50 protein-coding genes, 1 pseudogene and 1 riboswitch (1 of these 52 running past the window's edge) are annotated in these 57,671 nt (G+C 47.0%); of the genes and pseudogenes, 19 read left to right on the top strand and 32 right to left on the bottom strand.

What is annotated here, in order from left to right:
* From D791_RS12810 to D791_RS12750, 12 genes are all read right to left on the bottom strand, one after another.
* A protein-coding gene (locus D791_RS12810) for an SbcC/MukB-like Walker B domain-containing protein (RefSeq protein ID WP_036512298.1) crosses the window boundary here: on the bottom strand, nt 1–2,164 show its 5' portion. Its footprint begins 1,085 nt before the window's first position; only the first 2,164 of its 3,249 coding nucleotides appear in the window; its start codon is at nt 2,162–2,164; the stop codon falls past the left edge of the window.
* Between the two features lie 10 nt (nt 2,165–2,174).
* Nucleotides 2,175–3,404 (bottom strand): exonuclease SbcCD subunit D C-terminal domain-containing protein, encoded by a 1,230-nt coding sequence (locus D791_RS12805; RefSeq protein WP_036512296.1) that lies wholly within the window; start codon nt 3,402–3,404, stop codon nt 2,175–2,177.
* Between the two features lie 2 nt (nt 3,405–3,406).
* Nucleotides 3,407–6,457: a diguanylate cyclase gene (locus tag D791_RS12800; protein ID WP_036512294.1), complete on the bottom strand. Its 3,051-nt coding sequence runs from the start codon at nt 6,455–6,457 to the stop codon at nt 3,407–3,409.
* Nucleotides 6,458–6,538: 81 nt separating this feature from the next.
* Nucleotides 6,539–6,781, bottom strand: a complete 243-nt coding sequence (locus D791_RS12795; protein WP_036512291.1) for a protein kinase domain-containing protein — start codon at nt 6,779–6,781, stop codon at nt 6,539–6,541.
* A 110-nt stretch (nt 6,782–6,891) separates the two neighbouring features.
* Nucleotides 6,892–9,420, bottom strand: coding sequence for an EAL domain-containing protein (locus D791_RS20415; RefSeq protein WP_051514504.1), 2,529 nt, complete (start codon nt 9,418–9,420; stop codon nt 6,892–6,894).
* A 93-nt stretch (nt 9,421–9,513) separates the two neighbouring features.
* Complete coding sequence (locus tag D791_RS12785; protein ID WP_036512288.1) at nt 9,514–10,578, bottom strand: DUF1176 domain-containing protein; 1,065 nt, start codon at nt 10,576–10,578, stop codon at nt 9,514–9,516.
* Between the two features lie 162 nt (nt 10,579–10,740).
* The gene (locus tag D791_RS12780; protein ID WP_036512286.1) at nt 10,741–11,112 is read right to left on the bottom strand and encodes a VOC family protein; all 372 of its coding nucleotides are present in this window, start codon (nt 11,110–11,112) and stop codon (nt 10,741–10,743) included.
* 480 nt (nt 11,113–11,592) lie between these two features.
* Nucleotides 11,593–12,870 (bottom strand): alpha/beta hydrolase, encoded by a 1,278-nt coding sequence (locus D791_RS19075; RefSeq protein ID WP_051514503.1) that lies wholly within the window; start codon nt 12,868–12,870, stop codon nt 11,593–11,595.
* 358 nt (nt 12,871–13,228) lie between these two features.
* The gene (locus D791_RS12765) at nt 13,229–13,651 is read right to left on the bottom strand and encodes a GNAT family N-acetyltransferase (RefSeq protein WP_036512281.1); all 423 of its coding nucleotides are present in this window, start codon (nt 13,649–13,651) and stop codon (nt 13,229–13,231) included.
* 213 nt (nt 13,652–13,864) lie between these two features.
* Nucleotides 13,865–14,311: a hypothetical protein gene (locus D791_RS12760; RefSeq protein WP_157682351.1), complete on the bottom strand. Its 447-nt coding sequence runs from the start codon at nt 14,309–14,311 to the stop codon at nt 13,865–13,867.
* A 17-nt stretch (nt 14,312–14,328) separates the two neighbouring features.
* Complete coding sequence (locus D791_RS12755) at nt 14,329–15,663, bottom strand: esterase/lipase family protein (protein ID WP_051514502.1); 1,335 nt, start codon at nt 15,661–15,663, stop codon at nt 14,329–14,331.
* A 293-nt stretch (nt 15,664–15,956) separates the two neighbouring features.
* Entirely contained in the window at nt 15,957–16,712 is a 756-nt protein-coding gene (locus D791_RS12750) for a LysR substrate-binding domain-containing protein (RefSeq protein ID WP_051514501.1), read from the bottom strand.
* A gap of 91 nt (nt 16,713–16,803) precedes the next feature.
* Between D791_RS12750 and D791_RS12745 the strand changes: the two genes are divergently transcribed.
* Nucleotides 16,804–17,865, top strand: coding sequence for a tartrate dehydrogenase (locus tag D791_RS12745; RefSeq protein ID WP_036512274.1), 1,062 nt, complete (start codon nt 16,804–16,806; stop codon nt 17,863–17,865).
* An 11-nt stretch (nt 17,866–17,876) separates the two neighbouring features.
* Here D791_RS12745 and D791_RS12740 read toward each other — a convergent pair whose 3' ends face one another.
* The 3 genes from D791_RS12740 to D791_RS12735 form a co-directional block, all read right to left on the bottom strand.
* Nucleotides 17,877–19,964, bottom strand: a complete 2,088-nt coding sequence (locus D791_RS12740) for a TonB-dependent receptor (RefSeq protein ID WP_036512271.1) — start codon at nt 19,962–19,964, stop codon at nt 17,877–17,879.
* 53 nt (nt 19,965–20,017) lie between these two features.
* A riboswitch (TPP riboswitch) is annotated at nt 20,018–20,120 on the bottom strand.
* A 131-nt stretch (nt 20,121–20,251) separates the two neighbouring features.
* Nucleotides 20,252–20,407 (bottom strand): hypothetical protein, encoded by a 156-nt coding sequence (locus D791_RS20410; RefSeq protein ID WP_202806872.1) that lies wholly within the window; start codon nt 20,405–20,407, stop codon nt 20,252–20,254.
* On the bottom strand, nt 20,404–21,717 hold the full coding sequence (locus tag D791_RS12735) for a DNA recombination protein RmuC (RefSeq protein WP_202806871.1): 1,314 nt from the start codon (nt 21,715–21,717) through the stop codon (nt 20,404–20,406). The genes D791_RS20410 and D791_RS12735 overlap by 4 nt, the downstream gene beginning before the upstream one ends.
* A 247-nt stretch (nt 21,718–21,964) precedes the next feature.
* On the opposite strand from D791_RS12735, the gene D791_RS12730 reads away from it, so the two are divergent.
* From D791_RS12730 to D791_RS21045, 8 genes and pseudogenes are all read left to right on the top strand, one after another.
* Nucleotides 21,965–22,603 (top strand): DUF938 domain-containing protein, encoded by a 639-nt coding sequence (locus tag D791_RS12730; protein ID WP_202806870.1) that lies wholly within the window; start codon nt 21,965–21,967, stop codon nt 22,601–22,603.
* Between the two features lie 206 nt (nt 22,604–22,809).
* Nucleotides 22,810–24,006 (top strand): GGDEF domain-containing protein, encoded by a 1,197-nt coding sequence (locus D791_RS19070; RefSeq protein WP_051514500.1) that lies wholly within the window; start codon nt 22,810–22,812, stop codon nt 24,004–24,006.
* Between the two features lie 102 nt (nt 24,007–24,108).
* Nucleotides 24,109–24,732: a TetR/AcrR family transcriptional regulator gene (locus tag D791_RS12720; protein ID WP_036512267.1), complete on the top strand. Its 624-nt coding sequence runs from the start codon at nt 24,109–24,111 to the stop codon at nt 24,730–24,732.
* Nucleotides 24,729–24,896, top strand: a complete 168-nt coding sequence (locus tag D791_RS20065; protein ID WP_157682349.1) for a hypothetical protein — start codon at nt 24,729–24,731, stop codon at nt 24,894–24,896. Before D791_RS12720 ends, D791_RS20065 begins: the two co-directional genes overlap by 4 nt.
* Nucleotides 24,863–25,804: an efflux RND transporter periplasmic adaptor subunit gene (locus D791_RS12715; RefSeq protein ID WP_081763860.1), complete on the top strand. Its 942-nt coding sequence runs from the start codon at nt 24,863–24,865 to the stop codon at nt 25,802–25,804. The genes D791_RS20065 and D791_RS12715 overlap by 34 nt, the downstream gene beginning before the upstream one ends.
* Nucleotides 25,801–28,853, top strand: a pseudogene (locus D791_RS12710) (efflux RND transporter permease subunit). Before D791_RS12715 ends, D791_RS12710 begins: the two are co-directional and overlap by 4 nt.
* A 10-nt stretch (nt 28,854–28,863) precedes the next feature.
* Nucleotides 28,864–29,877, top strand: a complete 1,014-nt coding sequence (locus D791_RS12705; RefSeq protein ID WP_237748641.1) for a TolC family protein — start codon at nt 28,864–28,866, stop codon at nt 29,875–29,877.
* On the top strand, nt 29,829–30,155 hold the full coding sequence (locus D791_RS21045; RefSeq protein WP_237748640.1) for a TolC family protein: 327 nt from the start codon (nt 29,829–29,831) through the stop codon (nt 30,153–30,155). Before D791_RS12705 ends, D791_RS21045 begins: the two co-directional genes overlap by 49 nt.
* A 73-nt stretch (nt 30,156–30,228) precedes the next feature.
* Here D791_RS21045 and D791_RS12700 read toward each other — a convergent pair whose 3' ends face one another.
* The 6 genes from D791_RS12700 to D791_RS12675 all read right to left on the bottom strand — a co-directional run bounded on the left by D791_RS12700 (nt 30,229) and on the right by D791_RS12675 (nt 35,742).
* Entirely contained in the window at nt 30,229–31,014 is a 786-nt protein-coding gene (locus tag D791_RS12700; protein WP_036512265.1) for a hypothetical protein, read from the bottom strand.
* 32 nt (nt 31,015–31,046) lie between these two features.
* Nucleotides 31,047–31,688: a hypothetical protein gene (locus D791_RS12695; protein WP_036512263.1), complete on the bottom strand. Its 642-nt coding sequence runs from the start codon at nt 31,686–31,688 to the stop codon at nt 31,047–31,049.
* A gap of 16 nt (nt 31,689–31,704) precedes the next feature.
* Nucleotides 31,705–32,271: a dCTP deaminase gene (dcd, locus tag D791_RS12690; protein ID WP_036512261.1), complete on the bottom strand. Its 567-nt coding sequence runs from the start codon at nt 32,269–32,271 to the stop codon at nt 31,705–31,707.
* Nucleotides 32,272–32,403: 132 nt separating this feature from the next.
* The gene (gene apbC, locus D791_RS12685; RefSeq protein WP_081763859.1) at nt 32,404–33,252 is read right to left on the bottom strand and encodes an iron-sulfur cluster carrier protein ApbC; all 849 of its coding nucleotides are present in this window, start codon (nt 33,250–33,252) and stop codon (nt 32,404–32,406) included.
* A 109-nt stretch (nt 33,253–33,361) separates the two neighbouring features.
* Entirely contained in the window at nt 33,362–34,453 is a 1,092-nt protein-coding gene (gene trmA, locus D791_RS12680; RefSeq protein WP_036512257.1) for a tRNA (uridine(54)-C5)-methyltransferase TrmA, read from the bottom strand.
* Between the two features lie 71 nt (nt 34,454–34,524).
* Nucleotides 34,525–35,742: a response regulator gene (locus tag D791_RS12675; RefSeq protein WP_036512255.1), complete on the bottom strand. Its 1,218-nt coding sequence runs from the start codon at nt 35,740–35,742 to the stop codon at nt 34,525–34,527.
* 145 nt (nt 35,743–35,887) lie between these two features.
* Between D791_RS12675 and metG the strand changes: the two genes are divergently transcribed.
* Genes metG through D791_RS12655 form a run of 4 tightly spaced genes read left to right on the top strand, consistent with a single transcriptional unit; the run spans nt 35,888 to nt 39,767 of the window.
* Nucleotides 35,888–37,924, top strand: coding sequence for a methionine--tRNA ligase (metG, locus tag D791_RS12670; protein ID WP_036512252.1), 2,037 nt, complete (start codon nt 35,888–35,890; stop codon nt 37,922–37,924).
* Between the two features lie 17 nt (nt 37,925–37,941).
* A complete protein-coding gene (locus D791_RS12665; RefSeq protein WP_036512250.1) occupies nt 37,942–38,643 on the top strand; it encodes a hypothetical protein in 702 nt (233 codons plus the stop codon).
* A gap of 9 nt (nt 38,644–38,652) precedes the next feature.
* Entirely contained in the window at nt 38,653–39,393 is a 741-nt protein-coding gene (locus D791_RS21490) for a DnaJ domain-containing protein (RefSeq protein ID WP_051514498.1), read from the top strand.
* Nucleotides 39,394–39,452: 59 nt separating this feature from the next.
* A complete protein-coding gene (locus tag D791_RS12655) occupies nt 39,453–39,767 on the top strand; it encodes a DUF6482 family protein (RefSeq protein WP_036512247.1) in 315 nt (104 codons plus the stop codon).
* Nucleotides 39,768–39,788: 21 nt separating this feature from the next.
* On the opposite strand, the gene D791_RS12650 is transcribed toward D791_RS12655, so the two are convergent.
* Both D791_RS12650 and D791_RS19065 read right to left on the bottom strand, forming a co-directional pair.
* Complete coding sequence (locus D791_RS12650; RefSeq protein ID WP_036512244.1) at nt 39,789–40,808, bottom strand: hypothetical protein; 1,020 nt, start codon at nt 40,806–40,808, stop codon at nt 39,789–39,791.
* Nucleotides 40,809–40,907: 99 nt separating this feature from the next.
* The gene (locus D791_RS19065; RefSeq protein ID WP_162149945.1) at nt 40,908–43,034 is read right to left on the bottom strand and encodes a tRNA(Met) cytidine acetyltransferase TmcA; all 2,127 of its coding nucleotides are present in this window, start codon (nt 43,032–43,034) and stop codon (nt 40,908–40,910) included.
* A gap of 159 nt (nt 43,035–43,193) precedes the next feature.
* Here D791_RS19065 and D791_RS12640 point away from each other — a divergent pair, with 159 nt between their 5' ends.
* On the top strand, nt 43,194–43,808 hold the full coding sequence (locus D791_RS12640; RefSeq protein WP_036512241.1) for a glutathione S-transferase family protein: 615 nt from the start codon (nt 43,194–43,196) through the stop codon (nt 43,806–43,808).
* A 44-nt stretch (nt 43,809–43,852) separates the two neighbouring features.
* On the opposite strand, the gene D791_RS12635 is transcribed toward D791_RS12640, so the two are convergent.
* The gene (locus tag D791_RS12635) at nt 43,853–45,214 is read right to left on the bottom strand and encodes an HDOD domain-containing protein (RefSeq protein WP_036512238.1); all 1,362 of its coding nucleotides are present in this window, start codon (nt 45,212–45,214) and stop codon (nt 43,853–43,855) included.
* 139 nt (nt 45,215–45,353) lie between these two features.
* On the opposite strand from D791_RS12635, the gene D791_RS12630 reads away from it, so the two are divergent.
* Together D791_RS12630 and D791_RS12625 are read left to right on the top strand one after the other, a co-directional pair.
* The gene (locus D791_RS12630) at nt 45,354–46,466 is read left to right on the top strand and encodes a ferredoxin--NADP reductase domain-containing protein (protein WP_036512235.1); all 1,113 of its coding nucleotides are present in this window, start codon (nt 45,354–45,356) and stop codon (nt 46,464–46,466) included.
* A 49-nt stretch (nt 46,467–46,515) separates the two neighbouring features.
* Nucleotides 46,516–47,058: a hydrolase gene (locus tag D791_RS12625; protein WP_036512233.1), complete on the top strand. Its 543-nt coding sequence runs from the start codon at nt 46,516–46,518 to the stop codon at nt 47,056–47,058.
* Here D791_RS12625 and dsbD read toward each other — a convergent pair whose 3' ends face one another.
* Nucleotides 47,059–48,924: a protein-disulfide reductase DsbD gene (gene dsbD / locus D791_RS12620; protein ID WP_237748639.1), complete on the bottom strand. Its 1,866-nt coding sequence runs from the start codon at nt 48,922–48,924 to the stop codon at nt 47,059–47,061.
* A gap of 176 nt (nt 48,925–49,100) precedes the next feature.
* Between dsbD and D791_RS12615 the strand changes: the two genes are divergently transcribed.
* Entirely contained in the window at nt 49,101–50,168 is a 1,068-nt protein-coding gene (locus D791_RS12615; protein ID WP_036512230.1) for a 3-deoxy-7-phosphoheptulonate synthase, read from the top strand.
* A gap of 73 nt (nt 50,169–50,241) precedes the next feature.
* Here the strand turns inward: D791_RS12615 and D791_RS12610 are convergent, their stop codons facing one another.
* Nucleotides 50,242–51,012, bottom strand: a complete 771-nt coding sequence (locus D791_RS12610; RefSeq protein WP_036512227.1) for a ferredoxin--NADP reductase — start codon at nt 51,010–51,012, stop codon at nt 50,242–50,244.
* A 102-nt stretch (nt 51,013–51,114) separates the two neighbouring features.
* Between D791_RS12610 and D791_RS12605 the strand changes: the two genes are divergently transcribed.
* Entirely contained in the window at nt 51,115–52,017 is a 903-nt protein-coding gene (locus D791_RS12605; protein WP_036512225.1) for a LysR substrate-binding domain-containing protein, read from the top strand.
* On the opposite strand, the gene D791_RS12600 is transcribed toward D791_RS12605, so the two are convergent.
* A complete protein-coding gene (locus D791_RS12600) occupies nt 51,963–52,877 on the bottom strand; it encodes a cation diffusion facilitator family transporter (RefSeq protein WP_051514496.1) in 915 nt (304 codons plus the stop codon). The genes D791_RS12605 and D791_RS12600 overlap by 55 nt on opposite strands.
* 122 nt (nt 52,878–52,999) lie before the next feature.
* Between D791_RS12600 and D791_RS12595 the strand changes: the two genes are divergently transcribed.
* A complete protein-coding gene (locus D791_RS12595) occupies nt 53,000–53,884 on the top strand; it encodes a LysR family transcriptional regulator (RefSeq protein WP_051514495.1) in 885 nt (294 codons plus the stop codon).
* Between the two features lie 7 nt (nt 53,885–53,891).
* On the opposite strand, the gene D791_RS12590 is transcribed toward D791_RS12595, so the two are convergent.
* From D791_RS12590 to D791_RS12570, 5 genes are all read right to left on the bottom strand, one after another.
* Complete coding sequence (locus D791_RS12590; RefSeq protein WP_036512222.1) at nt 53,892–54,584, bottom strand: tellurite resistance TerB family protein; 693 nt, start codon at nt 54,582–54,584, stop codon at nt 53,892–53,894.
* 140 nt (nt 54,585–54,724) lie between these two features.
* Nucleotides 54,725–55,027: a type II toxin-antitoxin system RelE/ParE family toxin gene (locus D791_RS12585; protein WP_036512220.1), complete on the bottom strand. Its 303-nt coding sequence runs from the start codon at nt 55,025–55,027 to the stop codon at nt 54,725–54,727.
* Entirely contained in the window at nt 55,015–55,272 is a 258-nt protein-coding gene (locus D791_RS12580; RefSeq protein ID WP_036512217.1) for a type II toxin-antitoxin system Phd/YefM family antitoxin, read from the bottom strand. Before D791_RS12580 ends, D791_RS12585 begins: the two co-directional genes overlap by 13 nt.
* Before the next feature lie 435 nt (nt 55,273–55,707).
* On the bottom strand, nt 55,708–56,841 hold the full coding sequence (locus D791_RS12575; protein WP_036512214.1) for an RNA-guided endonuclease InsQ/TnpB family protein: 1,134 nt from the start codon (nt 56,839–56,841) through the stop codon (nt 55,708–55,710).
* Between the two features lie 266 nt (nt 56,842–57,107).
* Complete coding sequence (locus D791_RS12570; RefSeq protein ID WP_036512212.1) at nt 57,108–57,632, bottom strand: GNAT family N-acetyltransferase; 525 nt, start codon at nt 57,630–57,632, stop codon at nt 57,108–57,110.
* Nucleotides 57,633–57,671: the final 39 nt, after the last annotated feature.

Here is a 57,671-nt window from a genome sequence, read left to right as displayed (position 1 = left end):
CAGATAACAACTCATCTCGTGTGATGTTGATACGCTCACGTGCTTGCTGTTTCTCCAATAATACAGTCTGCTGAGTTTCGATAATGGCTTTCTGACTCTGGATTTTACTCTGCAGATCGTAGATTTCTTTCTCTAGCTTAGACTGAAGCACATCCTGTTGCTGCCATTGATCAAGTCGAGTCTTCAATACGTTGAGTTGTTGCCGTATTTCAACTTGATCTATTGATGAAATACCCAGCGGCTTCAGTTGGGCTAACACTTTGGTTTGTTGTTCTAAAAGCTGTTCTCGATTGACGGCCAGCGCTTCGCTCAATTCAACGCAGGCTTTTTCGGCTGAGCGTTTGTCGACCTCTGCCAATTGCAATTGGTGCTGAGACTCCATTAATGTGGCTCGCGCTTGCGTCTCTTCATGTTCGCGCGCCTTGATCTCGGCTTCTTTATTCTCTGCCGACGTAATCAACGGCTCTAAAAACTGAATCCGTTCCTCTACAGCATCCACAGCCGGTACATTGCCCTCTGCAAACGGATGCTCCTTTGCGCCACAGAGTGGGCAAGGCTGACCCTCTTCTAGCTTGGCCCGATGCTCTTCAAGCGCCGCAATTTTTTTCAGAAAGGCCATTTCACGAAACAGTGTTTCTTTTTCTTGGCGGTATTCACGCAACAGCTTACCGTCCAACAATGTGGCTAAATCAGAACGCGCCTGCTGCAGCTGCTTGTTCACATGATCCAGTGAAGCGTGTCTTAGCTCGACGTTTTTCAGACATTGCTGATACACCTTTTCAGCATCCCCAGCAAAGCGTTGTGCCGCTGAGTGAGCCATGACCTGTTCAGCCATTCCTTCATGCTGAGCCAACAGCCCATTGAGTTGCTGCTCTATTCCGGTCAAACCTGACACCAGCCACTCATCGGCGGCATGCTTCTCACGATATTGATGAACAGCCTCTAGCTGATGCTTAGCCGTATCCAGTAACGTCTGCTGTTGTTTTGATGCCTGCTGCCCCTCATCCACTTTACTTAGCACGCTCTTATACTGAAGATCCAGCTCCTGAATCTGCTGATTGCTCGCATTGATCTGCTGATCGATCTGGCGGATACGTTGTATCAACGGCCACTCTTCATTCAGCGTCGTTTTATGCCTGACCAGCTTTTGCTCTGTCTCATGGTGCGCATTTTTATGTGAATTCAAGGCATCATTTAAACTGGGCAGTGCTTCCTGATACTCGGCCAGCATTTTCTGGTCTTTACACTGTTCATCACGTACGCCCTGCAAGGTTGCATACTGACCCTCTAAGCTCGCGGCCGCCTGCGCTTTGACGAGTTTCACACGATCCGGCTCAAACTGATCAAATGCCAACTGCCACTGAACCTCTTGTTCAGCTATCGTCTTCAAGCGTTCGTTTAGGCTTTGGATTCTATTGAGCCAGTCAACGGCTTGAACGACCTCAACGACGCCTTCTCGCAATCGTTTTTCATCCTGCTCTAGTGAACTCACCTGCAGCTCGAGGGTGTTTTCTTCTTCCAATGAAAGCAGTTGAATACCTGCTGTTTCCGCCTGCAGCACTTTAAGTTTCTCTTGCTCGACTCGTTGCAACTCATGAACACGAACCGAAATCTGACTGTAAATTTCGGTTCCAGTGATCTGTTCTAAAATCGGCGCACGCTCATCCGCAGCCGCCTGCAAAAAAGCAGCAAAGCCGCCCTGAGCCAGAAGCATAGAGCGAGTGAATCGATCAAAATCCATGCCTGTGGCGGCTTCAATTTGATCCGCTACACCTCGTAACTTGGATTCAAAAATTTCGCCCGTGAGTGCATTGGCAATTTCATGCTTCGGGGCTTGCAACTCGCCATCTGATTTTCGTCGAGAACGATGTTGGCTCCAGTGGCAACGAAATGTACCCGCCTGTGTTTCAAAGGTGACCTCGGCAAAACACTCACCTGTTTGCCGTGACATAATCTCGTTAGCCCCTTTGCTCACACGATTTAATCTTGGTGTGCGCCCGTATAGTCCTAGGCAGATGGCATCTAGAAGGCTGGTTTTCCCCGCCCCTGTCGGACCCGTTATGGCAAAAATCCCATCGGAAATAAACGCGGGGTGGGTGAAGTCAATTAACCACTCACCCGCCAATGAATTAAGATTCTTAAAGCGAACCTGGAGAATACGCATGCTGACGTCCTTATATCGCTCTTAGATCTTCATCTTGAATGGATTGTAACGTTTCCTGATACGCTCTCAGCAAGTCAGGCCGCTGGTCATCTGGAACATCATGCAGATCCAAACAACGTATAAAAACATCCTGCACATCCAAATCATCCAAGGTTTCGTCTATCCGCTCCTGCCCCATCACGCGCTCAATTACACGGGTGTTTTTTATACGAAGTATGTCAAGTTCAGTACCCAATGTCGCTTCGTCTAATCGCTCTCTGAGGTCCCCGATCACCTCTTGCCCTGTAAAAATGATTTCCAACCAAATAGATGCGCGTTGACTGGCTAACATTGCAATCCGGCTCGAAAGCTGGCCCCAATCACCACTGATGCGTTCCAAGCGCTGAAACACAGGAATATACAAGAGGGTTAAACTGGGAATCCGGTTGTTAAAATCAACCAAGCAAAGCCCCTTGCGTTGTGTTGCCTCACCAAATCCCATTGGCAAAGGCGATCCACTGTAGCGGATAAACTCGTTGCCACCTACCGCTTGTGGCACATGAAGATGACCCAGTGCAACATAGTCAAAACACTCAGGGAAAATGGCTGCACTGATATGGGCTAACGAGCCAACATAGAGTTCTCTTACACCATCACCCTCCAGAGTTTTCCCACCTGCCGCAAACAAATGCCCCATGCCAACAATCGGCACTTCAACACCTAAACTCTGGCGCGTTTGCTCTGCTAACGCACCAACACTGGCATAATGCTGACGTATTCCATCAAGCAGTTTACGTTCTTTATCCTCTAGGGTTTCTCCGGCTTCAGCGGTACGAATATCACGGTCACGTAAATAAGGGACAGCGCAGACAATCAGTTCGGGCTCTCCCTGCGAGTCTCGAAGCGTAAGCACTTCATCGTCCAGTCGATCGGAGGCACTCCCCACCACATGGACATCCAAAGCCTTTAACAACTCTTTAGGTGCGTTAAGGAACGTGGGGGAGTCGTGATTCCCAGCAATCACAACAACATGACGGCAAGCTGACGCCGCAATACGACATAAGAATCGGTAATATAACGTTTGCGCACGGTTGCTGGGGGTACTGGTGTCGAAGATATCGCCAGCCACCAGAAGCGCGTCTATTTGTTGCGTTTCAATCGTGTCAGCCAGCCAATTCAAAAAGCCTTCAAACTCTTCGTAGCGCTTTCTGCCATAAAGCGTTCGACCAATATGCCAATCTGAAGTGTGGAGGATTTTCAACGTTAGATGTCCTGTTGGTGAAGATTGTCTTTTATATGATATACACATGTACGGTTTTTACCGTCTCTTTTGGCTTGGTATAAGGCTTCATCTGCACAATGTATCAATTGATCGATACTGCTTTCCAAACCGACATGCAACCCAATACTCATGGTGACCCGAGGAGAAACTGACGAAACAACATGCACAATATCACGCTGGCGAATGACCTGATGGATCTGTTCAGCAATGTGCACAGCACCCTCACGATCAGTAGCGGATAAAATTATTGCAAACTCTTCGCCACCATAACGAGCCACTAGGTCGCTGGGGCGTTTGACCACTGAATTGAAACACTCTGCCACTGCAATCAAACATTCGTCTCCAGCCTGATGCCCATAATGATCATTGTAGGCTTTGAACTCATCCAAATCGCAAATCAGTAACGAAAAAGGCAATTCATGTCGCTTGCAGTATAGGTATTGCTGCGTCAAAAACTGGTTAAAATGTCGACGATTGCTGAGTCCAGTCAACCCATCCGTCGTCGCTAGAATTTGCAATTGTTGATTGGCATCCTGCAACTTTTTCTCTGCCAACTTACGTTCATCATTTTCCTCCGTTAACCGCTGATTCAAATGACGAATGGTATCGTACTGGTTTTGTAGCTCCTCCTTCTGCCGCTCGATATCCTGAGTGCGCTCTCCCACCCTTTGCTCCAGCTTTTGATACACCAATGCATTTTCAATCGAAATGGCAATCTGCCCTCCCAGATAATGCAATAAGGCAAAACGGTCTTGCGTAAACACCCCTGCGGCCGTGTCGTTCTCCAGATAGACAATTCCTTTTACCTGTCCATGAATCATCAGAGGTACACAAAGGACTGACAACACCTGATAGCGAGCAAAGTAAGGATCATTGGCAAAGACATCGTAGTGGCGAGCATCATCTATCAAAATCGGCTCATGCGATGCCATTACATAGTTAATGACCCGACGCGGCAGATTATCTGTCTGATCATAGGGTTGACTCTGCATGACCTGAGTCTCAACCCCTTCAACCGAGGACTCAGCCTGAATCAGAAACTGTTGATCCTCTTGCAGCATGAGCACACAACGCCGCGCCAGAGTATTTTCCTGCAGAATAGACATTAGGGTTTCGAGTAATCGAGGCAATCGACGCTCTTGGCTAATCACTTCGACAGCTTTGGCAAGGCTATCTAAATCAAACTGGTCTGTTCGCCGTACACGACTAGAACCTTGAGCTTGAGCATTTTGACGACTCACCCCCCATTTTTCAGCCAACTGCCTTTTTTCCAGTTGATGGCACTGCGCCGCTAAAAGCTGACCTTGACTGGCATACAACTGTTCTGTCAATTGATGGCCAAGTACCTGAAGATTGAGATGACCATAAAACTCGGCTGTTTTACAGGCTTCTTGGTAATGTTCAAGTGCCTTACCATAACGTCCGGCAATTCGATACAACTCCCCTCGCAACAATTGCGCTCTATCCAGAAAGTTGTCAGGACAGGATTTGGCCCAGCACTTAAATTTCCGTGCATAGCGTTTAATACGGACGTGAATCCAATGCCTTTTTAAGCCATCAAAGGATCGAAGCGTTTGGGCCAAAATCAGCGCGTGTACAAAGCAATGCTCAGTCGCATGCAACATGCCCTGACTGTCTTTCATATACCCCTGACTGGTCAGCGCAACCTCTGCTGCTGCCTTATAATGACCTTGAAAATACAGCACCCACATTTTATTAATGAAATACATATGGGCAAAATGGCGAGAGCCATACTGGCTTAATTTATTCAGATAAGCACGTTCGTCAAAGCCATCATGGCTAAAGGTGGGTAAAGAAGGTGAAGGATGACATAAATTCAACAACGCTTGACGAATACCGACCAGCACTTGGTCATGCTCAAATGCGCCTATGCGCTGCAAAGTGGCTTGGTAATAGTTACATTGTTGCAGCACTTGCTCAAGAGGCTGTCCACGCATCAGTTGGCTTTGCACAATTCCGGTGGCTGCACAGCCTGCATGAAACCAATCGCCAACCTTAAGCCCCTGCTCAAATGCACGCAGCCAGTAGCGCTCGGTATCACTGGCCGGATGCAACCAAGAGTGCGCAAAGTAACCATACACAAACGGGACTTCCGCACTCTGCATCTGATTGTTGTAACGTTCTAGCATTGCGAGAGACAAACGACCGTATTCACACCCTGCTTCAGCGTGGCCTCGGACACCACCCAAAAAAATCACGCCGAACACCATATAACCGACCACAGCCTCTCGGGTATTTCCATAACGTAAACACAAACGCACCTGTTTAGCGGCAAGTGCGACACAAAGTTCTGGACGTATCTGGTAGGCCACTTTCTGCATGGCAGACAACAATAGAATTTGATCCCGAATACACGCCTCACTGACCTCGGGCAAAGCCAGTAACGTCTCCGTGGTAGCTCCGCGTAATTTGTATTTAAGGTGGAGATAATCTGCTAGGAAGTTAACAGGGTTGAAACCCGCAGGCACCCGAAAGCCAAGATAGGAAAGAGCGGTTCTACCCGTTTCAAACGCGATCTGGAAGTCACCGTAATCGGTATGAAACTTAATCAACAACTCATAGATTTTTGTACGCTGTCGTGCATCCGAACAGACAAGCAGTGCCTGATGATAATAGTTTAATGCCATTGACTGTTGACCACACAAATGCTCGCATTCTGCACGCTCTTTTAGAATTTCGGCGCGAAGGTGTGCATCCGTAATCTGCGGCAATAGGAGCTTCATCGCTTGAATGATATACACCAGCGCCAAATGAAAATCGCCATTAGCCTTGGCAACCTCTGTGGCCCTTAGATTCAACTGACCCACCTGAATCAATTGTTGCGGATCGGAGATCCGATCTAAAGCTGCCGTATAGTGATAGACACAATCCAGCAGGTGACTTTCCATTTCAGCTTGAGTCTCAAGATACTGCGCGATGGACAAGTGCACTTTTTGAAGCGTCAGTGTATCCATAAGCCCAAAGGCTGCCTGCTGAATGCGATCATGGGGAAAGGCATACTCCCCAGCCATCGCATGACCAACCAACCACCCGCTTTGGCATTTGCCAGCGCCCGCTCAACGTCTAAATTGGGAAGTAGGTGCTTCAACATGTCACGACTGCGTATGAATACAGCCAGCATCATGAATAGACTGCACAGCCTCGACTATTGCCACAGCCAAGTGTAAGGATTGATGCTCTGTTAAGGAATGCGTGTTCAGAAACTGGTCCAGTGGCTGACCTTCAAAGTACTCCCGCAGCAACACAGGAGTATTATTCCAAGTCGTAATGCCTTTTACGGCGATCAGTTTAGCATGTGAGAACTGTCGAAGACGGTCATACTCGTTGTGAAGCATGTCAGCATGTGTCCAGTGTTTAACACTTAACTAGGTCTTTACTCCGCACTCGATGAGTCATACAAGGACTTAAGCACATTGATTGAGACGACAACCTACCCTCATCTAGACTATTTTGAGTTAAGCGCACTCTTCATAAACTCTTCAGCGGACACAGGACGTCCAAATAAGTAGCCTTGATACCCAGGACACCCTATCGCTTGCAGGAATTTCCACTGAGCCTCTGTTTCAACACCTTCAGCAACGACCCATAGGTTAAGCTCTTTAGCTAGACTGATAATAATACGGGTAATCGCGGCATCATTGGCATCGTCAGGTAAACCGTCGATAAAGCAACGATCAATCTTCAGCTGATCCAACGGCAACTGTTTAATATAAGCCAAAGACGAATACCCTGTACCAAAATCATCCAATGCGAAACCAACCCCTTTCTGTTTCAAGTACTTCATCCGCTCAATTGAAAACGCCATATCGTCAATCAGCAGGCTTTCGGTCAATTCCAATTTAAGGCGCTGTGGCACCAACTGAAAGCGCTCAACCAATGCCAGTATTTCGTCGACAAATCCAGGCTGTTTAAACTGATGCACACTAATATTCACCGAAAGACTTAACTCTGACAAGCTAGGCATGCTTGCCCAAATTGACAACTGCTGGCAAGCTTGGCGCAATACTATGCTACCCAACGACAAGATTAGTCCAGATGCTTCAGCTACTGGAATAAACTCAGCCGGTGCCACCAAACCACGTTGGGGATGCTGCCAGCGTACTAAGGCTTCAGCACCAATCAATTTACCTGCGGCATTCACCTGTGGCTGGTAATAGAGCAATAACTGTTCTTGCTGCAATGCAATGCGTAATTCAGACTCCATCTGCGCCCTTGCTGACAGTGCCTGTTGCATTTCTGGATCAAAAAAGTACAAACAATTACGACCTGCATCCTTCGCTCGGTACATTGCCAGATCTGCTTGTTTCAGCAGCTCCTCTGCAATGGCACTGCCATGAATCAGGGTAATACCAATACTGGGGGTACTGAAATAATGCTGTCCGTCGAAATGATACTCTTGACGCAAGGTCGTCAGAATTTTTTCAGCCACAACTCGAGCGCGAGCGGCGGCATCCGCTTCATCGTAGCTAAGAGTGCCCAGCATCACCACAAACTCATCCCCACCAAAACGCGCTACCGTATCCTCTTCCCGCACACAGAAACTAATACGATGTGCAACTTGGCGCAGCAGATCATCACCTTTGTCATGACCCAATGTGTCATTGAGGGTTTTGAAATTATCCAAATCAATAAACAAAAGTGCACCAAAATTTGTACTGCGCTGATTTTGATGCAATTGCTGCTGCAGTCGGTCAATCAGTAAACGTCGATTTGCCAAGCCTGTTAATACATCGTGAAATGCAAGATGACGGATATTACTTTCGCTCAACGTCAACTCATCGGCCTTGCGTTTTAGCTCTGCACTCTGAGCGCTCAGCTCTTCGTGATACGCATGAAACAAACCTGAAGACCAACGGGAAAACAGCCAAGACCCAATCACGGCAAAAATCAGTGATACTAAAGTAACCGCCAAATAGGTGTACCAATTGCTTGACGTACTGGCTTCAAAAACCTGTACTTCATCCTTTAAAATGCCACTGACCTCATCTTCAAAAATGGTGGAAACCAACACCCAATCCCAATGGCCTGCTGGCTCAACCAACGCTGTTTTCCAGGTATTCTCGCCAGTTATCGGGCTGGGCCAGAGGTAACGGATAAAACCACCACCTTCTGCTGCCGCCTCAAGCATCAATACAATCGCTTCTTGCTCTAAGACGGATGGTGCATCTTCCCCTTGCTCTGCAGGATACTGACTATCAAATGACAGAAGTACCTGCCCCTGCGTATCAATCACAGCGGTAAACCCTGTCTCACCGATCCGTCGATTACGTATTTGTGCCAAGAGTTTAAGTTGCAAGCGGCTTTCCCATTCATAGGTGTAATCCCCTGCACCTATCAACCAATCAAAGGGAGCAAAATGACGCACATACACATGTTTATCGGCCATACGCTCAGCATCATCGGGACGATACCAACGATAGGAATGGAACCCGGCACCCTCAGGGGAGTGAGCAGCCTCCAACAGCCCACGCACGATATAGTTCCCCCTATCATCTTGATTGTCAGGCATCAGTAGGCCTTCAAGTTCAGGCGATGTTGGAGTGAGCACAAAACGTCCACTCATTTCTCCAACAAAATAGTAGCCACGCCCATCAAAGAAGCGTAACGGACGCAACGTTTCGACAAGCAGACTTTTCAGACTCGCCTGATCAAAATCGGGGCTTTGCTCCAGATACAGTGCATTAGCGGTTGTCCAAGCAACATCGACCATTTCAACTAGGCGCTGACGTAACTCCACCTCAGTTTGTGCTTGTGTATAATCGATATCGGTTCGGATGGCCGACATTTCCCGGCGCAAACGTTGCTGCAACTGCTGCAATGATAACGCCTCTATACGCTGTATCGAGGCGTTGTGCTCATGAATTCTCTGCCAAGTAAAAAAACCCGATAAAAACAACGTTAGCAAAGTGACCAGTAACAATGTCCCTGTCAAATGAAGACGCGGAAGCGTTCTGGATTTATCAGACAGTTGCATGCTACTCGAACCAATAGTCAGAAATACAAGTATAATAGTACCTTAGTCGTACCATGACCAGTTTCAGTTCGAGCTTCACTGGGGACTCAATCACTACGTCGCATCGCTACGAACACTCGTAACGAGTGTGGGCAAAGTCCATGCTCCACCAGGAGCCATTAATTTGCACAGTCCACTGGTAGATGCTTCGGTATGGACAAACTGTTCGCCATCCCAAGTCCATGCCTCTGAACTCCAACAATCGCCAAGACCACGTCCCTTGTGAGAGGCTGAAATGACTCCATCGCTGTGATCCGAACCCATCGTAGTTACCAATATAGGCTGATAAGGTGACGATGCATTGATGATCCAAAAACCGTATCCAAAATTGTATGCACCCATCCAACACTGAGCTGAAATCAGTACTTTGGTATCGTTCAGACGAGTCGCTGTTAGCTCGGCATTTTCTCCTTCAGCCTCGGTAAGCCTCTGGCAATCATCTTCTCCTAGAGTGGTATGGATCGCATCCATCAAGGCTTTTGAATCCATCATGGCAAGGGGTTGATCATCCGATAATGACGTTGGAAGAGGTGCTGCAATAACAACAGGAACCTGTTCTGCAGGGAGGACGGATTTTTCGTCCTTAGCCCCCTTCTTGACGAGGGCACCTAGCGTATTGATACGACCTTGGTATTCATCCATTTTCAAGAGCACCGCTGTGGCACCTTTATCAGAGAGCGACCAGACGGCCTCCCCAGCAGATAGCTCGATGCGTGACGTACGGACAAGCGATGCCAATAGCGCATCAACCTGACTCGAACTGAGGTCGGCAACAAATGAGTCCTTGGCAATCGCTACCTGCCCAATGAGACGATCATTGATGCGCAACGAAAGTTCAAATACCGCCGGAAGGCTATCAAGCTTAGGGTTCTCTTCATAGTGGCCGATCATCACTTGTCCTGTGACGGGTTCGTTGGGTCCCGCCTTTCGCGTTAGGAGTACCGATACGGCCATTTCCTCGTTATCGCTATGATAGCCTGCGGCTCTGCATGTACGTGTATTATCACATGCCAACTCCCAGTCATGATGCGAAAATCGTAGCCCTGACGGCCACTGGGCTAAGAGCTGTGATGGCAGAAGTACCAAAAAAAGAAGCAGAGATTTGGACGGAAGCGTCATGCATTGTTCCTTCTGTTTGAACCTGAGCGAAGCTACGTGCTAGCCCATGACGCCACTGTAATTTACACGGCTAGGTGAGTGCCAGTAAAAATAACCGATGCAGGTTTATGGCTATTGGTGTTCGTCGGCTCATGTCCACCTAGCACAACTGCCGTACATTGATTATGCATTTTTTCCAATTCTCAACTGGAAAATATTACCCTCACAATCATACGCATCACATACCTGACGGCCACCAAAATCCCAATTTTTGGGCGGGTATACAGCTCCACCTTTTTCTTCTATCTTTTGGCCAATTCGTTCAAGAGGTGCATCAACAAAGAATGTTGGCTTTATTGGTGTATCGTCTCTGGCTTTATCTAGACTAAATGCCTTTTTTGAAATTTCTGTCTCAAGCAACACCAACTCAACATCACCCGCCATCAGTAAAGCATACGGCTCATCTTTTTCGAAGACCTCGAAGCCAAAGACATGACAATAGAATTCAGTTAAGCGGCTGATTGACGAAGAGTAAATAACCAATCCTGTTCTCACCAAGGGCGCTCCTTCCTAGACTCAATGAGCTTTTACAATAGCATTGATCAACGTTATTGTGGAATAGATTTGCATATGCAAAGTCTTTATTGAGGCGCACTATTACTCAAGGCTCTACGCATGGGCTTCGTTGAAAGCATTTGCTAAATTCGTTCTCCGGCTCTGAGCGTCAGTACCTCGTAACCATCTGATGTAACGGCCACTGTATGCTCCCACTGTGCAGATAACTTCTTATCGCTGGTGACGACGGTCCATCCTTCTTCAACTTAACCTTGGCCTTACCACATTGGCCTTCACTCACTGGACGAGCACGCATCTGATCAGTGATGTAGCTCTCCTCTAGACCGTTGATATCCATGGTTAAAATACCAATCTCGATAAAACCATCAAGGTACTCAAAAAACCTTATCAGAAGCCGACCAGACTCCCGCATTCTTTTCAGCTCATTTCCATAAAACTTACCTTCTATAAACCAGACCTTTAATCATCCAACTGTCTGATAAAATACCAAAGCAATTCAGCCATTTCTCTATCTAAAATGTCATTGTGAGCATCAGGATTAACAACTATAGACTTCGCATCAATAATTAAGACTTTATCTTGACGCAACAAAATACGAGATTCATTATGTCTAGCCCAGTCTCTCACCTCAAAAATATCCGGGTGATTGTTCGCCGTCCTTAAACCCGCTTTTCCACCCACGTGACTCGCACCAGTAATATAATGAGCGATAGGATTGGCTGAGTCATTTTCGGAGGTTGTCAGCACGAATTTTGTCGGTAAGTTTGAAAACTCAGCATATGGTGCCCCTTCTCTACCAGCATTAAGTACAAAACGATTCGCACTAAAAGCGCCCTGTAAACCTAAAAACAAGTCGACGCCGACTGCAGGTTTGTCCTCCGACTTAAGATGAGGCTGCGAAAAGACCGCCCGACTCATTAAACGCGCACCAAAGCTATGCGCAATTACCACCACTTTTGGCCGCTGCGGTAAGGCTGCTGTATCGATGGCATCTGGAATATGACGGTTTAACACCAAATTAACCAATGTGTAACCTAACTCATCCGCATCATTGGCTTTATTTCCATAACTCATCACATGCCCTAGAGTCTTTCTGATAGAGGAATCAGAGATAGTGTGCCATGCCGATGGCCAGGTAAACCCTATCACCAAAGGATGATAGTTTTGATCTTGATTCTCGGCAGCTATTGCTCTGAGTTGAGTTAGTATTTGATTGTAACGCCAAACAGACTCCACCTGATCATTATTCCATCCCATGGACATTACAATAATATGGCTATAGGGCTTATCTTTTTTTTCTGTTAAGCGATCGATTAAACTCCTACGAAAAGAATCTAGGGCATCATATGAGGCATTATAACTATAATGACCATCAGGACGGTCCTTATAAGCATTATAAAGATATTTTTGATGTGGGAAATTTTCCGTAATATGGGTTGCTAACATAACCTTCATCTGTCCTGTTGTTATATTTTCAAACACTTCGTTACGTCTACGTGTGAGTTTATCATTACCCTCTATAGGCATAAACCGAGACACATAACCATCGGCACTCTCTAAATCTTTCAAACTTCCTTTTTTACGCTTCTCAAAGGCAATTAAATAACCATTTTCTTTTAAATGAAAATGCTGCGCACGACCGAGTTCTTGGTAAGCGCGATCAGTTTGCACATTTGATCCACATCCACAAAGAAAAACTAAAGCAATAACACTTAAAATTATTACATAAATATTCATTTTAAAGTCCTCATTATATAGTCTATATCACACCTGATTTTTTACCCTCCACTCGTGAACCTCCTCTAATTGCTACAACCTTATCGATATCCTCTCGATGGCATGTGCATCCAGCAACTCAAGCACTGTGCATTGATTTCACTTCAAAAATTAATGACAAGTATTGATAGGTGACCACAGCTATTTTTTTGCGGCATGGATACTCATTCTATTCACAACTCCAGCGCTATGGCACAGAACGAAAAAGCCAGAAATGCTGATCGCTAGACGTATACTTGGCGACCTTCGGCATTATTTTTATTGGGCAAATAGAAAGCAGATACGTCGAATTTTTGGAAGTCATCTGGATGAGACGGATTTAGCGATAGACCATAATGAGTTCGGGGTGCCCTGTGTGCACATCGACTTGCTCAGAAAGTAGAACGAACCTGTGTTTCTCATAAAACTGGATGCTTTTAGTATTTTCTTTATAAACAGTAAGCTGTAAGTTTTCCCGCCTTTTTTTAGCATCATCAAGCAAGATAGAACCCAACCCCTTACCCTGAAAGTTCGGTAGGATAAAAATTGCAGCAAGTGTATCCTGATAAAGGCTATAGAATCCAACAATCTCGCCCTCCACTTCATACACAAAGGTATCCGATGCAGGAATATAAACCTCACGCATCTCGTTGATCTTCGATTCCCAGAATGCAGACTCTATAAAATCATGGGCTTTGATCGACGCAGATAGCCAAATTGCCAAAATTTGATCAATATCCGACACACGATAATCGCGAATCATCTGTTTACTCCCTAGTACTCGTAACGTCGCATGAAAGTAGCTTTAACTAGCACAGAAATTTCATCAAAGTCTTCTATATAGACATATCGCATGATGGTTTTCAGGTTGCACCTTAGCTGCTTATTTTTAAGGCACTAAGCCTTCTAATACATATTAGAGGGTATACTTAGTTTGGCTAATCACCAAAACATTAACACGTAATCTACTCAGAAATCACTTAATACGAGTAATCACCACCAGAAGTGGGCCACCCTGCGACTCATCAAGTTCATAATTGTTGAAATACATAAAAGGAATATCATTCGCGAACAGATAAAGGCAACCACTTGGCTCGCCGACCAAATTAGCAGGGACTGTCCACTCTTTCTGCACACCAATCGGGAATGCATGACGGTCATCCCTGCCAACTACACCGCACAATAAAAAATACGGCTGGTACGGTATTCGGTTGAAACGCATGAAAATCCTTATCAATCCATCGCTCCAACCTTCCGCATCGCAGATCTTGTGACAATCTTTCCACTTACCGCGCGCTGAAAAACTGTATTGTTCGCCAACACTCACCAAAAGGCCGGATTCAACATATTTAATTTTTGGATTAACCGTTGCTTCTGCCGACTCACCAATCGTGAGTTGTCTATCACATGATTTTATGGCCATGCCAACAGCCCCCACAATCAAGAAAGCCCAAATATTTTAAATACTTTCTCAGTCTGTTCTCTGTGGATTTTTATATCTATCAACACTGTTCGATCTGGATGAAAGAGTTTCTGCAACCGATCAGAAGTAAGCTTGATACTGCCAATATCATCGTATCCGAAGGTTGAATAGCCCACGGTTTTGGTCTGGCTGATATCTGGCATAGCGGTCAAACTGACAAAAAGTGGCAAGCCTAGCGTCACAACTTTCTCGTTCAGCACAGTCGTATTGAATAACAAACTGCGATAGGCCGAATTATCACTATACACATGTACTTTTTCGAAAATTTCTTCTTGTACTACACGTGTCAGACGGTTATCGACCTTTTTAAAAAGTTTGTCTTTGGCGAATATTTCCAAGAAATAGTCAGTTACAAAGGCATCCATATCGTCGGTAAGGCGAACCACTGTGTTCTGATACGCTTGTGTGTGCGAGTTAGATGAACTGTTTGTACGTGCAGTATCCGAAAATGTTTCGAGCCTATTAACAAATGCAGGAAACGTCTCGTCGGTCACCTGCAATGCATCCTTGATCAAGCCAAGGGTAAGTGCATTTTTCGGCCCATTGTCCTTGAGTGCAATCGTACTGTGATTTTCGTTTGGAATGCGTGCAAAAGCAGTTAAACCTTTCGCATCTTCAAGTGAAAGCTTTGGCTTTTGAGGATCGGTTGCAAAGTCGAACCTAACCAATAGTGGATTCAGATGGGCCGTAGACACCCTTACCGTTCCATCTGTCCCTTTCTCGTTTGCGGCTGCTGCAATACCCGTATAGCCAGACGTTCCTACCAGTACGGTGCAAAGCACACGTCCTGGACCATACCAAACCTCACTGCCAAAACGATCTTGCTGCGCCAAATCCCACGAAAATGGACTCGCAAGCTCCAACCCTTTAAGAATGTGAGTACCTGTGTGAAAGAGCCGACTGCTTTTAAAACCTTTAACAACTCTACCGAAGAATGATCGTCCTTTATGAGCCAACGGCGAACCGAAATTAGCAGGCGCTAACATCAGCAACCTGTTAATTGGATTCGTTTCAGGTTTAAAAAAGGTGATCATCCAATGACGTATAACTAACCCACCCGTGCTATGAATAACAATATCAACGCTTCGAGGTGCAGTCGGTAAACGCTCTTTTTTCCAAGCCGCCTGCAAAGCATAGGAAAGATCATCGAACGTAACATCGTCGTCCAATGTAACATAATCGCCAAGACGCACATGCTTGACGTTTGGCATGATGCCATCGGCGATTAAGCGTTTACCAAGACGTTCGAATGAGCGGTAAGTATCGCTCCATCCATGAATAATCACTAACACAATCGACCTCCCTTCACGTTAGATTAAAATCCAAACACGCTACCGCGCCCCACCGTGCTCCATCACAGCAAACCAGCACATCTAAACCCTACATTTGAAAATAGACCATAATTTTTATACGTACAATTTTTTGTTTAAAATTTAATCAACTCTCAAAAACCCAGGCAATGACTGCTCGAGCTTCAGAACACAAGCCCTTAATTTTGCAGACGTTTCTAATCTTGCTGAATAAATGACGTGAATATCCGCTTGCTGTCCATAGCTAGGCAAAACACGAACAAGGTCCCCTTCTATCAGCTCTTTCTGAACATTCCAGATGGAACGCAGCATAATCCGTGGCCTTTTAAACACCATTGTTTGGCAACAGCACCATTGTTTGTCATCATCTCTGCCGTTAGAGGTATTGAATAGACCTCATCCTCTTTTGCAAGACGCCAGATGCCATAGCTCTGATCGCGCTCACGAATACCGATGCATTGGTGTCGCTTGAGGTCTTCTAGAGAAGTGGGAAATCCGTGTTTCTCAAGGTATGAGGGTGCAGCACAAAGTATGCGCTGATTATTGGCAAGGCGTTTTGCAATCATTTGCTCAGGCAATACACCACCGATACGAATTTCAAGATCAAATCCTTCAGACACAAGGTCGACTGGGCGGTCCAGCAATTCCAAGTCAATTTGCAAATCAGGATAGCGAAACGCTAAATCAGACATAATGGGGGCAATGCAGTGCATTCCGAATCCTGTGCTCGTGACAACCCTCAAGCGACCGCGTGGGAGCTCTTGTTCACGATTGAGTTCTGCACGTAACTGATCGTGCGTTTCCAACAAACGCTCGGCCCATTCAAGTGCTATCTTTCCCTCTAGTGTTAAACAAACACTGCGGGAGGCTCGCATAAAGAGCTTAACACCCAGTCGTTCTTCCAAAAGGCCAATTCGTTTACTGATATACGCGGGCGACACCACTAATTGATCGGCGGCCACACTGAATCCACCCAGACGAGCGGCCGTCACAAACACACGAAAATCCTCAAGCGGAGGCAGTTGACTCACGATTCATATTCCTTACAAACACATTAACCTTATTTATTCACGATACATATTCAAATAGCATGGATCAACGATTACTTTCAGGAGAGATGTGATGAAAAAATTAAGAATAGCCGTCATCCCTGGCGATGGAATTGGCAAAGAAGTTATTCCTGAAGGCATTCAGGCACTTGAGGCGGCGGGACGCAAGCACAGTGTTGAGTTTGAGTGGACCTATTTCGATTGGTCTTGCGAGACCTACCATCAAACAGGCCGCATGATGCCTGAGGATGGCATTGAACAACTCCGTCAGTTTGACGCAATCTACTTGGGAGCCGTTGGCTTTCCGGGCGTGCCGGATCATATTTCACTTTGGGGATTATTACTGCCGATTCGTCGTGCTTTTGATCAATATGTAAACTTACGTCCTGTTCGGTTGTTTGACGGTGTGCCCTGCCCACTAGCCGGTAAACAGCCTGGTGATATCGATTTTTATGTTGTCCGAGAAAACGTCGAAGGTGAATATTCATCCGTTGGGGGTATTCAATATGAAGGCACTGAGCATGAGGTTGTTTGCCAGCAAAGCCTGTTCACACGCAGAGGCACGGATCGTATTCTAAAGTATGCATTTGATTTGGCACAAAGCCGTGAAGCAAAGCACCTGAGTTCAGCGACAAAATCAAATGGCATCTATCACTCCATGCCCTATTGGGATAACCGTGTACTCAAAATGGCCAAACACTATCCCGAAGTGAAGGTTGACCATTATCATATTGATATTTTAACGGCCAATTTTGTACGTGTGCCTGAGCATTTTGATGTTGTGGTTGGGTCTAACCTGTTTGGTGATATTCTTTCTGATTTAGGCCCGGCCTGCACTGGCACCATAGCGATTGCGCCTTCGGCAAATATTAATCCTGAGAAAACCTATCCATCGATGTTTGAGCCTGTTCACGGCTCTGCACCGGATATCGCCGGACAGAATATTGCTAACCCACTCGGCACCATTTGGGCGGGTGCGATGATGATGCAACATTTGGGCTTTCCTGCGGTTCATGACTCTCTGATGCAGGCGATGGAGACGGTCTTAAAAGAAAAGCAGCACCTAACTCGAGACATGGGCGGGGTTGCCAGTACACAAGAATTAGGCGCTGCGTTAGTCAGACATATTGCTTAAGACAGATAGTGTTAAAACATCAAGCGCGCCGTGACACCAAAGGTTCTCGGTGCGCCTAATTGATAATACGCACGCTCTTCATAGTTGATTCTTGGATCGTTTCCGAAGAAGAAACCACGCTCCGCAACGTCTTGATTGCCAAGGTTGCGTCCCCACAAACGCACAGACCAGTTATTTTGTTGATAGCCTATGTGGGCATTGACCCATGTGTAATCCCAGGACTTGGCATCATGGCTGTCCGAGAAGTAGAACGCATCTTTCCCTTCAACACTCACGCCACTAAACCAGCCCTGCCCACGGTCATAGGCAAGCCCTAACTGGTACTGCCAATGAGGGGCATGGGCCACATCACGTTGATGAATCCGAGCACGCGCGTCCTTAACCTTGGTCTGCAACAGCCCTAGCGCACCTTGAACGCTCAGGCCATTATCCAACGCATACTTAAACTCGAACTCGGCACCTGTGTTATTGACCTGATCGGCATTAAACAGATAATCCACAAAGCCATCGGCGGGATTACTGGATGCCATAAAACTACCTCTTAAATGCGCATCTTTACGTTGCTGATAAAACAAGCTGGTTTGCGTGATTAAACGGTCATCCAGATAACGCCCTTTCGAACCGATTTCATAATTCCAAAGAGACTCGGTATCAAAAATGAGTTGCTCGTTGCTTAACTGCGCTGGGGTAAAACCTCCGTTGACGCCACCCACTTTATACCCTTTGGAAAGGCTGGCGTAGATCGACGTTTCGGGCGTTAGAAAATGCTCTAACGCAAGACGGCCACCCCACAAGTCTTCATTTTTGCGATAGGAGGCACGAACATTGTCATCAAATGCCGTTCGGCTGTGCTCAACACGTAAACCCGATGTTAAGATCCAGTCTTCAGACAAGAGTGTTTCCAGCTCACCGTATAGGGAAACACGCTCCGTTTTAAAATCACTGGTGATTGTCCGACCAGCTCGCGGTAGACCATTGCGAAAAACATCGCGCTTTAGGTCGCTGTCTTGATGAAAACCATGAAGGCCTGCGGTCCACTGCGTGGTGCCGTTGAAAATTTCCTGACCGGGCAAAGACACAAAACGCAATTCTGCCGTTGTTGTGTTGTATTCACGCACATACTCATCGTAGGAGCTGTAACCCCAAGGATGGAAACCGTTAAATGCCCAATCTTCATCGTATCCATAATCACTGCGCGTGTTCGAATGGCTCAGACGTGTCTCAAGTTGATAGACATCGTGGCCTGTCCAAATCGATTTAAGCGCAAAGGCTTTGCTGATTTGTCGATCCCGACCCGGCTCATCCGAAAGCGTTGTGCGGGTGTTGTCTAAACTAAAGGCGTCGTAACCGTTGTTAATATCGGCGTAAAATCCCGTCAAGTCCATTAGCCAGTCATCGGTAATCGCAAATCTCAATTTGGCGCGGATGAAGGTTTCATCAATGTTACTGGTGTTTTTACGGTTCAGGTGGTCATTGCGCATAAAGCCATCACTTTTATTTTGTGAAATGGCTAAGCGTAATCCTGCGGTATCTGTTAGCGGTGTGCTGTAGATGGCGGTTAAGGAATGCGTATTGTAATTGCCAATCGTGCCTTCAAGACTGCCTTCCGGCTGAGTCGTCGGGTCGTTTGATTGCAGGTTAATTAAGCCTGCAAGCGCATTACTTCCGTACAAGGTGCCTTGCGGGCCTCTTAACACTTCAACTTGCTTAATATCCATCAGAGTTGCAGAGGCTGCAATGCTGCTCATGTCGATTCCATCTAACAAGACCCCGACCGATGGATTGACGTGTCCAACAAATTGGCTGCGCTCACCCACCCCACGCATTTGATAAAAGCGTGCGCGTGAACTGCCTTTCGCCGAATTGACGTTGGGCGTTAAAGCTAAGACATCTTCCAAATGCTGGGCTTGGCGCGCTTCAAGTGCCTCTTCGGAAACGGCCGTCACACTGGCTGGCGTTTTAAGTTGTGTCGTAGGGCGAAAGCCTGAGGTTACCAGAATTTCATCCAACACAACGTTTGAGGATGAGGTTTGCGCCATGGCAAAGGGGGTGCTGATAAAAAGTGAGGTTAACACAAAACCCGATAATTTAGGGCTCATATACAGTCTCCGTTGGTGATCGAAGACCCGGTCGCGCGTGAGATTATAGATGACTCTGTGAGTTGTCCTATTCCTACGCCGGCATCATCCGGATCAGGTTCAAAGGGTTCGCTTAGCATCTCAGGCATTTAAAACATGCCACCCCTTAGGATTTAATTGCTGTTGTATACAGCAGCGCGCAAGTATAGCGATTTAGGCGCGCTAGGTTAAGCTAAATGAGCAGAAAGTGCGGACGCCTCTCGTGTTTCAATGATATTTACCAGTCGCATCATCCGGCGAAGTAAAAACTAGGTCTCGGAGCGCTCCTCGTTTACCTCGGCGATAAAATCAATTTCCAGCTCCGCTTTTTCGGTAAAATACTCTGGCAACTCCGCTTTGATGCCAGGTGCAAGGTTTTTAAACTCCCCCACCTGCTTCACTAAATTGCCTCGCCCACTGATCAACTGCCCCTCGGCGGAGACATAGCACTCACGGCCGTATCCAATCCTTTTTTCACTTTTTCGAAGCTGCTTAAAAAGCTATTCAGTTTTTTAAACACTTGCTCTGCCTTGTCTGCCAATAATGCCGTATGCTTATTCTGATCTTCATAACGCCATAACTGTCGCACAATGTTAAGACTGGTCAACAAGGTCGTGGGCGTGGCGACCAGTACATTGCGTTCGATGGCTTGTTGAAACAGTGTTTCATCGGCCTTCAAGGCTTCGACAAACGCCGATTCAATCGGAATAAACATAAACACCATTTCAGGTGAGTTTAAGCCAGGTAAACGGTAATAATCACGATCCGCCAACTCCTTAATTCGACTTCCGATGGCCTGCACATGCTCTTTAAGCGCGGCTTTACGCTCCAACTCCTCCTCTGCATTCACATAGCGCGTGTAGGCATTCAGTGAAACCTTGGCATCAATGATCAAATGCTTATCATGTGGCAAATAGACAATGGCATCTGGACGCTGCCGACCTTCTTCGGTATTGATGCTGACTTCACGCTTATAGTCTTTACCGATTTGCAGGCCGGATCGATCCAATACATTTTCAAGCACCAGCTCGCCCCAATTCCCTTGCAGCTTTTTTTGGCCTCGCAGAGCCGTTGAGAGCTGATGAGCCTCTTCAGTCATTTTATGATTCAGCTCTTTTAACGAGGCCAGCTCTTTGCGGAGCTCTCCCTGTTGCAACGTTTCGCGATGATGAATGTGTTGAACCTCTGTTTTGAAGGTGTCAATCGACTGCTGGAAAGGCGTGAGGACGGCATTCAATCCTAGACTGTTTGTTTCGTGCAAGGCTTTGGCCTTAGCCTCCAATATTTCCTCGGACAAGACTTTAAAGTGTTCAGACAAACTGTTCTTTTGCTTCTCAAAACTGGCCACTTCCCGAGCATGGCTGGCTTCTCGCGCTTTAAATTCTGTTTTAATCTGGGTGAGCTCATTGTTGAGCTGGTTATACTCGTACAACAAGGCATCATGGCGATCGGACAGAATTCTGCGCTCATCATTTAAGGCATCTGTGAGGCGGCGTATGCTCACTTCAGCCTCTTTGTATTTTTCATACGACAGTTCTAAGCGCGTATTTAGCTCACTAAGTTTGGCTCTAGCCGCAGACACCTCCTCGTTAAGCTGTTTATGCACGTATTGCAACTCAAGCAGTGCCGTTTCTTTCTGTTGCAGCTGGCTTTGCGCTTCGTCATATGAGGCTTCCAGCAGGCTAATGCGCCGCGAAAGCTTAACACTTGCCCCTAGGTAACCCACTATTAGCATCATCAACCCGGTTAGCTAAAGGAATCAAGCTGTTTATATCAACGGGCATGGTATTTCCTAATCAATTAAAGGCTGACGAAAAGACAACAAAGTGCAGATTCAAGCTAACCAGCTAATTTTACATGGATAATTGCGAAAACTGACAATAAACCTTGTCATCTTGCCTATAAATTCCGTACTTTATATAGCAAGCGTATAACTGACTCTCTTTAATTGTAATCTCCTTTACTATGCCAAAGGTAACCCAGTGAGCCAATCATCCTACATGCAACCCCATCTGGCCAAACGCTTAAGTGCACCAGCTGCATTACGCAATCGAGAGCCTATTCGCCAAGCACTTGCCGCGCATTTGCCCAGCCCGGCATCTGTTTTAGAGATCGCCTCTGGCACAGGCGAGCATGCTCTGTATTTGTCTGACAACTTAGCTCAAGTCACATGCTGGCAACCCACGGATATAGACAGTGCTGCGCTTGAAAGTATTAATGCCTGGCAAGCCGACGCTACAACAAAGACTCTGCTGTCAGCGGCGTTCTTTGATGTATTGGCTGACACCCCCCCGCCCCTTGCGACGTTTAATACGCTGATTGCCATCAACATGGTGCACATTGCGCCTTGGACGGCAACGGAAGGATTAATGCGCTTAGCCAATCGACATCTGTCCGTTGGAGGAGTCGTCTACTTATATGGCCCCTACTGGCAATCTGGTGTTGAACCAGCGCCCAGCAATCTTGCGTTTGATGCTTCCTTACGCGAGCGCAATCCGCTCTGGGGAATTCGGCATTTAGACGAAGTCGTCGAACTGGCACGATGCCACCAATTACACCTGAAAACCTGCATTGATATGCCCGCCAACAACCTATCGGTCATTTTTATTCGCAAGGATTAACTGCATGGAGAGTAGAGTCACAGATGTCAACATGCCGACCCAATCTAAAAGTACTCAACATTCTCCCTCCACAAGATCAACAATGTGGGCACAGTCTTCTCAGACTGTTGTATAAAATACGATAAATCAACAACAGCTCATACACAAAGACCTCAAGAGTGCTAAACTTGCAATTAGATAGTTTGTATGGATATTAAGGATAGGTAATGAAAGCAAAAAGAATGATCCGCTTACTCGATAATGCTGACGCAGCCGTTTTACTGTTAAAGCAGGACAAAGAGCAAGGCTCTAATCTTAGCTTTCGAGACCTTCCATCCCCATATCGCAAGCAAGTTTTAAACTGGGCGATCAATCAAGACTCTGAATACCTAGAACTTGAATCACACCGTTTTCAACGACTGCGGGATAAACGCCATCAAATGATTCTTGGCCACTCGGGTGATCGCCATCATCTACAGCGGACGCTATTACTGAAACTCTTACCCGAACTGCAAAAAGGTGGTGAGCCGTATAATGCAACGGCCAGTGTCTTAGGCCCTCTATTAGGCTGGGATAACTGCGTGGTTGCCAAACGCGTGAGCGCGAAAGAGTTGGATATACTTGGTTTTTGGAGTCACGGTAACCTCAAGTCACCGCAGCATCATTCTTTGGCTGGCAATGCCGCCCAGAATCTCTATGAAGGATTGCATCGTTTGCATCAGAGTGCGATCTGTCGTGAATTCCCCTTGGATTCGATGATTTCACAAACCCCATCTGCACTTTGGATAGGTCATCGTATCGACTTACCCGACAATCATGGTACAGGGCATATCTGTGCTTGGGGTAAACCTGACTTGCTTGATACAGACACAAGCGAATGGCTGATTGCACTGGCCGCCGACACCCTCGGCGCTTGGCTGTTAACGCAGTCATCGACGGGAGAGAAAAATTATGAACACAGCACTGAACCTCGCGACCTATTGACGTCTCTTCCGGGGCGCAAAACCTTTGATCTTGCCCTTCAACATGCGGTTGAAGCTTACAAACAACGCCAGCAAGACTGCTTAATTGCATTGGTTGATATCCACGGCTTCTCTGAGATCAACAACACGTATGGCCGTCAGGAAGGCGACAATTTGTTAAAGCGTTTAGCGGATGAGTTACTGGAAATGAGTCGTCGCAAAGACCAGGTGTTTCGCTTTGGCGGGGATGAGTTTATGTTGTTAATGCCCCTAACCAAAGGTCGTCCTCCTGTTGCTAAGCGCCTTAAAGCAATTGAGTCGAACCTGCAAGAAAATCACCCCGAATTCAAGTTAAGCTATTCAATGGCAACCCTATCTGATGTGAATGGCAGTGCAGAAGATCTTATGCTAAAAATTGATCAAGAATTGAACAATTTCAAACACAATTATAAACTGAACTGATCCAAATGCTGCAGTGCACAGTAAAAAGTGTCGAAGTAATATTGTACTGACCGGTCAGTAAATATAAACTAGGCACTTTTAGGACAATCGGTTTAAAACTTAATGAATAAAGGCAGACCTCCAACGCATTGCCGCGAACATCTTTTACAATGCGGCATTGAACTTTTCTACAAAAATGGCTACCACGGTACCGGCCTCAGTCTTATCTTAAAAGCGTGCGGCGTATCGAAAGGCTCGTTTTATAACTTTTTCGAGAGCAAAGAAGCCTACGCCGTTGAAGTCATCGAATACTACGAAGCGATTGAGCATGATCGTTGGCAACTCGAGTGGTCGCAACTAGAGGGCAACCATGCCACTCGCATGCGAAAAATGCTCGAAAAAACGATTGAAGACTTCGATGAAACTAAAGAGAACCTCGGCTGCCTCATCACAAATTTATCGGGTGAAATTGGTGGCGAGTCTCCGGAGTTCCGTTTAGCGATTAAAAAAGCCACCAATAAAGTATTAGGCTTTATTGAAGAAGATATCCGCATTTGCCAAGCCGAAGGCAGTGTTCGAGATGATCTCCCCGCTGCCACCCTCGCAACCATGATCTGGCATTTATGGCAAGGCGCCTTGCTGCGCATGAAAGTGGAAGGCTCAAAACAACCCTTACGTGACACGATATCGTTAACCTGGGATTACCTGCTTAAACCTATTTCTGTTCAGAAAGGATATTCAGTATGAAATCGTACGCACCACCCAAACCTTTTTTATTGCTACCGCTGTTAAGCTTAACGCTTTTTTTAACGCCAGTTGTGTTTGCTGACGATGCCCCTCCCAGAGGCGGACTGCAGCCGAGGTTCATCGCGTTGAAATCGCAAGCCTGGACCATGTCCTTCGCGGCGTAGGAACACTGCGCGCCAATGAGTCAGTCATCATTCGCTCGGAGATTAGCGGTCGCGTTGAATCGATCCTATTTAATGAAGGCGAGATGGTCACTCAAGGTCAGGAACTCTTTCGCTTAGACAGTGCGTCTTACAATGCGGAATTGGCACAGGCGCAAGCGCAAGCGAATCTGAGTCGTCAAGAATACCAACGCGCAGCCGATTTATTGGAGCGTCGCGTGGGCTCGCAAAATGACAGAGACACCAAACTGGCCCAGTTAAGAGTCAACGAAGCTCAGGTTGAGTTCGCCAAAACCAACCTCGATAAAACACGTATTCGGGCACCGTTTGCTGGAATGATCGGCCTGCGCCACATCAGCCCAGGTGATTTTATTACGTCTGGACAAGACCTTGTCGAACTCACCGACTTTTCTGAAATGAAGATCGATTTTGCCATGCCTGAGCGCAATCTTGGTCAACTCAGTATCGGTCAAACAATTATGATTGAGGTGGATGCCTTTCCCGGTGTGAAATTCAGTGGTGAAATTTTTGCCATCTCACCCTCATCGAACACACGCAGCCACAACATTAATGTGCGTGCCAGCATCCCAAATCCTGATGGGCGCTTAAGACCCGGGCTTTTCTCTAAGGTCGAGATCGTTATTGGCCGGGATGACCACGCCATTATGATTCCTGAACAAGCCATTATGCCACTGGACAATGCATTCTTTGTCATGAAGATGGATGAAAATAACATCTTGAGTATGGCGCCTGTCACAATGGGTGCGCGCCGCTTTGGAGAGGTTCAAATAACCGAAGGCTTGACACCTGGCGATGTCGTGGTCACGGCAGGCCAAATCAAACTGCAGCCGGGCATGCCCATTACGCCCTTATTCCCACCTTCTGAAACTTCATCAGGATCCGATGTATGATACTCTCTGATATCAGTATCAAACGCCCCGTACTGGCGAGCGTGATCAGTTTACTGGTCTTACTGGTAGGACTCATTTCCTATGATCGTTTGACCATCCGCGAATACCCCAAAATTGACATTCCCGTTGTGAGTGTTGACACATCCTATCCGGGTGCCAGTGCATCTATCATCGAATCTCAGGTAACTAAAATTATTGAAGACTCTTTGTCTGGAATCGAAGGGATCGATTACATGACATCGATCAGTCGTTCCGAGCGCAGTCAAATCAGTATCAATTTCAGAATTGACCGAGATCCAGACTCCGCCGCAAATGATGTTCGTGACCGCGTCAGCCGTGTCCGAGGCATGCTACCCGACGACATTGACGAACCGATAGTTGCAAAATCTGAAGCAGATGCACAACCCATCATCTGGATTGCCTTGTCTTCCGATGTCCATGATCCGATGGAAGTCAGTGAGTATGCCGAACGCCGCGTGCGGGATCCCCTACAAACTGTCGCCGGGGTTGCCAGTGTTCGCTTAGGTGGCGAACGTAGATACTCTATGCGGGTTTGGCTTGACCCCACCAGAATGGCTGCATATGGTGTCATTCCACAAGATATCGAAGAAGCCTTAAGAAGTCAGAACGTTGAAATACCGGCGGGCCGGATCGAAAGCCGTGACCGTGAATTCACCATCCTTGCTCAAACAGATCTAAATGAGACGGAAGAGTTCGAACAAGTTATTATTCGTAATGACAATGGTTACGCTGTGCGTTTAGAAGATGTCGCACGCATTGAAATAGGCCCTGAAGTCGAACGTAACTACGCTCGCTTTAATGGCGAAAATGCGATTGCGCTCGGCGTTGTTCGTCAATCAACCGCTAACCCATTAGATGTCTCAGAGGGTGTGCGCACTATGCTGGATAGCATTAGCGCGAACCTTCCCGAAGGTATGCACATTCAAATCGCCTACGACTCCTCTGTATTTATTGAGAAGTCGATCGAATCCGTATTCCAAACACTGATGATGGCTGGCGCTCTGGTCGTGCTCGTTATCTTTTTCTTCTTACGTAACCCGAGAGCGACGCTGATTCCAGTGGTCACCATACCCTTGTCCCTAATCGGTGCGTTTGCAATGATGTATGCGATGGATTTTTCCATTAACACACTAACCTTGCTCGCACTGGTACTGGCCATCGGCTTGGTGGTGGATGATGCCATTGTTATGCTGGAAAACATCTTCCGGCATGTGGAAGAAGGTCTTCATCCAATCCAGGCCGCATTCAAGGGCAGCCGAGAAATAGGCTTTGCAATCATAGCCACCACAGCCACCCTTGTTGCGGTGTTCGTGCCTGTGAGCTTTTCGAGTGGACAAACCGGTCGCTTGTTCACTGAGTTTGCTCTGACCCTTGCGGGTGCGGTTGTCGTTTCCACCTTTATCGCACTGACGCTATCACCGATGCTCTGCTCTCGTTTACTCAAACACGAGAAAAAACACAGTGCCTTATTTAACGTCATCGAAAATGCGTTAAACAACACAAGCAAAGGCTATCATTGGCTCTTAGAAAAAACGCTGAGCTCCAAAACACTCACCTTGACAATCATGGTCGTGAGCGTTGCTGGCAGCGTCTTTTTCTACGGTAAATTGCCACAAGAACTGGCCCCAATTGAAGACCGCGGCACCATCATGACCTTCTCAGTCAACCCCGATGGCTCATCGGTTGAGTATGTCAACCGCTATGCTAAACAGGTGGAAGCGATCATTTCAGGCATCCCCGAGCGGACACATCACTTCAGCATCACTGGCTTTCCGAGCGAGACCAATTCGCTTAACTTCGTTCGCTTAGAGGACTGGGAAAACCGCACTCGTTCACAACAAGACGTGGCTCAAGAACTCACCGGACGCATTTTCGGTGGTGTACCGGGCAACATGTCGTTTGCAATCAACCTACCCTCTTTAGGCCAAAGCTTCATTTCACGTCCTGTTGAGTTTATTGTCAAAACGACTGGGGATTATCAAGACCTAAAAGTCATCACTGATGCGCTGCTAGCCAAAGTAACCGAGAACCCGAACTTTGTTCAAGTCGACACCGACCTAAAGCTCAACAAACCTGAACTGAAGGTAACCTTGCAGCGTGACAAAGTTGCTGAAGCGGGACTCAATGTGCGCGATGTCGGTCGCAGCCTAGAAACCTTTATGGCAGGACGCAGCCTGACTCGCTTTAAACGCGCTGGTGAGCAATATGACGTTATTCTTCAGGTTGAAGATGAAATGCGCCGCACACGCGATGACATCTCCAATTTGTACGTCCGTGCGGCCAATGGTGAAATGATTCAGATGAGCAACCTCATCACCATCGAAGAAACCGTGGCTCCCCGCGAACTGAACCATTTTGACAAACTCAAAGCAGTCAAAATTCAGTCAATGCTGGTTCCCGGTTACAGTCTAGGTGATGCACTCATATTCATGGAAGCGGCACTGGCTGAAATTGATCCTACGGCCATGTTTGACTACGGCGGTCAATCTCGTGAATTTAAAGAATCCAGCAATGCCATGCAAACCACCTTTGTATTGTCGCTGATCTTTATCTTCTTAGTCTTGGCCGCTCAGTTTGAGAGTTTCAAAAACCCTCTGATTATCATGTTGGCCGTTCCCCCTGCGTTAACAGGTGCTCTAATTGCACTGTTTTATTCAGGCGGTCGATTAACATTTATAGCCAAATTGGCTTAATAACTCTTGTCGGACTGGTCACCAAACATGGTATTCTTATTATTGAGTTTGCGAATCAGTTACAGGACAAAGGAATGGCGCTACGAGAGTCTATTATTGAGGCTGCATCCTTACGTCTGCGTCCTATTTTAATGACAACGGGCGCAACCGTTTTAGGGACCTTACCTCTGGCCATGGCCGTGGGTGCAGGTGCTGAGTCTCGTCAACAAATCGGCTGGGTTATTGTGGGTGGAATGCTATTGGGTACACTATTAACCTTATTTGTCATTCCCACTATTTACAGTATCTTTGGTAAACGTAACTTCGTTGAAGTGAAACCTGACTATGAAAATTAAGGATCGGCTTGTGAAAAAGTCAAACATCGTATGGTTACCTATACTCGTCAGCTCCTTGCTGATGAGTGCTCCGGCCTTCTCTGGACCTCTGCAGGATCTTTACCGTCTGGCCTTAGAGAACGACCCACAACTTAAACGCGCCGAAGCCGAGTTTATGGCCGGTCAAGAAGCGCCGATTCAAGGCAAAGCAGCTCTTCTTCCTCGTGTGGATTTTTCGGCAAACACCTCCGAAAGCTCTAACTCGAATGGTCGTACCGGTTATAGCGTCAGCTTAAGTCAGCCCATCTACGCAAGAGCGGCATATTATAATTTCAGATCCAGCGAGCTCAGCGCGCAAGTGTCTGCCCTTGAGTTCGATAAAGCTCAGCAAGATATCATCTTGCGCACTGTTCAAAACTATCTGGAAGTACTCAGAGCGAAAAGCGTACTTGAGAATGCGCAAGCGCAAGAGCGCGCCCTACAACGCCGCCTTGATCAGGTCAACGCACAGTTTGAAGTGGGTTTAATTGCCATCACGGATGTGCAAGAAGCACTGGCCAGCTTCGACAACGCCGTTGTGCAACGCATTGATGCCGAAGGCGCTTTGCAAAACTCCTTTGAAGCACTGGAACGTTTAACAGGCCAAGCCTTTAATCAGGTCGGTAGCCTACGTGCTGAGTATCCGATTGTCGCTGTTGAACCCGCAGACCCCAGCGCTTGGCTTGAAAAAGCCCTAGAGGGCAACTTGGAGTTGCAAATTGTTGAACTTCAAGTCGACTCTTCACGCCGCAATGTTCAAAGCAAACGCAGCGAACACCTGCCAACCGTCAGTGTGAGCTTAACGCACTCTAATGCCCGCACTCACGGTGGCAACAGCAACGGCTGGTCCGATGACAACACCTTAGCATTAAATCTTAACTTACCCCTGTATCGTGCGATGCCATCAACTCCGCACAGCGTCAAGCAGAACACCAGTTCATTGCCACTGGACATGCCTTGGATGACACACAACGTGCCGTCACCGAAAGTACACGCACCCTTCTAAGAACACTGCAAACCAGCGTTCAAAGTGTTAAGGCACGTGAACAAAGCATTCTATCGCGAGAAACCGCGCTGCGGGCAACCGAAGAAGGCTTTAATGTTGGAACACGAAACGTCGTAGATGTATTGCAAGCAGAGCAAGCGCTGTTTGAAGCACGCTTAGCTTACTCAAATGCTCGCATCGATCACGTGAACACCCTGTTCCGCTTTAAACAAACGCTAGGAACCTTAAGCCCAGAAGATGTGACAGCACTCGACAACTGGCTGCTTGAACGCGATTGATTTAAAAACAACTGATATAAAAAAGGCTCCCTGAAGAGAATTCAGGGAGCCTTTTTCAATGGGCTATTACGCGTTAATGAACAATAGGCCTGTCTTCTTCATCGAAGGGAATAATCATTTCACCTGCACTGTCCAACTCCAGCGCCCCCATACTGCCTGCAATATCAAGCAGTGACTGTAAGAGCAAATCGGTCAAGTGCAAACTCACAATCAAGCCTGCTGGCGGGTTATCGCCAAACATTTCCTCATCAATGCGATCATCAATTCTCAAACCCAGTAGCAGAGGGTTTTCAAGAATCAAAGGTGCCAAATCCTCAGGTGAAAACACCGAATAATCCGATGCAATCTGCACGGCCAACTGATAGGCGTTGTGCGGCTCGCTGTTCAGCTTTTCGGTATAATCTTGTTCTGCCGCCATGAAAATTCGACCTAGCTCACTTTGCTGATGAGCAAGATTCGGCTTAGCCGAACTGAAGTCGGTATAGCTTACCGGTTTGACACTGTCCAGTTCTGCGGCATCGACCATGAACTGCCCTTGGTCATCCACGTCTAACCAACCACGGTTAACAGCGACGGCCAGCAACCCCTCAAGCGTTGCTGCAACCACATTGCTGTAGACGATAGCCCCTACAGAGGGGTTATCCATTTCAGTTGGATCTTCAATTAAACCCGACGGTCGAGCTGCGAGGATTTTAGGATCTTGGCTGATCATTTCAGCCATACGTTGCGGATCGGCCATCAACATTTGATGCGCAATATGATGCGCTGTCAGGTAAGGTTGATGGTGCCCTTGTACTTCAACAGCTTCGACATATTTTAGTCGAACTCTGTCTAGCAGATCGGCTAATGATTTGCTCATCCGTGTTCTCCATTTATGCTGAATTCTGTGAACTAATGAAGCGTTATTCCTAAAGGTTTAACGCTATCTTTGATTTTGTCAAAAGCATTGCGCAACTCTTCTAATGGAATCAGACCAAAATCAAGCGGATCGGCGGGTATTTCAAACCAATCCAACGACCAGATACGAGTCATTATTTCGAACTCGCCGATGATCGCATCAAGAAAAATCATAACGGCTTCAACACGTGCATCCATTTCAAGAACTTCAGGCAGTGCATCCATGTACACAGCTAGCTGGAGACGCCCCTCAATAAGACGGAGTGAGCACCAGTAGTCTTCTATACGGCATTCTTCATCGCCTAGGTTCACACAAGAGGGCACTGGATCACAACGATCATTAAATGCCCTAAACTCTATTCCCCTGAGTGCAGGCGCAGCACTGATCAAACTCAAGACTGAGTGGATAGACTCAGGGTAACCATCACATCCAAAGACCATTTCAACAGGTCCTTCACCTTCTTCACGCTCAAAGTGGAAGGTCAGATTACGATCAATTTTATGCAAAATATCACGGTAATGGTCAAGCAAAAGATCGGCATCAAAATAGGTATCATTTTGACTGTCGAGTAGCTGATCTAATGTTTGCTCAAGTTGCTGCCAAAAAGCAACAATTTGTTCATAATTAACAATCATAAATGTCGATGCTTTTTCAAGTTCTAGGCACAACAACGCCCGTCTGTCCCTGATATTTTCCATTACGATCCCTGTAAGACGTTTCGCAAACTTCATCCGCACCTAAAAATAACATCTGAGCAACACCCTCATGCGCGTAAATACGAGCAGGCAAAGGCGTGGTGTTCGAGAACTCTAAGGTCACATGACCTTCCCACTCAGGCTCAAGTGGGGTTACATTCACGATGATGCCACAACGCGCATAGGTGCTTTTACCTAAGCAAATGGTGAGGACATCACGCGGTATACGAAAATATTCTACAGTACGTGCCAGTGCAAATGAGTTGGGAGGTATGATACAAACATCTGATTTCACATCGACAAAACTGCGATCATCAAAGTTTTTTGGATCCACGATCGATGAGTTGATATTCGTAAAAATTTTGAACTCATCCGCGCAGCGTACATCATAACCATAGCTCGATGTTCCGTAAGATACAATCGGCTGGTCATTTGCGCGGCGCACTTGATTTGGTTCAAATGGATCAATCATGCCATGTTCCATGGCCATTTTACGAATCCAGCGATCTGACTTGATTCCCATACACTCTCACACATTAGGTTTGCTTATATTCAAGCCAACCATTCTAACGCTTTTGACACAAAAAAGCCGCCTCTTTTTACACGAGACGGCTGCTTGTGATCGCTCTAAAGAACGAAGGATTCGTGAACAATCTTAATCATTCAAAACCGAAATCGTCGGCGGCTTGACCGCTTGCGCTTCTTGCGCGTCAACCGAAGCAACCACTTTACGCGCAATAGCGCGATAAATTTGGGCCGCGCGCCCTTCTGGCTCACTGATCACACTGGGCTGCCCCTTGTCCGTTTGTTCGCGGATAGACGCTAACAACGGCAATTGCCCCAGCAAATCTGTTTGATATTCCTGCGCAATGCGCTCGCCGCCGCCTTCACCAAAAACAGCCTCTTCATGACCGCATTGACTGCAAATATGCAGGCTCATATTTTCCACAACGCCAAGCACGGGAATATCGACCTTACGGAACATCTCAATGCCTTTTTTACAATCCAACAAGGCAATGTCTTGAGGGGTGGTGACGATCACGGCTCCCGTAACCGGTACTTTTTGCGAGAGTGTCAGTTGAATGTCTCCCGTTCCCGGTGGCATATCAATCACTAGATAATCCAAATTGTCCCATTTTGTCTGCATAATCAGTTGCTGTAGGGCTCCTGCCGCCATTGGGCCTCGCCATACCATCGGGGTCGACTCTGTAATCAAAAAGCTCATCGACATGGCCTGAATCCCCAAGGCCGTCACGGGCAAAAAGTACTTTTCTTCATCCGATTTTGGACGAACACCTTCTGCAACGCCCAGCATCATACCTTGACTCGGTCCATAAATATCGGCATCCAGGATACCCGTTTTATACCCCTCAGCAGCAAGGGCTAGCGCCAAGTTAACGGCGGTGGTCGATTTACCCACGCCACCTTTACCGGAAGCCACTGCTATTACATGCTTTACACCCATCAGGCCTGGCGGTTTTCCCGCTTGATTGACGACTGACATTTTTTTCTCCCGCTGCTTATGGAAAAGTCGCTGTTTAAATACCCGACAAACTTACTAGGATTTAAGGCCGATATCTAGTTTTTTCAACTGGCTACGCAATAATAATGCTTCAACGACGCACCAAATACACACCACACTCTCGGTGCTCAGTGTAAGGAAACTGATCAAACAAGGCGAAACGCTCAATTCGATGCGTTTGTACAAGCGTTTCTAAATTTTGCTCAAGCGTGTCGGGATTACAGGAAATATATAAAATCCGATCATACTCCTGCACTTGGAGCACCGTCGCATCATCAAGCCCAGACCGAGGAGGGTCAACAAATACCGTCGTGAAGTCACAAGCCTCAAGGTTAAGCCCCTCAACTTTACGTGTTTGTTTTTCACCCCGAAGCACTTGCACAAGGTCTTCAGACGGCATCCTTAAAACATCGATATTGGAGATACCGTTATCGTCAATATTCTTGCGGGCAGCCGCAACCGATGTTTTCGAGATTTCAGTCGCCACGACACGTCTAAAGTTTTGCGCCAAAGGTAAGGTGAAATTGCCATTTCCACAGTAAAACTCAATCAAATCCGTTTGCTTTTCAGCACGCGTCACATCTACAGCCCACTCGATCATTTTCTGACAGACTTCAGCGTTAGGTTGGGTAAAGCTATTTTCAATTTGCTGATAGGAATAGGTTTTACCGTCTATCAACAACTGTTCGGTGACAAAGTCGCGATTAAGAATGATTTTATTCTTGCGTGAGCGCCCAACTATGTCGATCCCAAATAGGTCGCGTAGAGGAGCCACTGCTTCTCGCCATTCATCGCCAATCTTACGATGGTAAAGCAGAGACACTAATAGCTCGCCCGACAAGGTGCTCAAAAAGTCCACTTGAAACAAGCGATGACGCAGCTCATGCACAGGACGAATAGCGTCCAGCAAATCAAACATCACCGATTCAATGCGGGTAGACACCATTGGACACTGATCAATACGGATCGGTTGTTTATTATTACCTGGCTCAAACATGGCATAGAAAAGATCATCTTCTTCATGCCAGGTCCTAAATTCGGCACGCATGCGGTAATGCGTTTTAGAGGATGCAAAGACGTCTAATGCAGGCGGTGAAAATCGAGAAAACTGGGCTTGCGTGCGCTCAGCTTTGCTTTGCAAAAGCGCATCGTACAGGGCAGGATCTACATGTGGAACTGACATCAAGTGCCTCGTGCTGTTAAAAGGCGATAAAAACCGACGATTTTAACAGCACTGCAGCCGGAAACCCAAGGCTATTTCATTTTATAGGCGATGTCATGCGCCATCATTTCCCACTCTGGCAACGCATGGAGCATGTCGATTTCGCGCAAATAATCGCGCGATAAACGCCCACCTAGATTGCACCCCATTGCGTTAAACAAGGGTGGCAACAAGCTATCAGCAACGTGCACCGCCGTTAAAGGTGTGAAATGCTTATCACCGGAGGCTACAGGCACATGGTGGAACAAAACCGCATGAACAATCTCTGGGGAAAGGTTCCAGGTTTCAAGCAAATATGCACCCGTCTGTGCATGCGTACTGCCTAGCACGAGTTTTTCAACAACATACACAGGCTGCCCCAACTCTTGGGCACGAACCATCGCATGATGATACTTTTCTTGATCACCCAGCGCCAACACCAACATGCCAATATCATGCAACAATCCTGCCAATCTGGCTTGGCCTTGAACAATGTTGTCGTATCCACCCAAACGACAGATTTCAGCAGCAAACTGACTGACGATCATTGAGCGCTCGTGAAGTTGTTGGAAGGAAAATCCGCGCCAACGTTCATTTTGACTCAAAGATTGAAAAAGATGTTCGGTCAACACCAAATCTTTAATTGTCCGCATACCTAAGCGACTGACAGCTTCTTTTAAACTATAGAAGTTGGCATTGCCCAGATTAAAGAAAGATGAATTCACCATTTGCAAAATTTTTGCGACCATCGTGGGATCTTTTTCAAGAATCATCGACACTTCGCGCGCGCCCGTTGTGTCCTTCGCCAAAGCTTGGTTAAGCTCATTCAAGACCTGTGGGAAGGAAGGCAGATGCCCTAAGGACATAATATATTGACGCAACTTAGGATCGCCGAGTAACTGCTCGGTTTTAACACCTCGCTGAATAGAGGCCACTAATTGATCATCCGTATAGTCACTTTTGAGTGAACGGTGAGCCACCTCTGTTGCACGGCTGGCCAGCTGCGCATTCATCGCGTCAGATATCAGGATTCTAACAACGCCCGGAAATTCGGAGCGGACACGACATAAAAAGTCGATGGCCTCTCCTTGGCGGGAGTCAGTACGCACAACAAGCACATTAAAGTCGAAGCGATCATCATCCAAAACCTGGAAGGCTTCATCCGTATTAAACACTTGTCGTTGATTTCCGTATGCCGGAAAATCCCGATAGCGCTCTGTGGTGCTCAAGTCACAAAACAACACAAGCAATTCATCAGGCACTGAGTTCATAAAAAGTCCATATCTTAGGTCAGTCGGTAAGAAGGATTAAATTACCACCAAATCGGAAAATTTGAAAGTGTACAGTTCATTAGGTTTTAAAATCAGCGTAGAATCTAAGCATAGTTCCTTTAAATAAAATTTCACAGAGTAAACGATGACTGACCAAGCCCGTAAAATTCTCGTAACGAGTGCCCTACCCTACGCAAATGGTCCGATACACCTTGGCCATATGGTTGAATACATTCAGACCGACATTTGGGTTCGATTCCAAAAGCAACGTGGGCACGAGTGTATTTATGTTTGTGCGGATGATGCCCATGGCACGCCCATCATGCTTAAAGCAGATCAAATGGGAATTTCGCCTCAAGCACTGATTGATAAAGTCAGCCAAGAGCACCAACGCGATTTTTCTGGCTTCATGGTTAATTTTGATAATTATCACTCCACGCACTCTGATGAAAATCGCTATTTTTCATCGCTGATTTATGAGCGTTTGCGTGATGCGGGCCACATTGCACGTCGTACCATTACTCAGGCGTACGATCCTGAAAAAAACATGTTTTTACCCGATCGCTTCATCAAGGGCGAGTGCCCAAAATGTGGCGCAGCGGATCAGTACGGAGACTCATGTGAAGCTTGTGGCGCGACCTACTCACCCACCGAGCTGAAAAATGCCTATTCGGCTGTTTCAGGTGCACGTCCTATCGAAAAAGAGTCAGAGCACTTTTTCTTTAAGCTAGGTGATTTTGAACCCTTCTTACAAAACTGGGTTGATAAGCACGTGCAAGTGCAAATGAAGCACAAGCTTAACGAGTGGTTTGAAGCAGGCTTGCAGCAGTGGGATATTTCCCGTGATGCACCCTATTGGGGATTTGAAATCCCCGGCGAAGAAAATAAGTATTTTTATGTTTGGCTAGACGCACCGGTTGGCTATATGGCCAGCTTCAAACACTGGTGTGAGAAAACAGGCAATGACTTTGATCAATTCTGGTCGCCTGACTCAACCACCGAGCTTTACCACTTTATCGGTAAAGACATTGCGTACTTCCACACACTGTTTTGGCCTGCAATGCTACATGGCTCCAACTTCAGAACCCCTTCCGGCGTGTTCTGCCATGGCTTTTTGACGGTTAATGGACAAAAAATGTCCAAGTCTCGTGGCACCTTTATCATGGCTGAAACCTACCTTAAGCATTTGCGCCCTGAATACTTACGTTACTATTTTGCAGCCAAACTTGGGGCAGGCATTGACGATATTGATCTTAATCTTGAAGATTTCCGTCTCAAGGTGAACGCCGATCTCGTGAACAAGGTCGTGAACATAGCCAGCCGTTGCGCAGGCTTTATTCAGAAGAAATTTGACGGCCAACTCGATTCCACCCTCGTTGAGCCTACTTTGTACCAAGACGCAGTGGCTGCTGGCGAAAGCATTGCCGATGCCTATGAAAAGCGTGAATACGGCCGTGCGATGCGTGAAATCATGCACATTGCTGACAAGGCCAACCAATACATTGACACCGCAGAGCCTTGGGTGTTGGCTAAACAAGAAGGCCGTGAAGCGGAGGTGCAAGCCTGCTGCACATTGGGCATCAACCTTTTCCGTGTCATTGTCAGCTACTTGGCCCCTGTTTTACCTCAGGTAGCTCAAGAAGCGGCTGAGTTTTTAAATATTCAGGATTTAGGTTGGAGTGCGATTGAACAACCTTTGCTCAATCACCGTATCAACAAATTCAAGCCACTGATGCAACGTGTTGAACCCGAGGTGATTGAAAAAGTGATTGAGGATTCTCGTCAAGACTTACTGAAAACCCAGCAAACCGCACCTGCAGCCAGTAAAACGGCTTTACAGCAAGAGCCAATTGCCAGTGAAATCAGCTTTGATGACTTTGCAAAAGTTGACTTACGAGTGGCCAAAATTGCCAAAGCCGAAGCGGTAGAAGGTGCTGATAAGCTATTAAGACTGACGCTAGACCTTGGTGGGGAAACACGCAATGTGTTTGCAGGCATCAAATCCGCTTACCAACCCGAGCAACTCGAAGGTAAGCTCACCGTTATGGTTGCCAATCTTGCACCCAGAAAGATGAAGTTTGGTGTTTCAGAAGGCATGGTATTGGCCGCGGGTCCCGGTGGCAAAGACATTTGGATTCTAGAACCCCATGAGGGCGCACAGCCAGGCATGCGCATTCGTTAAGCGTTAAAGAGGTCGGCATGAGTCGCAAAGATTTAAAAACAGTTTCTGATCGACAAGCGATTGACGCGTTCATTCAACAGGTCAACAGCTTACCAAAAGTCCATACATCAGAAGGTGGTCGTTTAATCTTTGCACTGGATGCTACCGCAAGCCGTGAAGCCTCTTGGGATCAAGCTTGCCAACTGCAAAGTGAACTCTTTTTAGCCACCCAACACTTGGGTGGCTTAAGTGTTCAGTTAAATTATTATCGGGGTTTTGGCGAGTTCGTGGCGAGTGAGTGGCTGCGCAACACCCAAGATCTCTTGCAACGAATGAATGGCGTGTCCTGCCTAGGTGGACACACTCAGATTGAAAAAGTGTTAAAGAACGCGCTTAAAGAGACACGAATCACCCCCGTTAAAGCCGTTATACTGATCGTAGATTCCTGCGAAGAACCCGTTGATCATTTGTGCCAACGTGCGGGCGAGCTGGGCATGTTACGGACCCCTGTTTTCATTTTCCATGAAGGCCACGACACGGATGCCGAACGCGCCTTTCGTCAAATCTGTTCATTGTCTGGCGGTGCTTACTCACCCTTCGATGCCAACAGCCCATCCGTGCTTAGGGATCTTTTGAGTGCAGTTGCGGTCTATGCTAGTGGTGGGCCAAAAGCACTGGAACAATTCACCAAGTCGCAAGGTGCCCATATTAAACGCCTCACCCAACAACTGGGTCGATAGGAGCCTTTAGTGAGTCCCGCAAGTTTCTTTTTTATCTGTGCAAGTCTCTTGGTTGGCTTTTTTTGGATTAAAGCCCACCCACCCCAACAGCGCGCCAAAGGATTGATCAAACTTCTATTGGTGTTTTTAGCACTGATCATTGTCTATTTAAGCCTGACCGGACGCGTTCATGTCCTCGGTGCTTTCCTAGGGTTGTTTATACCTTTTTTGCAGCGTCTTTTTCCTTGGCTTATTCGCTTGGTACCTTTCCTAGGTGTCTGGCTCCGCAAGCGAGCCTCTAAAAAGGCAAGTAGCACAGCAACCGGTAACAGCTCAAAAGTAACCACTGCGATGCTTGAAATGACGCTAGAACACGATACAGGCTTGATGTTTGGTCGCGTGTTGCAAGGCGCTTTTTCTGGGCGTCAGCTTGACGATCTCAACGAACAAGAGTTTCTTCAACTCTTAACAGACTTCCGCGCACAGGACTTTGATTCGGCACGACTATTGGAAACCTATCTGGATAAACGCTTTGGCGACTCTTGGCGTGACGATGACGTGCAAGAAGACACCAATGCTCAACAGATTGATTCTGGAAACCTGTCGGAGCAAGATGCATTTGATGTCTTAGGCTTGTCTCCAGGAGCATCTAAAGAAGAGATTATTGCTGCACATCGACGTTTAATGCAAAAAATGCATCCTGACAGAGGTGGAAGCACATGGCTTGCTGCGCGCATCAATGATGCAAAACGTATTTTATTGCATAAGTAGTCTAGCAACGACGTCGCTCCGTATGACATGAAATAGAAAGACAAAATGACGGAGCGATGATGAAAACCACCCTTGATGCATTACACAAAAACGCAATTCGCATTCGTGAATTAAGGCTCAGATCCCTTCAGTGTGAGCTTTACATGGTCAGCGTAGTTGACGATCTGGGCCAAGAACATCGAGTGTGTGATCAACAGGGATCACCCCTGAGTTTTAGAAGCCAACTTGCCGCAAAGAAACCTTTTAAAGGACTGGGCGTCGCAAAAACGCTGTTGGTGCATGACAGCCCATACAACGAAATGATTGGCGTGAGTCATGGCAAGGTTGACGCGATGGTTGTTGCAATAGCAAACCCTGATCAAGACTATTCTTGACCAGGGTTGATCCGGTAAGGCTTAAGGCACCGGCAAGCGTGATCCTGCGCGCCAAGGCAAAGCATCACCCGCGGGGTACAGGACTAAACCATTGTGCCCATAACTTGGGTGGAACCCTTGTAACTGCAAAACACCGTCCTCCATGTGCCTGAAGAAAAGCGTATCTTGCCGCCCGCCCTCTTCAGGACTGTCCACAGACACGATAACACGCCCGCCCGACATCATCTTCCAACTGCCCGCACTTTTCGTTACGGGTTGATCATTCAGATAGTCTTCGGTCATTTCAAACTGCCCATCGACACTTAAGTTCACCTGAATATCGCGGGTTGTAATGTCGTCGGATAAACGATACGACTGGTTCAAGTACAGGCGCTCTAAGTCTCCACGTTTTGCACAACCCATCAAGCTTTGGCGATCAAACTGTGCATAGGCGGTCAGACCAAACCAATTGTTTTCATCATCCACACACGCCTCTGGCTTAATCTCAAGATTAAGACGGTGCGTGCGGCCGCTGTTTAACTCAATTTCAGCATCCCAAATCCACGTATTTCCAGAGCGCATGGGTTGAGCGATTGGAAATTTCACACTGCGCAAAGACTCATACAAGTGCACAACGATATCGGTTTCGGTCAACTCTAGCACCCAATCCGGACTTGTGCCTCTGACGCGCATATCCACATCAGGCAGGCTGTTTTCGCATGAGGTTGGATGCGTTGACATATAGCGTAATTCGCTGACATTTACGCCATCCTGACTCGGCCTGGCTAGCCACTCAACGTATACAGGTCTGAGATCGCTGGTTAAGCGCGCATCAAACAGACGATTAAGCCCCCAAGGGGTTCGACTTACCGCCTGCCATTCAGTGGCATGACAAGGCTTAAATTCATACCCTTGAGTGTCCGATGCTTTAAGCCAACCACGTTGATACTCGGCTCCCCCCGATGACGGAAGACCCGACATCGTGGCACAGCCCGACATAACGCCCGCTAACAATACGAATGCAGCCGAGCGATATTGACAAATTTTTGCTGTAGTTTTCATATATAACAACACCTATCCCTGCGACCCCAAGACAGCCTAGCCGTATAGACTGCGTCGGAGTGAACGACTAACGAATGCGCCCTTTAAACACGGGGCTGTTTAATTCTTATGAAGATCTGCAAAGATAGCACGTAATTGCTGCAATTGTGATCTTCGTGTTTCTCGCCCTGCTTTTTTCTCATTCAGTTGAGCTGGCTGTATACACAGAATCCGCTCATAGATTAACCGGATGTCGGACAAAGGCAAGGCTAAGACCTGAGCTAAACGCTCTGGGTTCAATACAAATCGTCTGAGTTCCAGCACACTCGATTCGAGACTGCGTTGCTGCTTGATAAATCCCTGAATGCGCTCATATTCCCTTGAAGATAAAGACACCTTCACACCTGCGTACTGTAAGAGCAAAAAGAACATCACCGGAGGTAACGCCGTGTAATACCGCCCAACCTTAATCAGCAATTGTTCGAGAAACCGCTCTTTGAACGCCTCGATGCATGATACAGTCGCATGAGACAAAGGCATGTACATCATAACGGGCCACTCAGCCGTCACTGAGTCACGCTGATCACCCAGACGCAATGGAAAAAACCCTTGCCGTCCCCAAAATCTGAGTAAAGCAGGTGTCGAACCAAAGCTGGTCGCGCAATAATCCAGAGCAAGTGCGTTCGCCTGCTGAATAACCTGCTTAAGCAGTATTGCACCATATCCTTGGGACTGCAGTGCTGGATGTATCGCAATGCGCATCACCCGCCAACCCTGATGGTCTTTCGCCTCTAGCCAGCCTTCGTGCGCTATCAGTGTTTGAGTGATTAAGTTACCTTTAGGGCGTCGAGTACCTTGCCAAATCGCGCTTGCCAAGTCGTCATCAATCCCTTTCTCAAGCACTAACAAGGCGACGCCAACCACCTGCTCCTCGCTCTTCATGACCATAAACGAAAGGCCAGGGCCGTCCAGCATGATCCTAACATCCCCCGGAGTCGTGCGATAATGCGCATCGATTAGTACGCCCACCACTTCACGTAACAGGGTTTCCGATTGGCACAACTGATCCGCATCCAGCCATTCACATACGGGAGAAAGACTGTCGGGCCTCTTGCTCATCTCCGATGCTTGCGCATCCAGCAACAAGGTTTGATTAAGGAGGTTTTCTAAGGGGTCATCAGCCGCCCAACGCACGGGATGAGTGAGCTTTAAATCTAACCAATTGGGCCGACGCTCACTCAAGGTCTTTAAAAACCTCAACGCAAACCCTCGCCCCTGCCCTTCGTATCCTTTTAAGGTTGTAATAAAAACGATGCGCTTGTATGCCGCAAGAAAAATCGCCAATAGCTCAGCCGGGATAGCAGCAGCTTCATCGATGACAAGAACATCGGCTTTTGGACAGGTTTCACTCAGCTCTACAGGATGGCAATAATTGATTTGCAGTGATGGATCAGAGCCGCTCGTGTCTTTTAATGAATTCGCCCAGTCAAACAAGGTCGATGTGGAGCGCCGTTCAGGAGCAGATACTAAAACAGTTAAGGGTGCAGACTGTGCCAAACACGCCAGTGCACGCCCAACCAATGCGCTTTTTCCTCGCCCTCTGTCAGCTGATACAACCACGCAGGCCGATGGCTTGGATAGGCGGGACAACAAAGCGGTGAGCGCTAAGTGTTGTTCGGTTTGGATTTGCGTCTGCTCTTGACCCGCTTCTGGGTTAGGGCTTGCAGGCTTAAACACACGATAGGAATCGGCGTCATGACCAAAATTCTGGCCAGAAGGCTGCGTAGCCTGCAATAAATGCGACTGCAAGCGCGTTAAAAAAAGCCCCTTTACATCTTCTTGAGTATAACCGCTTGCACAAAAATTCAGGTACTCAGGATCTAAATACCCTGGCCAGTCAGCGATAGGAGGCGTTAAGAGGATCAGCACACCGCCGCCGATTAAAGTCCCGGCCAACTGAGCAAATACATTGGGATTAAAGCCTGCGTGAGCGTCATAGATGAGGCATTGTGTTTCCTGACCTAAGTAGCGTGCGGATTGCCGAACATCTATGCCTTTTAGGCCGCATAAAGACGTGTTGGACACCAAAAGAGTCTGAGACACATCCAGATTCAACATCGGCACAATTCGACTTAATCTAACATCACGTTCAGAGGTTTGGCATGGCACCCAAATGAGCTGTCGATGCTTGGCATGGGTACTGGGCAACAGTGGCATTTCAACTAGACTCACAAGTGCTTCACTCACAGCGTCAAACCGATGGATGTTAAAAAATGAAAAAACCGAACAGCGAATATCAAAACGAAAAGCTTTCGCTGGAATCTCGCTTAGATTACTCTGTTGGTTTGCATTTAGTACTCTGCCGAGACTTTTCTTGCAACATAATAACATTTTCCGGAGTCAAGAATGATAGACCTCTATACTTGGGGAACCCCAAATGGCTGTAAAGTCTCCATCATGCTCGAAGCCTGCCGCCTCCATTATTCAGTGCACCCAATCAATATTCTCAAAAATGAGCAGTTTAGTGAGCATTTTTTGAAAATCAGCCCCAACAACAAAATCCCCGCGATTGTTGACCCAGATGGGCCGGATGGACAGCCGATTACACTCTTCGAAAGCGGTGCCATCCTCCAATACCTTGCGGATAAAACCGGGGAGTTTTTACCCTCCTCAGGTGCTGAGCGTTATGAAGTCTTACAATGGTTGAACTGGCAAATGGGCGGCTTTGGCCCGTTTCTTGGACAAGCCCATCATTTTAATCGCTTTGCACCAGAGCCCGTTCCCTATGCGATAGATCGCTACAACGCTGAGGCTGCTCGCTTATGGAAAGTTCTTAATACTCAGTTATCGGGTAAAGCCTTTGTGGTCAATGATTTAACCATTGCTGACTTTGCCATTTATCCTTGGGCCTGCCGTTACGAATGGCAAAACATCACTTTGAGTGACTATCCCAATGTTCAAGCCTGGATGGAGCGCATGGCAAGTCTTGCCTTTGTTGAACGGGGCATGCAAATTCCTTAATGCACCCAAGGTAGGAGCAAGGATTGTTGCTCCTACCTACAGGGTTAAAGTGAATTGAGTCGACTCACTAAACTGGCGGGTAACGAGCCCTGACGTAGGCGCAGTTTAGGCAATAATTCCTCTTTTAGGAGGCTGGGCAATCGCACGTCCTTTAAGCCAACCACTGACAAATACTCTTTTAGATATAGAGGGTCTGCAATGTCTTCTTGATGCAATACTTGCCAAGCTAAACGGGCAACATACAAAAGTGCTACACGTTGCAAGATCCCATCAGGGATACGCTCTGGGTGAGCAAACTCTGGAAAGTCCTGATACTCAATGGTGCCTGACACCCTCTCTGGCAACTGCCAAGCCCTTAACAACTCAGCCCCCATCACATGAGTATTCATGCCCTCGAAGACACTGCCTAATTTTGGATTGATTGAGGTGAGCAACTCAATCACCAACAACCCCATGTCTTGCAACAAGCCAAGCGTCGCCATTTCAGCGGGTTTACCCAGCCCTGTCACTTGAGACAACGCAAAGGCGATGTGCGAAATCTCAACAGAGCGTATATAAATTTCATTAAACTTCAGTGTGTCTGGAAAGCATTGTTTAATGCTGCCCGCCATGATGATCTGATAGACGCTTTCAAAACCCAACAAAGCAATCGCATGTGTGACGTCTGAAACCTTATGGCTAAGGTTAAATTGCGCTGAGTTAATGGTCTTAAGCAGAATACTCGTTAGGGTTGGATCATTTTTGGCAAGATCAACCACTTCGGAACGCGTCGTTTTCTCATCAATCAGCTTATTTAACAGCTCAGCTGAAGACACTGGCAGCTTAGGCACGCGCTTAATCACCTGCTTCACTATATCGCCTTTCAGAAACTCATTACGCTCGGCTAACTTTGCCGACAACAAAGCCTCTTCAAGTCGATATTGCTTATGAACAAGCTCACGTATTTTAACCGTATTCATGTGCAATCTGTGTGACTGCTGCTGTTGAATTTGTCGTAAAACGAACAGCTGGACATCGACGGACAATGCCATCAAATGCTGTCGTGAAATTCTTAAAATTCGCCCTGATTTGACGGCATACACACAGGTATGATGTGTTCCTTCAAGATCAAAGTTAGGTCCCAAAATCCATTGTCCGTAACTAAAAAACTCACCCTCGTCGGATTCAAAAAGCCCATCGAGAACGATAAACAATGAATGATCAACACTGCCCGATTCGAACAGCACCTCACCCGCACTGAGCTGAATGGGCTCTAAATCCTTCCATAGCGCTACTAAATGCGTCGTACTCAGTCCTTCAAATAGCATTTTGGCTTCTGAGGGAGGAGCCGATGTGACGTACGTGGCTTGCGGTGCATTCGCACTCTTGGTAACGAGGTCTGTCGTTTGCTTCCAGCGATTTAACATGAAGAGTTCCTTTTAAAATCCATATTAAGATTATATTACTTACCTATACGTAAGTCCCTTTTCTTTATCTAGGTTTAGAATTAAATCTTCATGTTATGATGTCGGTCATTTTTAATCATTGCAGACCCATGAGTGTTCTATGAGCAAGATCGTGATTGTTGGAAGTGGCCCTTCGGGTTGCTTTCTAGCCAACGCCCTCATCAAAAAGGCACCGCATCTTCAAATCGATATTCTTGAACAACTGGAGACCCCTTTTGGTCTTCTGCGTTACGGTGTTGCGCCCGATCATTTAGTGACCCGCAAACAAGAGCAGATGTTTGAGCGCTTAATTCAGCATCCCAATATTGCCCTAAAGACCTCGGTAAAGGTTGGGCAGGATATAGACTACGAACAACTCAAGACCGACTACTCACTTGTGGTCTTTGCAACAGGCGCATCACAAGACAAACCCTTACGTGTGTCAGACGAAGAGTTAATGGGGGTTTGCGGTTCTGGCGCTTTTGCCGCTTGGTACAACGGTCATCCAGACTTTGTTGACTGGCAACCCAACCTTGGTAATAGCGTCATTATCATCGGCAATGGCAATGTCTCGCTCGATATTGCCAGAGTCTTAGCCAAAACACCTGAAGAGCGCAAAGACTCCGTCATGCCCTTGCATGTTCAGGACTATTTGGCCAAGCACCCCGTCAAGCAGATTCGCATCATTGGTCGACGCGGGCCCATCGATGCAAAGTTCACTACAGCCGAACTTACCGAATTAGACAGTCTGAGCCAAGCCAGTCCTTGGCATTCAGCCCCTACCGATTTCGTGTCACAACTGAACGATTTACCGATATCCCAACAAAAAATGCTCCAGCAGCTCGGTGACTACCACCGCCCTCAGAATGACAACAAACCCATCTCAATTGAATTTTTGTTCAACCTAAGCCTTAAAGCGTTGAGCGGGACACAGGACAAACAGCTGAGCCATGCTACTTTTGAGCGGACGGATTCAACAAACGCAGAGCCAACCTCTTTTGAAGTCAACACGCTGATAGGGGCCATTGGGTATACGGCTCAACCCATACCTGGAGTGCCTTTTGATGCAGACAATGGAATATTTGCTCATACTAATGGACGTATAGACGCGAATGTCTATTGTGTGGGATGGTGTAAACGAGGGCCTCAAGGCGTGATTCCCGTTAACCGTGCCGATGCAATGGCACTCGCCAAAACCCTGTTCATGGACCACCCAGAGGTGTTTGCGGAATAAACAAACCGACTTGGGTTGATCTAACAATCCTTATAAGAAGAGATAGCCTATGCTGATTAATCCCCACAACTCCTGCCTGCTCGTGATCGATATTCAGGAGAGAATGCACCCTGTGATTGACCAAGCGGATGCTCTATTAACGCATGCCATTTGGTTAATTGAAGTGGCTCAAACACTTTCGATTCCGACGCTCATTTCCGAGCAATACCCCAAGGGGCTCGGGCATACCGTCAGCGATATTCAGTCCTTACTTCCCGCTAGCAGCGTTATGGAAAAAATACATTTTTCCTGCGTTGCAGACGAAGGCTGCTCAAGATTACTGGATGAGCGTTTTGATCAGTTTGTGATTGTGGGGGCCGAAACGCACGTGTGCGTGTTGCAAACCGCCATCGAATTAAAAATGCGCGGGAAAGACGTCTTTATTGTTGAAGAGGCGGTCGGATCACGAAACCCTCGGGATAAAGCGCTCGCACTTGAACGCTTTCGCCAATGCGGGATTTTCATTGTCAGTCGTGAAATGGTGGCTTTCGAATGGATGCGAAAAGCCGGAACGGACCAATTCCGGCACGTCAGCAAAACCTTTATCCGTTAATCACGGATTCAAAAAGCTCAGTTTTTGAAGTAAGGGTTGCGGTTGAATCACGCCATGGACGGCCAGATCCTTACGCTCAACCCCCTTCCCATCAAAAAAGACCAAAGCAGGCGGACCAAACACCTGGTATTCACGGTACAGGGCTCGTGAATCCGCAGAGTTGTCCGTCACATCGACTTTAATAAGCGTAAAGTCTTTAAGTGCATCCACCACACCGGAATCAACAAAGGTAATGTATTCCATTTCAGCACAGGTCACACACCAATCAGCATAATAGTCGAGCAGTACCTTTCGATTTTCCTCTTTTGCGGAGACCAGCAAAGGCTCCAGCTCAGCCAGAGACGTAACACGCGTAAAGGATAAGGGGCTTTCCATCTGTGCCGATGCTGTATTCGTGCCCATCAAGCTCGCTTGCAAGGGGTAGAGTAGGCTCCGCGCACCTGACAACACCCCCAAAATCAGCGCCACCCCATAAACGAGTAACACGACACCGACACCCTTCCAGAACTGGCTAGCCCCCGTAGGATGCTCCAGACGATCGAGCGCTTTTAAATACACCGCCGTAATAATCAGAATCAACGCCGTTAAGCTCATGGTGACACTGGTTGGGACAATGCGATCCAGCATCCAAACGGCCAACAACAACAGCATTACACCAAAGCCCGCTTTGATAGACTTCATCCAAGCACCGGCCTTGGGAAGGAATTTCCCCGCAGAAGCCCCCACCAATAACAGTGGCACCCCCATCCCCAACGACATTGCAAACAACGCCGCCCCGCCCAACAGAGGGTCACCCGTTTGGCCTATGTAAATCAGGGCACCCGCCAAGGGAGCGGCCATACAAGGCCCAACGATCAGTGCCGATAGAAAGCCCATGATCGCAACCCCAGTCACCTGCCCTCCTTTTTGCCCATGACTTGCTTGACTTAAACGCGTTTGAATCGAGGCAGGCAGCTGCAGCTCGTAAAAACCGAACATCGACAGCGCCAGCAACACAAACAACACGCTGAACACCGAAATAACCCAAGTGTTTTGAAAAGCAGCCTGTAAATTCGCGCCAAACAGTCCCGCCAAAACCCCCGCAAACGTATAGGTCACCGCCATGGCCAACACATACACCGCTGACAAGGACAAAGCTCTTAGCGTCGATAGTTTTCCCTGCCCTGCAATGATACTGGATAAAATCGGAATCATGGGGAACACACAGGGTGTAAAGGATAAAGCAATGCCCGCTACAAAAAAGGCCCCCAGAATCAGCCCAAAGCTCCCACCGGCTAAAACACGGGTAAACCGATCATGCTCAGAGAGACTGGTAGCATCCGATACAGGATCTGACGGCACTGACAAGGTTGGGGAGGAGGACCAACTTAAACCACTGGCCAGTGGAACCTGACTGACAGGGATCTCTTCGGTGACGGGCGGATAGCAAATACCGCCTTCCCAACAGCCTTGGTAGGTCACTTTGATTGAGGCCTGCCCTGCAACATCCTCGGTTGATCGCCCAAATAACATTTGAGCCTTAGCGGTGTTGTACCACACATCCACCTGACCAAACAAAGCATCGTCTTTGGCCACCCCTTGCTGACGTATCTCATCAACAATTTCGATCCCATCACTCAACTGCCACTTTAGATGGTCTCGGTATAGGTAGTAGTCCTTTTCAATCGCCCACTCAAGATGCAACTCGCCTATCTCACTCAGGGTCGCTTGCATTTTGAACGCTTGATCAACCGGCAATGGCTCCTTTTGAGACGCCCCACCCCACAATGAAATCTGCGCCTGTGCAAACGAAGGAATCAAGGCAATGAACATAAACAACACAAGAAAAGCGCGTATGGCCGCCAACGAACCTAAATGCTTAGACAAAATTAAATCCTTCAACCATGCATGAAAATGGAATGTATATATGACTTTTTAGCCCGTTAATCGTTCCAATAGTTTAAATTATACTTTTTCCTCTTATATGGTGCGATGGGATATGGTAAAAAGAGACCCATCCACTTGAGTGGAACTAAGTACTTGTCAGCTATCAGGAACCCGAGATGAGCGATACACGCCTAGAAGACCTTAGTATTGAATCCATTAAGCCAATTATCACCCCGCGTGAGCTTAAGGCCCAGTTGCCTATCCCTGAGGCCGCGGTAAACACGGTGATCACAGAGCGCCAAATCGTAAAAGACATCCTTGACCGCAAAGATAAGCGTTTAATGATCGTCATTGGCCCCTGTTCTATCCATGATACCGACGCGGCGCTTGAGTATGGTCGTCGCTTAAAGCAACTGGCTGAAGAAGTAAAAGATTCAATCTATCTCGTGATGCGTGTGTATTTTGAGAAGCCAAGGACCACCGTCGGCTGGAAGGGTTTGATCAATGATCCCCACATGAATGATTCTTTTGATATTGAAGAAGGTCTTCATGTTGCGCGTAAATTGCTGATTGATCTTTCAGAAATGGGGCTTCCGTTAGCCACCGAAGCACTCGACCCTATTTCCCCTCAGTACATTCAGGATTTAATCAGCTGGTCAGCCATCGGCGCTCGCACGACGGAGTCTCAAACTCATCGTGAAATGTCATCTGGCTTGTCATGTGCTGTTGGCTTTAAAAATGGCACAGACGGTGGACTTACCGTCGCCATCAATGCCATGCAGTCTGTAAGCCACGCACATAACTTTTTAGGTATTGATGAAGACGGCAAAGTATCGATCGTCAGAACTCGCGGCAATAACTACGGCCATGTTGTGTTACGTGGCGGTGATGGCAAACCTAATTATGATTCAGTGAATGTTCGTATCTGTGAGCAGGCGCTGGATAAAGCCGGTTTGCAGAATAACATTATGATCGATTGCAGCCATGCGAACTCCAACAAAGATCCGTCATTACAGCCCCTAGTGGCTGAAAATGTGACCAATCAAATCATCGAAGGGAACAAGTCGATTATCGGCCTGATGATTGAGTCGAACCTCGAATGGGGCAACCAATCCATTCCTGCGAATCTTTGCGATCTTAAATATGGTGTTTCTGTCACAGATGCCTGCATTGACTGGAAAACAACGGAAGACAGTATCCGTATGATGCACGCCAAGCTTAAAGACGTGTTACCCAATCGCTAAGAGTGGATAACATCGCACAAATAATTAAGGGGCTCATTGAGCCCCTTAATTATTGAACGAATACACAAAAGACTTAATCGACAAAGGCTCGCTCAATCACATACTCAGCGTTCACGCCTTGACGCGTTTCCTTGAACCCCCACCCGTCCAACACAGACGTGGTGTCTTTCAGCATCGCTGGGCTGCCACAAATCATGAAACGGTCTTCTTCAAGATTTGGTTGTGGAACACCTAGATCTTCAAATAGCTTTCCTGAGCGCATCAAATCCGTCAAACGTCCTTGATTCGCATAAGGCTCACGCGTCACCGTTGGGTAATACAGAAGCTGTTCACGAATGTACTCACCAAAAAACTCATTTTCAGGCAGCACGCGTGTAATGTCATCTTGATACGCCAACTCAGAAACATAGCGTACTCCATGCACCAGAATCACCTGCTCGTAGGCATCATAGACTTCGGGATCTTTGATGATGCTCATAAAGGGTGCTAAACCTGTCCCCGTGGCCAGTAGATACAAACGCTTACCTGGGAGAAGATAATCGGTTAACAATGTTCCCGTCGGCTTGCGGCTGATGATAATTTCATCACCTGGACGTATTTGTTGCAAACGCGAGGTTAAAGGACCGTCCGCCACTTTAATGCTGAAGAACTCAAGGTTTTCTTCATAATTCGCACTTGCAATACTGTAGGCACGCATCAACGGTCGACCTTCGACTTCCAACCCAATCATGGTGAAGTGCCCATTTTTAAAACGAAAGCTTTGATCTCGTGTCGTTTTAAAACTGAACAAGGTGTCATTCCAATGCTGAACTTCTAACACGCGTTCTTTTTGCAAGTTTGACATGTGCCTAACCCTTATTAACCTAATCTAATTAAAGCCATTGTATCCCGACTCACAAAATCGATAAAATGAATTAAATCTCTTAAGCTTATCGATGGGATCAATATGAAGTACACACTTCGACAGCTGGCTGTTTTCGTCGAAACAGCACGACATGCCAATATCAGCAAAGCCGCAGAGCATTTGCATTTATCGCAATCGGCCGCCAGCAGTGCCCTCAAAGAATTGGAATCGCAATACAACATCCAACTCTTTGACCGTGTGGGTAAGCGTTTGTTGCTCAATGATCTCGGACGCGCTCTACGCCCAAAAGCGCAAGCGCTACTGGATCAAGCGGAAGCTCTCGAACATGATTTATTACGCCAACGTCTCGCCGCCCGATTAACGCTTGGCGCGACCTTGACGATTGGCAATTACTTGGCCGTAAAACTCCTGCTGGCCTATCGCAGCCGATACCCAAACTCGGATATTCACTTAGACGTTGACAATACCCAACATATTATTGAAAAATTGGTCAACTTTGAACTGGATGCTGCCATGATTGAGGGCGAGATCAGTCATCCAGAACTGGATTTAATCCCTTGGCAATCGGACGAGTTGATTGTTTTTTGCGCCCAAGACAACCCACTAGCCTTAAAGCATGAACTCACTGACCTTGACCTCATCAACGCACAATGGATTTTACGTGAGCCCGGCTCGGGAACACGCCAAACCTTCGATCGTGCAATGCATGGCTTATTGAGTGAACTGTCGGTTTCACTTGAGCTGCAACACACCGAAGCCATCAAAGAAGCCGTCAAAGCCAGTGATCAGATTGGCTGCCTTTCTCGGATGACCTTGGTCGAAGAATTGAAGTCAGGGCGCTTTTGTGAACTTAAGATCCCTCATCGAACCTTTGATCGCATGTTCTATTTAGTCGTTCACCATGACAAGTTTCACAGCCAGGCCATCGATCAATGGATGGCCTTGTGCCACGAGCTAGGGCCTAGTTTTTCGACTTTAGGTTGAAAGAAGAGCTGTGCTTTGATTTCCAATGGAAGATGGGAAAGCACTTTCTCAACACGCTCCTGCATTCCCTGCATTTGCTCAATCTTATCAATTTCTATACGCACCTCTAACAATAGATAGCTGCCCACTTTCGCCATTTTGCACTGAAAAGGCTTTATCCCTAATCCATGCATGGCTTGATGCACTGAGTGACGCAGACTCGGACTCGGAGTCATGAGTAAAATTTCATTAAACCCTTGCACCATCATACGCAGAGGAACAGCGATAAAATAGACTGAAGCCAAGAGCACCAATACTGGATCAACATAGACTGCAAATGAAGCGTACTCGGTGTAACTCAACCCCCAGGACAACAAAAACCCAATCAATACCGTTGCACTCAGTAGACTGTCCATCAACCACTGTTTTTCTTCGGCTAAGATTAACGCAGATGAATGCTGTTCATTTGAACGCTTTAAAAACTGCCATGTGATTAAACAGCCAAGTAAACTGAACAATGAAAAGATGATTGCTAAGCTCGCCTCGACTTCTCGCCCACCGTTGTGAATTGTTTTGATTGCACTCACCAATGACACCACACACACCAAGGTGATGACGGAGCCCTTAATGGCAATAGCCAATGGCTCTGCCAAGATCCGACCAAAGTTATACGTCTTATCTGCTGGCGACTCTGCCCAACGTAATGCCGTTACTGATAATAGCGACAGCGCTAAGCTGACAAACGAATACGCGCCATCAAAGAGTATCGCTAAAGACCCTGACACGATCCCCCATACAATTCCCAGCAGTGCAAAGACACCCGATACAATGGCTGAAAACACTAAGGTTGATCGTTCGGAAACCGCTTTAAAACAAAACATGATTTACACTCATCATAGAGATTTATAATTTATTCATCCGCATTCTAGAGCTTGCGAAAGGATATGAATAATCACTAAGCGACGATATAATCGTCGCTTATTTGAATACAGGGTGATGTTGTATGAGACCTTCTCAAGCGGAAGTCTTTCTTGCAGTTTTAGAAGAGGGATCGATTGCAGACGCTGCGCGTCGCTTGCATCGCAGTCGGACGACACTCAGTGCACTGCTGGCCAGTTTGGAGGACGATCTGAATGCGTGTTTATTTGAGCGCTCAGGGAAATCGATTACGCCGACAGACTTGGCTTGGGCAATTCAACCTGATGCGATTCGATTGCTTCAAGCTTACCACCAAATTGTTCGACGCTGTGAACTCGAGCGTGGCGGGATTGAAACAACTTTGCGTCTGGCGCGCGACGACTCATTGCCGGAAGCTTTCTGGCTTGAAGCGATGAGAACATTAAAAGATCGTTTTCCCATGACCGGCATCTCTGTTTACCTAGCCCCACCGCAGGAGTTACCCACGCTCGTTGCCAATCAGACAGTCGACATCGCGTTTGGACTGAACTTAACGAAAGTAATCGACCCCAATGTTTACTTAGAGCCGCTTGCGGGCCTTAGATTAATGATGATTTCATCAATCAACCACCCCCTCGCCCGTTTACCTGAAATTCAACGCGACGATTTGATTGCACACACACAAATCACGCTGGCATTTGTGGATCATGAAGAAGAGCTAGTACCGGACGTGATTTTAAGCACGAATTATCTTGCGCTAACCCAGTACGAACTCATTCGTGATGCCGTCGACGCAAATGCAGGTTGGGCGTGGTTACCCCAACCCTTAGTCAGCTCCGAAAGCATCGGAACCCAGTATAAAGTACTGAAAACGGCAGAAGGACTCCTCTGGAAGGACTTCTGTGGCTTCCACTTCTCATCCAATACCAAAGGTAAAGTCGTCTTGAAGCTTGAGGAAATCCTGGCCAGCTATCTCAGTCAGTTTCATTGAGTTCAGTTTACTTAGCGTCAGCCACCTGCCGCTCCAACTCTGCCACCAGTTCAGGCGTCAACTTCAACTGGACAGCAAGCTCTTTCAAATAGACTCGCTCCATATAACTTTGCTCATCAATGACCAAAAGACTGGCTAGATACATTTCGGCGGCCATTTCTGGGGTTTTAGCAGAGGCAGCAACCTCCGCGGGATCAAGCGGTTTTTTCAGTTCAGCATCAACCCACTGCACCATGGATAAATCTGCACCCTGTTGCTCCAACGCTTGATCAATCAATTCGCGCTCACGATCATCTATATGGCCATCTGCTTTGGCCGCACCAATCAATGCCCGCATCACCGCTTGGCTATGCACCTCAACTTCTGGCGCAGGCAACCGATCCAATGTTTGGGGCTCTGCTACAGTCTGACCTGCTAGCGCCTGCTGTTGTTGCCAGTTGCCATAGGCCTTGTAGGCCATCACTCCTAATGCGGCTAGACCACCATAGGCTGCAACTTTCCCTCCCATTTTTCGCGCTTTTTTACTCCCTAACAACAGCCCCAAAGCACCACCTCCCAATGCTGCACCTGTTTTGCCAGACAACAGCCCTCCAAGCTCATTGGGCAGTTTATCTTTAACACTCGAGAGCGACGAGGACTGTTGATTAACCAGCTCAGTCCCTTTTTTCAACAACATATCTAAAAAATTCGACGTATTCATCCTTTACCCCACTTGTTTTTAAGCATGCATGTACGTTAACCAACAAAACCTTCAGCTTCGACAAGGAAGCATCAAAGATGTTCAGAGGATAGTCTGAATTTTTGAATAAAAAACGTTGGCAAGGTTTGCATTCATAGGGGTTAGCTGTTCTCGAGAATGTATGCACGAAGCTGACGCTCCTCTCGCATGACATAGAGGACGAGAACCCGCTTCTCATCCTCACGATAAAAAATACGGCAAGGTGGAACAACTACCTCCCGGTATACCGAATTAGGGAGTTCTGGAGGAATCCGTCCGGATTGAGGAAAATCTTCCAAGCGCTCGGTATTATCAATAACGTCCTGAACAAGATGACTTGCAGCAACAGGATTATCCAGAGCAATGTACTCAGCAATGACATCCAGTTCTTGAAGCGCAGGCTCCGTCCAGATTACTTCAGCCATTTACTCATTTTCTCCTTGGCATCATTTTGGCTGTACGTTCTTCCTTCAAGTACAGCACGCTCTCCTCGTGAGAGTCCTTCAAGCAACTCGAGGCGACGTTGCATAAACTCGTAATCCTGCACATCGACAAGGTATGCGGATGGCTGACCATGCTCGGTGATCAGTACCGGCTCTTTAGACTGGTGCAGGTCAGCCAAGATTTTCGTAGCTTGGCGCTTAAGGTTTGTAACAAGTTCAACTTTCATGGGATCACTCTGAATCAGACCAGTAGTATCACTATAGTATCACTTCTCAAGGGTGGCAAGGTGCTAGGTGTAACTTGCCGTTTCTTGCAGCAGGATAATAGAGCAGTTCACTCAGCCAACTTTCTACAGAGGTATCAAATGCGATGGAAGATAGAAAATCGAACCTCCATTTCGGGACTAGTTCCCGCTCGGCCATTCAGTATAGTACTCAACGTTTTACAAGATCGACCTATCGCAACCCGAGTAAGTCCATATCCTTTGGTCCTGTTGCCGTATCAACTATATCTTCTGGCTATAGCCTCCATCTCTCATTTCATGAAAGAAAGTCCCAATCATTGATATATGTGTCGCCTTTGCGTGACTGCTCACCGCCCTATCGGGCGATGCTTCCAACGTCGCAGGCCGTAACCGATACGTGATCGGATTTACACAGCCTCAGTTGGCAGGAACGGACAGTCCTTCCGCTCGTAAATGAATCAAACCTTGCTGGCGGATATTGATCGCGGCATTGATGTCACGGTCTATGTCGGTAGTGCCGCAGGCAGGACAATCCCACGTGCGAACAGCCAGCGATAACGATGCGATTTTATGGCCACAGCACGCACAGGTTTTGCTGCTAGCAAACCACGGATCAATCTTCACCAAGTGCTTACCTGCATGCATCGCTTTATACGTTAACTTCTTGATCAAACTATCCCAGCTTACATCGGCAATGTGCTTGGCAAGCGTCCGATTTTTAAGCAGGTTTTTGATCTTTAACGTCTCAACAATCACCGCTTGGTTATCGTCAATGAGTTGTCGAGACAGTTTATGCTGATAATCAGCACGGGCGTTGGTCAGGCGCTCATGCGCCTTGGCAACGAGTAATCGCGCTTTCGCCCAGCCCCGACTGCCTTTTTGGCAGCGTGAAAGGGCTTTTTGCTTGCGCCGCAGATTAGACGCGGCCTTCTTTAGGAACCTCGGATTAGGCGTTTTAACGCCCTCAGAGGTCACACACAAATCAGTTAAGCCCATATCAATACCGATCACACGATCTAGGACCCGTGTCGGTGCGGGCGCGATGGCGCCATCATCGGTGAGGATTGAAGCGTAGTATTTACCGGCGGCTGTGCGGCTGATCGTAATGCTGCGGATTGATCCGTTCAGTTCGCGATGAATTCTGGCCTTAATCGAAGACATCTTTGGGATCTTAATCCAATCAGCGCCCGCACTCACACTGGTGCAGTGGTAACTGGATTGTTTGCTACGTTTAGATTTGAAGCGCGGGAACCGTGCTTGCAACTTCGGGTTGAAAAAGTTCGTAAACGCCGTATCCAGGTTGATTACGGCCTGCTGCAACGCCATGGAATCGAAATCTTTTAGCCAGTGGTATTTACGGGACTTTTTTGCCACCGCCAGTAAAGGCTTGATGTCACGCTTAGCCCGCAAACTCACGCCATGGCGTTGATACTGGCTACGTATAATCCAGAGCGCTTTGTTATAACAAAAGCGCACAGCGCCGAACTGCTGGTTTAAAAAACCAGCTTGATCGGGTGTTGGATAAATACGGACTTTGGTGGCAGTTATCATGTTCACATTATACCATAGACATTAACAACGCGTTGCGTTGTGCGCTTTCCTACCCAAAGGGCACGATGTCACCGCCCGATTGGGCGATGGTTCTCGCGCTATTTTGCTGAACGCCTGCTTAACCTGCATTACGTTCATTGGCGCACTTTTTGCTGAGGAGAGCAGCCACGACAAGCAAAAAGTGTGACAATAGCAATGTCAGGTTGAAGCAGTTGTTAGCTTTTTTTAATACTATTTAGTTTCATTATTTAAAAACCAGATAATATCTACTTCATTTTTTTCTCAAAACGAAAGAAATCAGCGAAATAATCAGTTTCAGGAAATTGTTCTGCATCTTCTTTTTCATTCGGATCTTTATGATACTTATTATAATACTCTACAATGTGAAAACCGCATTTATTAACATAGAAATGTATATTCCGTTTATCAAAGTATGGCGTATGAGTTTCCCATACTTTAGTATCGGGGTATAGATTTTCAATTGAACTCCATATCAATCGTCCTAAACCTTTACTATGAATTCCTGTTTTAACATACAAAAAATCAAGATGATTGTGTTGTGTTTCGTTACTGATCACAACGACTGCTCCTCCAACTAATTCTCCATCAAGTATTGCCCCATAAGCAAAAGAACCATTAGAAGAGAGAGAATTATCAATATCCTTTTCAGGAAGTATTTCTGTGTTAATATCACTAAATTCATCAACTGCACCTTGTTGAAAAGACTCTTGCATATCTTTTTTAAATTGTTTTAAGTGTTTAGGGGCAAGGGGAATCAATTTAAAAGTCATGCAGTATTCTCCAAGTAAAATGCTTCTTTAGTGTAACCG

This window comes from Nitrincola nitratireducens, assembly GCF_000585235.1.
In the GTDB taxonomy this organism is placed as follows: Bacteria; Pseudomonadota; Gammaproteobacteria; order Pseudomonadales; family Balneatricaceae; genus Nitrincola; species Nitrincola alkalisediminis.
This window is presented reverse-complemented; position numbering and strand designations above follow the sequence as displayed.

Bases quoted from the DNA above. Each gene is read 5' to 3' on its own strand.
- D791_RS12570 (WP_036512212.1), bottom strand. From the start codon at position 57,632: ATGACTTTTAAATTGATTCCCCTTGCCCCTAAACACTTAAAACAATTT.
- D791_RS12740 (WP_036512271.1), bottom strand. From the start codon at position 19,964: ATGAGCCCTAAATTATCGGGTTTTGTGTTAACCTCACTTTTTATCAGC.
- D791_RS12655 (WP_036512247.1), top strand. From the start codon at position 39,453: ATGAAAACCACCCTTGATGCATTACACAAAAACGCAATTCGCATTCGT.
- D791_RS12795 (WP_036512291.1), bottom strand. From the start codon at position 6,781: ATGCTTCACAACGAGTATGACCGTCTTCGACAGTTCTCACATGCTAAA.
- D791_RS12605 (WP_036512225.1), top strand. From the start codon at position 51,115: ATGAAGTACACACTTCGACAGCTGGCTGTTTTCGTCGAAACAGCACGA.
- D791_RS12675 (WP_036512255.1), bottom strand. From the start codon at position 35,742: ATGAACTCAGTGCCTGATGAATTGCTTGTGTTGTTTTGTGACTTGAGC.
- trmA (WP_036512257.1), bottom strand. From the start codon at position 34,453: ATGTCAGTTCCACATGTAGATCCTGCCCTGTACGATGCGCTTTTGCAA.
- D791_RS19075 (WP_051514503.1), bottom strand. From the start codon at position 12,870: ATGAATATTTATGTAATAATTTTAAGTGTTATTGCTTTAGTTTTTCTT.
- D791_RS12785 (WP_036512288.1), bottom strand. From the start codon at position 10,578: ATGACGCTTCCGTCCAAATCTCTGCTTCTTTTTTTGGTACTTCTGCCA.
- D791_RS12580 (WP_036512217.1), bottom strand. From the start codon at position 55,272: ATGAAAGTTGAACTTGTTACAAACCTTAAGCGCCAAGCTACGAAAATC.
- D791_RS12625 (WP_036512233.1), top strand. From the start codon at position 46,516: ATGCTGATTAATCCCCACAACTCCTGCCTGCTCGTGATCGATATTCAG.
- D791_RS12590 (WP_036512222.1), bottom strand. From the start codon at position 54,584: ATGAATACGTCGAATTTTTTAGATATGTTGTTGAAAAAAGGGACTGAG.
- D791_RS12615 (WP_036512230.1), top strand. From the start codon at position 49,101: ATGAGCGATACACGCCTAGAAGACCTTAGTATTGAATCCATTAAGCCA.
- D791_RS12720 (WP_036512267.1), top strand. From the start codon at position 24,109: ATGAATAAAGGCAGACCTCCAACGCATTGCCGCGAACATCTTTTACAA.
- D791_RS20065 (WP_157682349.1), top strand. From the start codon at position 24,729: ATGAAATCGTACGCACCACCCAAACCTTTTTTATTGCTACCGCTGTTA.
- D791_RS19070 (WP_051514500.1), top strand. From the start codon at position 22,810: ATGAAAGCAAAAAGAATGATCCGCTTACTCGATAATGCTGACGCAGCC.
- D791_RS12760 (WP_157682351.1), bottom strand. From the start codon at position 14,311: ATGGCCATAAAATCATGTGATAGACAACTCACGATTGGTGAGTCGGCA.
- D791_RS20415 (WP_051514504.1), bottom strand. From the start codon at position 9,420: ATGCAACTGTCTGATAAATCCAGAACGCTTCCGCGTCTTCATTTGACA.
- D791_RS12765 (WP_036512281.1), bottom strand. From the start codon at position 13,651: ATGATTCGCGATTATCGTGTGTCGGATATTGATCAAATTTTGGCAATT.
- D791_RS12630 (WP_036512235.1), top strand. From the start codon at position 45,354: ATGAGCAAGATCGTGATTGTTGGAAGTGGCCCTTCGGGTTGCTTTCTA.
- D791_RS12640 (WP_036512241.1), top strand. From the start codon at position 43,194: ATGATAGACCTCTATACTTGGGGAACCCCAAATGGCTGTAAAGTCTCC.
- D791_RS12700 (WP_036512265.1), bottom strand. From the start codon at position 31,014: ATGAGCAAATCATTAGCCGATCTGCTAGACAGAGTTCGACTAAAATAT.
- D791_RS12635 (WP_036512238.1), bottom strand. From the start codon at position 45,214: ATGTTAAATCGCTGGAAGCAAACGACAGACCTCGTTACCAAGAGTGCG.
- D791_RS12600 (WP_051514496.1), bottom strand. From the start codon at position 52,877: ATGTTTTGTTTTAAAGCGGTTTCCGAACGATCAACCTTAGTGTTTTCA.
- dcd (WP_036512261.1), bottom strand. From the start codon at position 32,271: ATGGGAATCAAGTCAGATCGCTGGATTCGTAAAATGGCCATGGAACAT.
- D791_RS12735 (WP_202806871.1), bottom strand. From the start codon at position 21,717: ATGCTAATAGTGGGTTACCTAGGGGCAAGTGTTAAGCTTTCGCGGCGC.
- metG (WP_036512252.1), top strand. From the start codon at position 35,888: ATGACTGACCAAGCCCGTAAAATTCTCGTAACGAGTGCCCTACCCTAC.
- D791_RS12745 (WP_036512274.1), top strand. From the start codon at position 16,804: ATGAAAAAATTAAGAATAGCCGTCATCCCTGGCGATGGAATTGGCAAA.
- D791_RS12695 (WP_036512263.1), bottom strand. From the start codon at position 31,688: ATGATTGTTAATTATGAACAAATTGTTGCTTTTTGGCAGCAACTTGAG.
- D791_RS12665 (WP_036512250.1), top strand. From the start codon at position 37,942: ATGAGTCGCAAAGATTTAAAAACAGTTTCTGATCGACAAGCGATTGAC.
- D791_RS12650 (WP_036512244.1), bottom strand. From the start codon at position 40,808: ATGAAAACTACAGCAAAAATTTGTCAATATCGCTCGGCTGCATTCGTA.
- D791_RS12575 (WP_036512214.1), bottom strand. From the start codon at position 56,841: ATGATAACTGCCACCAAAGTCCGTATTTATCCAACACCCGATCAAGCT.
- D791_RS12800 (WP_036512294.1), bottom strand. From the start codon at position 6,457: ATGGCTGGGGAGTATGCCTTTCCCCATGATCGCATTCAGCAGGCAGCC.
- D791_RS12610 (WP_036512227.1), bottom strand. From the start codon at position 51,012: ATGTCAAACTTGCAAAAAGAACGCGTGTTAGAAGTTCAGCATTGGAAT.
- D791_RS12595 (WP_051514495.1), top strand. From the start codon at position 53,000: ATGAGACCTTCTCAAGCGGAAGTCTTTCTTGCAGTTTTAGAAGAGGGA.
- D791_RS12585 (WP_036512220.1), bottom strand. From the start codon at position 55,027: ATGGCTGAAGTAATCTGGACGGAGCCTGCGCTTCAAGAACTGGATGTC.
- apbC (WP_081763859.1), bottom strand. From the start codon at position 33,252: ATGTCAGTCGTCAATCAAGCGGGAAAACCGCCAGGCCTGATGGGTGTA.